This is a genomic window from Paenibacillus sp. FSL R5-0486 (genome assembly GCF_037975155.1).
Classification (GTDB): domain Bacteria; phylum Bacillota; class Bacilli; order Paenibacillales; family Paenibacillaceae; genus Paenibacillus; species Paenibacillus amylolyticus.
On record NZ_CP150237.1, the window covers coordinates 1,268,769 to 1,326,439 of the forward strand.

The 57,671-nt window shown below is 47.9% G+C and carries 42 protein-coding genes (1 of these 42 only partly in view); 26 read left to right on the forward strand and 16 right to left on the reverse strand.

The window, feature by feature from the left end; genetic code table 11:
- Positions 1–35: 35 nt before the first annotated feature.
- Positions 36–377 carry a DUF4190 domain-containing protein gene (locus MKY01_RS05620; protein ID WP_339285792.1) on the forward strand — a complete coding sequence of 114 codons (342 nt, stop codon included), beginning with the start codon at positions 36–38 and terminating at the stop codon, positions 375–377.
- A 130-nt stretch (positions 378–507) separates the two neighbouring features.
- Here MKY01_RS05620 and MKY01_RS05625 read toward each other — a convergent pair whose 3' ends face one another.
- The 4 genes from MKY01_RS05625 to MKY01_RS05640 form a co-directional block, all read right to left on the reverse strand.
- A complete protein-coding gene (locus MKY01_RS05625; protein WP_339287094.1) occupies positions 508–2,694 on the reverse strand; it encodes a YhgE/Pip domain-containing protein in 2,187 nt (728 codons plus the stop codon).
- Between the two features lie 78 nt (positions 2,695–2,772).
- Complete coding sequence (locus MKY01_RS05630) at positions 2,773–3,351, reverse strand: TetR/AcrR family transcriptional regulator (protein WP_339287096.1); 579 nt, start codon at positions 3,349–3,351, stop codon at positions 2,773–2,775.
- 313 nt (positions 3,352–3,664) lie between these two features.
- Complete coding sequence (locus MKY01_RS05635; RefSeq protein ID WP_076319415.1) at positions 3,665–4,153, reverse strand: hypothetical protein; 489 nt, start codon at positions 4,151–4,153, stop codon at positions 3,665–3,667.
- Between the two features lie 321 nt (positions 4,154–4,474).
- Positions 4,475–6,211 (reverse strand): HAMP domain-containing methyl-accepting chemotaxis protein, encoded by a 1,737-nt coding sequence (locus tag MKY01_RS05640; RefSeq protein ID WP_036606543.1) that lies wholly within the window; start codon positions 6,209–6,211, stop codon positions 4,475–4,477.
- A gap of 581 nt (positions 6,212–6,792) precedes the next feature.
- Between MKY01_RS05640 and MKY01_RS05645 the strand changes: the two genes are divergently transcribed.
- The 10 genes from MKY01_RS05645 to MKY01_RS05690 all read left to right on the forward strand — a co-directional run bounded on the left by MKY01_RS05645 (position 6,793) and on the right by MKY01_RS05690 (position 22,106).
- The gene (locus MKY01_RS05645) at positions 6,793–7,002 is read left to right on the forward strand and encodes a tautomerase family protein (RefSeq protein WP_100528580.1); all 210 of its coding nucleotides are present in this window, start codon (positions 6,793–6,795) and stop codon (positions 7,000–7,002) included.
- Between the two features lie 56 nt (positions 7,003–7,058).
- On the forward strand, positions 7,059–7,976 hold the full coding sequence (locus MKY01_RS05650; RefSeq protein ID WP_197997778.1) for an ABC transporter permease subunit: 918 nt from the start codon (positions 7,059–7,061) through the stop codon (positions 7,974–7,976).
- A 12-nt stretch (positions 7,977–7,988) separates the two neighbouring features.
- A complete protein-coding gene (locus MKY01_RS05655) occupies positions 7,989–8,867 on the forward strand; it encodes a carbohydrate ABC transporter permease (RefSeq protein WP_074093756.1) in 879 nt (292 codons plus the stop codon).
- A gap of 42 nt (positions 8,868–8,909) precedes the next feature.
- Positions 8,910–9,947: a response regulator gene (locus MKY01_RS05660; RefSeq protein ID WP_339285794.1), complete on the forward strand. Its 1,038-nt coding sequence runs from the start codon at positions 8,910–8,912 to the stop codon at positions 9,945–9,947.
- Complete coding sequence (locus MKY01_RS05665) at positions 9,944–11,782, forward strand: histidine kinase (protein WP_339285796.1); 1,839 nt, start codon at positions 9,944–9,946, stop codon at positions 11,780–11,782. The genes MKY01_RS05660 and MKY01_RS05665 overlap by 4 nt, the downstream gene beginning before the upstream one ends.
- Positions 11,783–11,813: 31 nt before the next feature.
- The gene (locus MKY01_RS05670) at positions 11,814–12,581 is read left to right on the forward strand and encodes a glucose 1-dehydrogenase (protein ID WP_339285798.1); all 768 of its coding nucleotides are present in this window, start codon (positions 11,814–11,816) and stop codon (positions 12,579–12,581) included.
- Between the two features lie 34 nt (positions 12,582–12,615).
- Positions 12,616–15,027: a DUF4962 domain-containing protein gene (locus MKY01_RS05675; protein ID WP_339285800.1), complete on the forward strand. Its 2,412-nt coding sequence runs from the start codon at positions 12,616–12,618 to the stop codon at positions 15,025–15,027.
- A 141-nt stretch (positions 15,028–15,168) separates the two neighbouring features.
- On the forward strand, positions 15,169–16,719 hold the full coding sequence (locus MKY01_RS05680; RefSeq protein ID WP_307414754.1) for an extracellular solute-binding protein: 1,551 nt from the start codon (positions 15,169–15,171) through the stop codon (positions 16,717–16,719).
- Positions 16,720–16,814: 95 nt separating this feature from the next.
- Positions 16,815–21,131 (forward strand): alpha/beta hydrolase fold domain-containing protein, encoded by a 4,317-nt coding sequence (locus MKY01_RS05685; RefSeq protein WP_339285802.1) that lies wholly within the window; start codon positions 16,815–16,817, stop codon positions 21,129–21,131.
- Positions 21,132–21,461: 330 nt separating this feature from the next.
- On the forward strand, positions 21,462–22,106 hold the full coding sequence (locus MKY01_RS05690; protein WP_017690335.1) for a Vat family streptogramin A O-acetyltransferase: 645 nt from the start codon (positions 21,462–21,464) through the stop codon (positions 22,104–22,106).
- 330 nt (positions 22,107–22,436) lie between these two features.
- Here the strand turns inward: MKY01_RS05690 and MKY01_RS05695 are convergent, their stop codons facing one another.
- A complete protein-coding gene (locus MKY01_RS05695) occupies positions 22,437–22,709 on the reverse strand; it encodes an HU family DNA-binding protein (protein ID WP_036606368.1) in 273 nt (90 codons plus the stop codon).
- 99 nt (positions 22,710–22,808) lie between these two features.
- On the reverse strand, positions 22,809–23,009 hold the full coding sequence (locus MKY01_RS05700; RefSeq protein WP_017690333.1) for a cold-shock protein: 201 nt from the start codon (positions 23,007–23,009) through the stop codon (positions 22,809–22,811).
- 168 nt (positions 23,010–23,177) lie between these two features.
- Between MKY01_RS05700 and MKY01_RS05705 the strand changes: the two genes are divergently transcribed.
- From MKY01_RS05705 to mglC, 7 genes are all read left to right on the forward strand, one after another.
- Entirely contained in the window at positions 23,178–24,080 is a 903-nt protein-coding gene (locus MKY01_RS05705) for a tyrosine-type recombinase/integrase (RefSeq protein WP_339285804.1), read from the forward strand.
- Between the two features lie 335 nt (positions 24,081–24,415).
- Positions 24,416–26,149 carry a response regulator gene (locus MKY01_RS05710; RefSeq protein WP_339285806.1) on the forward strand — a complete coding sequence of 578 codons (1,734 nt, stop codon included), beginning with the start codon at positions 24,416–24,418 and terminating at the stop codon, positions 26,147–26,149.
- 26 nt (positions 26,150–26,175) lie between these two features.
- Positions 26,176–27,963 carry a sensor histidine kinase gene (locus MKY01_RS05715; protein ID WP_282322229.1) on the forward strand — a complete coding sequence of 596 codons (1,788 nt, stop codon included), beginning with the start codon at positions 26,176–26,178 and terminating at the stop codon, positions 27,961–27,963.
- On the forward strand, positions 27,950–29,128 hold the full coding sequence (locus tag MKY01_RS05720; RefSeq protein ID WP_339285808.1) for a substrate-binding domain-containing protein: 1,179 nt from the start codon (positions 27,950–27,952) through the stop codon (positions 29,126–29,128). Before MKY01_RS05715 ends, MKY01_RS05720 begins: the two co-directional genes overlap by 14 nt.
- Before the next feature lie 175 nt (positions 29,129–29,303).
- Positions 29,304–30,365 (forward strand): galactose ABC transporter substrate-binding protein, encoded by a 1,062-nt coding sequence (locus MKY01_RS05725; protein ID WP_036606548.1) that lies wholly within the window; start codon positions 29,304–29,306, stop codon positions 30,363–30,365.
- Between the two features lie 74 nt (positions 30,366–30,439).
- Positions 30,440–31,945, forward strand: a complete 1,506-nt coding sequence (locus MKY01_RS05730) for a sugar ABC transporter ATP-binding protein (RefSeq protein ID WP_339285809.1) — start codon at positions 30,440–30,442, stop codon at positions 31,943–31,945.
- Positions 31,946–31,960: 15 nt separating this feature from the next.
- Entirely contained in the window at positions 31,961–32,980 is a 1,020-nt protein-coding gene (gene mglC / locus MKY01_RS05735) for a galactose/methyl galactoside ABC transporter permease MglC (RefSeq protein ID WP_017690326.1), read from the forward strand.
- 276 nt (positions 32,981–33,256) lie between these two features.
- Here mglC and MKY01_RS05740 read toward each other — a convergent pair whose 3' ends face one another.
- Entirely contained in the window at positions 33,257–33,592 is a 336-nt protein-coding gene (locus MKY01_RS05740) for a hypothetical protein (RefSeq protein ID WP_036606384.1), read from the reverse strand.
- A 415-nt stretch (positions 33,593–34,007) separates the two neighbouring features.
- Here MKY01_RS05740 and MKY01_RS05745 point away from each other — a divergent pair, with 415 nt between their 5' ends.
- Complete coding sequence (locus MKY01_RS05745; protein ID WP_051449843.1) at positions 34,008–35,423, forward strand: ATP-binding protein; 1,416 nt, start codon at positions 34,008–34,010, stop codon at positions 35,421–35,423.
- A 678-nt stretch (positions 35,424–36,101) separates the two neighbouring features.
- On the opposite strand, the gene MKY01_RS05750 is transcribed toward MKY01_RS05745, so the two are convergent.
- The 7 genes from MKY01_RS05750 to MKY01_RS05780 all read right to left on the reverse strand — a co-directional run bounded on the left by MKY01_RS05750 (position 36,102) and on the right by MKY01_RS05780 (position 45,549).
- Positions 36,102–37,934, reverse strand: coding sequence for an ABC transporter ATP-binding protein (locus tag MKY01_RS05750; protein ID WP_339285812.1), 1,833 nt, complete (start codon positions 37,932–37,934; stop codon positions 36,102–36,104).
- Positions 37,927–39,711 carry an ABC transporter ATP-binding protein gene (locus MKY01_RS05755; protein ID WP_339285813.1) on the reverse strand — a complete coding sequence of 595 codons (1,785 nt, stop codon included), beginning with the start codon at positions 39,709–39,711 and terminating at the stop codon, positions 37,927–37,929. The genes MKY01_RS05750 and MKY01_RS05755 overlap by 8 nt, the downstream gene beginning before the upstream one ends.
- A 159-nt stretch (positions 39,712–39,870) precedes the next feature.
- The gene (locus tag MKY01_RS05760) at positions 39,871–40,305 is read right to left on the reverse strand and encodes a MarR family transcriptional regulator (RefSeq protein WP_076253351.1); all 435 of its coding nucleotides are present in this window, start codon (positions 40,303–40,305) and stop codon (positions 39,871–39,873) included.
- Positions 40,306–40,618: 313 nt separating this feature from the next.
- Positions 40,619–41,566, reverse strand: a complete 948-nt coding sequence (locus MKY01_RS05765; protein ID WP_282319217.1) for an iron-hydroxamate ABC transporter substrate-binding protein — start codon at positions 41,564–41,566, stop codon at positions 40,619–40,621.
- A 60-nt stretch (positions 41,567–41,626) separates the two neighbouring features.
- Positions 41,627–42,643, reverse strand: a complete 1,017-nt coding sequence (locus tag MKY01_RS05770; protein ID WP_282319216.1) for an iron ABC transporter permease — start codon at positions 42,641–42,643, stop codon at positions 41,627–41,629.
- 2 nt (positions 42,644–42,645) lie between these two features.
- Positions 42,646–43,719 carry an iron ABC transporter permease gene (locus MKY01_RS05775; protein WP_339285816.1) on the reverse strand — a complete coding sequence of 358 codons (1,074 nt, stop codon included), beginning with the start codon at positions 43,717–43,719 and terminating at the stop codon, positions 42,646–42,648.
- A gap of 99 nt (positions 43,720–43,818) precedes the next feature.
- On the reverse strand, positions 43,819–45,549 hold the full coding sequence (locus MKY01_RS05780; RefSeq protein WP_282319215.1) for an AraC family transcriptional regulator: 1,731 nt from the start codon (positions 45,547–45,549) through the stop codon (positions 43,819–43,821).
- 489 nt (positions 45,550–46,038) lie between these two features.
- On the opposite strand from MKY01_RS05780, the gene MKY01_RS05785 reads away from it, so the two are divergent.
- Positions 46,039–47,040 (forward strand): Gfo/Idh/MocA family oxidoreductase, encoded by a 1,002-nt coding sequence (locus tag MKY01_RS05785; RefSeq protein WP_282319214.1) that lies wholly within the window; start codon positions 46,039–46,041, stop codon positions 47,038–47,040.
- A 21-nt stretch (positions 47,041–47,061) separates the two neighbouring features.
- On the forward strand, positions 47,062–47,685 hold the full coding sequence (locus MKY01_RS05790; protein ID WP_282319213.1) for a pyroglutamyl-peptidase I: 624 nt from the start codon (positions 47,062–47,064) through the stop codon (positions 47,683–47,685).
- 1,173 nt (positions 47,686–48,858) lie between these two features.
- Here the strand turns inward: MKY01_RS05790 and MKY01_RS05795 are convergent.
- Complete coding sequence (locus MKY01_RS05795) at positions 48,859–49,701, reverse strand: 1,4-dihydroxy-6-naphthoate synthase (protein WP_017690309.1); 843 nt, start codon at positions 49,699–49,701, stop codon at positions 48,859–48,861.
- Positions 49,698–50,600, reverse strand: coding sequence for a futalosine hydrolase (locus MKY01_RS05800; RefSeq protein ID WP_339285818.1), 903 nt, complete (start codon positions 50,598–50,600; stop codon positions 49,698–49,700). Before MKY01_RS05800 ends, MKY01_RS05795 begins: the two co-directional genes overlap by 4 nt.
- Before the next feature lie 1,309 nt (positions 50,601–51,909).
- On the opposite strand from MKY01_RS05800, the gene MKY01_RS05805 reads away from it, so the two are divergent.
- The 5 genes from MKY01_RS05805 to MKY01_RS05825 form a co-directional block, all read left to right on the forward strand.
- Positions 51,910–52,299, forward strand: coding sequence for a GntR family transcriptional regulator (locus MKY01_RS05805; protein WP_036606399.1), 390 nt, complete (start codon positions 51,910–51,912; stop codon positions 52,297–52,299).
- Positions 52,292–53,194, forward strand: a complete 903-nt coding sequence (locus MKY01_RS05810) for an ABC transporter ATP-binding protein (protein ID WP_047841850.1) — start codon at positions 52,292–52,294, stop codon at positions 53,192–53,194. The genes MKY01_RS05805 and MKY01_RS05810 overlap by 8 nt, the downstream gene beginning before the upstream one ends.
- On the forward strand, positions 53,169–55,223 hold the full coding sequence (locus MKY01_RS05815) for an ABC transporter permease subunit (RefSeq protein WP_282319212.1): 2,055 nt from the start codon (positions 53,169–53,171) through the stop codon (positions 55,221–55,223). The genes MKY01_RS05810 and MKY01_RS05815 overlap by 26 nt, the downstream gene beginning before the upstream one ends.
- A gap of 286 nt (positions 55,224–55,509) precedes the next feature.
- On the forward strand, positions 55,510–56,613 hold the full coding sequence (locus MKY01_RS05820) for a hypothetical protein (protein WP_282319211.1): 1,104 nt from the start codon (positions 55,510–55,512) through the stop codon (positions 56,611–56,613).
- 80 nt (positions 56,614–56,693) lie between these two features.
- A protein-coding gene (locus MKY01_RS05825) for an alpha/beta hydrolase (RefSeq protein WP_339285821.1) crosses the window boundary here: on the forward strand, positions 56,694–57,671 show its 5' portion. It continues 48 nt past the right edge of the window; the window shows 978 of its 1,026 coding nt (coding positions 1–978); its start codon is at positions 56,694–56,696; its stop codon lies beyond the right edge, outside the window.

Consider the following 57,671-nt stretch of genomic DNA (forward strand, 5'->3'; position numbering starts at 1 on the left):
TAATGAACATACTTAAAGAACAGGGAGGATTTACCTTGGAACATCACGAAAATGATGTAGATCGTTATTATAACGACACATTGTCACCACCGCCTTATGTAGTACCAAAGACCAATAGTAAGTCGATTGTATCACTAGTTTTGGGGATTCTGTCCGTCACGATTCCTTACGTGGGAATTTTAATGGGAATCGTCGCGATTATATTTGCATCTTTAGCCTTCAAAGAGATCAGAGTTCGCATGGAGCAAGGCAGAGGATTAGCCATTGCTGGACTTGTTTGTGGAATCATCGGTACAGCGATGTATGTATTACTTATTTTGCTCGTGCTATTGTTTAGTTTCGCTATCTCAAGTTCTGAAATTTACTCTACATACTAGAAATATGAAGTTAGCAAACTTAGATTGTAGCTAAAACTAAAAAAAGCGAAGGCGTACCTTAGCTCACACCTCTTGTTATCTAGAAGAGGGTGGGCCTTAGGTACATGCCTTTGCTTTTTAATTTACGAATTTACAGGTGAAGTGCGACTTCACTGCTGACGTTTTCGTTCTCCGTGGTGTGATGCATCAGGAAATACGTTAAGGTTCCTCCAAGACCAATCACGGCGAAGATGCACAGAATACCAATCTGATCCCAGGTTACACCGAACTGTCCACTTGAGATAACTGCTTTATAACCTGTTACCGAATAGGTCATAGGCAGCCATGGATTAAACACTTTCAGCCAATTTGGAATCAGTTCGAGCGGGAAGGTACCTGCGCTGGTGGTGAGCTGGAAGATCAGCATCAGAATCGCGAGGAATCGTCCCGGATTCTCCAGCCAAGTCACCAGTGCCTGAATGATGTACATGAAGCTTAGACTGGTAACAAAGCTGAACAAGAGGAATAATGGAACGCTCTGAACATCCAGACCCAAGCCGTACAAGACCAGCCATGAAGCAAGCAGGGACTGCACTGCACTCATGAGTGTGAAAGCCAGCGTTTTACTCACAAAACGATTCCAGCCACTTGCCTCACTAACCGTGCTGCCGCGTGTTGGCACTACCAATGTGGCAATCAATGCGCCGACAAAGAGCCCAAGTGACAGGAAGTATGGCGAGAATCCTGTACCATAGTTGGGTACCTCATTATATTTATGCTCATCGACCTGAACAGGCTCTGCATACATGGTTACCAGTTCATCGGTCTTTTTTACACTACCCGTCTGCTCAGCCGCTTCATTCAACTTGGTGGCAAGTTCGCCAGAGCCGTCTGTTAGCTTAAGGGTACCTTCTTTTAACTGACCAGCACCTTCATCCAGCTCATGTGAGCCATCTGCAAGGGTTGAGATTCCGTCTGTAAGCTGGCTTACACCCGCAACCAACTTGCCTGCACCAGCATTCAATTGACCTGAACCATCCGCAAGTTTGGCTCCTCCAGCGGTTGCTTCGGATAATTTGGAATTGAACTGTTGTAGACCAGTCGCAAGCTTTTCTTGTCCGGCAGATAATTGCGTGGCTCCTTGTACCAGTTGTTGTTCACCCTGTACCAACTGGCTGCTGCCTTGATGCAGTTGTTGCTGTGCAGCATGCAGGTTTTGACTGCCAGCGACCAATTGCTGCCCGCCCTGATACACTTGTTCGCTGCCAGCGGCAACTGCCTGACTTGCTGCCAGGAGTTGCTGCACAGCTGGACTTGCGGTAAGCTCGGGACTCGCTTCGGCCAATTGAGCAAGACCTTGCGCAACGGCCTTAGCACCTTCGCTTACTTTGCCACTGCCCTCAACAGAACTTTGTAGCCCAGCAGTCAGCTTTGCACTTCCTTCCTCAGAAGCTGCCAGTCCTGCATCCAGCTTAGCTGCACCTTCTTGAGCGGATTGAATCCCTGCCTGTAACTGTTTGCCACCCACTGCAGCCTGCAATGCACCGTTACCAAGCTTCGTGCCTGCCGCCGCCAATTGGGACAGCCCACTGGACAGGGCGCTTGCGCCAGTATGAAGATCACCTGTGCCTTGGGCGAGAGTGGACGTACCTTCTTTTAATGTAACTACGCCCGTTTCGAGCTTATCGGTTCCTGCGGCCAGTTTGGACAGGTTCTCTTTTAATGTAGCAGCACCCTCATCCAGCTTGATCGCGCCATCACGGATCTGACCTGCTCCATCCCCGGCATCCGCCAAACCGCCAGAGATTTTTTCGACCTGATCCAATAGCGTTTCGGTATACGATTCTGTGACTTTGGTAGCGACTTTGGAGCGAATTTGTTTGACCGCCGTGCCGCCAATCTGACCCGCGAGAAAGTTGTATCCTTCATTGGGTTCGTAGATCAGATCTGCCGGCTCGGGGTGCTCATCCATCAGGGTTGTTGCTTTGGTGGAAAAGTCCTCCGGAATCACAATCGTCATATAATACGTGTTGTCTTGCATACCTTGTTCTGCTTGTTCACGAGTCACGAATTGCCAATTGAAATCATCACTTTTTTTCAATTCAGCGACCAGATTCTGACCGACCTCAAGTGATTTGTCATTGTAGACTGCACCCTGATCCGTGTTGACCACGGCTACAGGTAACTCATTCATTTTGCCATAGGGGTCCCAAAATGCGTTCAGGAACAGACCGCTATACAATACAGGAATGAACAGTACAACGAGAATCGGAATAAATACTTTTGGTTTTTTGAAGGCGGACTTCAGATCCTGCCCAAATACGTGGAATGATTTCATCATGTTCTCTCCCTATCCTTACGCTAATCCGTGTGTTCTATCTCTAATTATGTGTTGAATCTAGTGGCATACCTTTCTCTAGATGGGGGATAAGCCATTCTGGAGAAAATGGCCCACAAAATCCTTGATCTGATCCTTGTGCAACGTAGGATGCGCTTTGTTCCAATCCGAGGTTAAGGTGACATACAGCTTCAGCAGGACAAAAGAAACCAGCTTGGGATCATCTCTGCGAATCTGCTCTAATTCCATGGCACGGCTCACTTGACGCTCCACATATTCGAGAATGGCTGTCTCCACTTTCTGCAAACCTTCCTTGGCCTGCGGCGTGCCGAACTCGTTGACCTCCTGAAAAAGCTTGATTAACAGCTCATGTTCCTCCCGGTACTCCAGCAAAGAATCCATACTCATATGCACGTTATCCAGAAAGGAGTTCTCTTCCTTCACCGTCTGCTCTGTAATCTGTCTCATATCCGCAATGATCGAGCGCAGAATCTCGCTGAACAGTTCTTCTTTATTTTCGAAAAAAGTATAGATCGTTCCCTTGCCCACATTGGCAAGTCTCGCAACCTGCTCCATCGTTGTGGCCTTGTAGCCAAACAGGGCAAAGGATTTCTCGGCAGAATCCATCACCTGTTGCCTTCGATCTATCGTTTTCATCACATATACACCTCCTTGTAGGTTGAAAGGCTAATGGTAAGGTAAATCCTTTAATGACCGTTAAACTATTATGGTCAGTTGGTCGTTAACAACTGTAGCATTTGAACAGGGAAGGTGGATGTGATCTTAGTCATGGTATGGATGGGGATGGTAGGCGAATTAAGAGGGTAGGGGATTATTTCTCAAAATAAATTGTTAAAAATAAAAGGCATGTGTGATAACCATATTATTGGTCATCACACATGCCTTGGTGGACATACAGATATGTTAGATGTCTTGTTATCTTTAATGTTCACGGGTCAAATAGGATGGATTAATCGTGTATTCCTCCACCTGTGTTAGTAGCCCAGACAGGATACCATCCTTTAGCTATATTCTTTGTATTATAGAGAACTAGATTTCCATCATTTTGCATGATTAGCAAGTCGCCCACAAGATTTTCAGGTACATTTCCCGGGCCATACCACGCATTGGCCCATGCCTGATTGTCGGATGTCCAGTAGGGAGTATTGCTATAGTCCGTCAATTTCAGTCTTCCGTTATATTGATCTATAACAAGCATAACAACTCTGCGTTCCTTGAGATTGGTGCTCCAAATCAAAGTTTTTTTCTTAACATTTCTCAACTCAACGTCACCTTGCACATTGAAATTGAATAAATATCTAGAATTGTCTGATAATAACCTTGTTGTAAAGGTCATGTTCTCAGAAACCGTAAGTCTTTCTTGGAACGCAAATGTTGTTGAGGAAAAAGGGAGAAGTAGTAGGAACATAGCTAAACTGAGCAAAAATGTCTTTTTCATGATATCCTCTTTTCTGGTTTTATTTGCTAAATGTAGAGTAACTATATCATAGTAAAGTTTTAAAATATATTATTATTTCCATAAATAAAAATAAATTGAATTTATAGAAAATGAAAATTTCAACTCTTGCCCTGCGTCCAAACTCTAAGAGCCAGATTCCAACAATTATAAATGCAGAAGAAATACTGTCTGTTAAATGATACCGGGAAGGTATAGAGCCTACCCTGGTAACAACAAAAAAACCAAGGCTTTGAGTGTAGTCACTCATGAGCCTTGGTTTTTTTACTGTGTCGTATTTTTGTTATCTATATCCTATTAAATCTATTCTGCACGTACTTTAAAGAATGAGATCAGTTCTTGCAGTTGCTCGGATACAACCGAGAGCTCATCGGAGGCACTCACAATGGCTGCCATGGAGGCTTCCTGCTCATCAATTGACTGCTCAATTTGTTTACTGCTGCTTGCTGCCTTGCTCACATTGGCAGACAGTTCATCGGCCGTGGCAGACATTTCCTGTGTGCTTGCCGAGATTTCTTCAGTAGAACTGGAGATATCCTGAATCTGGTTTGCAACTTTATTCGTAGCAGTCAGAATATTCTCGAAGAATACACCAGTCTCTTGGGTAACTTCCAAGCCTTTGGTGACTTCCTTGGAACCCAACTGCATCGCCTCGGAAGACTGCATGATATCCCGTTGAATTTCTTCAATCAACTGTCGAATTTGCTTAGCTGATTCCTGCGATTGCTCTGCCAGATTACGTACCTCACCTGCAACCACCGCAAAACCTCTTCCTTCTTCACCTGCGCGGGCTGCCTCGATTGAAGCGTTAAGTGCAAGCAAGTTGGTTTGTCCAGCAATCTCCGTAATCACGTTAACAATGTTGCTAATCTGGTTCGAGTTGTTTTCCAAAGACTGAATCGAATTTGACGTATTTTGCACCGCACCGGAGATCAGGCGCATCTGCTCAATGACTTGTTGCATCACCACATTACCTGTGCTGGAGCGCTGCTCCATGCTGAGTGCTTCATCTGCCACATCGGCTGAGCTACTGGCGATCGTCTGCACTACCGTTGACATCTCTGTCATGGCACGTGCGTTCTCCACAGTGGCTTTGTCTTGTGACACCAGTCCAGTAGATATTTCTCGAATATTGGTGCTGATGGATTGAATGTTAACATTATTTTTCTCGGAAATGCCCAGTAGTTGTTTGGAAGATTCCGAGAGGTGATGTGAAGCATTCTGTACTTTATAGATGGTTGTATTGAAGCGATGGATCATCGCATTAAACTTCTCGTTGATGATACCCAGATCATCTCGTCCGGTATCGATGGTTACGTCCAGATTACCCGTGCTGACTTCTTCGATACCTTTCATCAGATTGCGGATCGGAAGCAACGTTCTTTTCAGCAAAATGAATTGCAACACCATGAACAGGATCAGGAAACCGATCAGGAACATCAAACCGTACGTAAGCAGTTTGTTCAGGCCTTTTGGAACGGCACTTGCATCTACATCGAAGTAAAGAGCAGCATACATGGAGCCATCTGCGTTATTAATCGGATAGATCAGAGTGGTCCAAGTCCCGTACTCATCCGTGTAGAAATCACTGAAGGCAGGTTTTCCGTCCTTTTTCATCTGTTCCAGCACTACGACGTTATTCTGAGGCAGCGGGTACATGGCACCTGCGGGCAGATTACCTTCCTCGAATGGTTCCAACAGGTTCGTTGGAATCGCGATGATGGACGTTCCGTTTCCTTGCTCAAGTTCTGAACCAAAAATGTACGCTTGCGCGATGTTTGGATAGAATTCATGGATGGAATCGAGATAAGTTTTCATTTCCAGCTGTACAGGACCGGAGTAGCTTTTTTCCTTAGCCGCTTCTGCCACTTTGGCAGTGTCGAGATCATCATACCATTTCTGGGTGATGACGGTAGCTTGGTCGTGCAACTGTTCAACCAAGATATTTTTTTGCAATTGATACGCGGCAGTAATCAGGATTACACCGATCAACATGATGCTGCCGAATGAAATCACCAAATTTTTGATGAAGAAAGGCATGGTACTCCAGCGAAGCTTATTAAACAAGATGGTTCACTCCTTCTACGATTGTGAAAATGCACTATACCTGGATGGGATGCTATACGCTATGTAATCTAATGAATATTTAGTGGAAAATTGTTATCGTGCAACTTCTATAATTCTGATTTTTGCTGTGGTTACGTGACATTTTCTCATGCTTCAGTGTGCTTTTTGCATTGTTTCAAGTTCTACTTCACTTATAGGACCCCCAGGTAAGTTACTCGTAGATTATATCGTTATAAAGTCATATTAATATTAGCTTTTAGAGTAAAAATGGTTCTAAGGTACTGGTTCTGTGGGCGTGTTTTCATTTTCGATCTTTATTATTACGTTTGTTAATGCAAGGTTCTAGTGAGATAGATGAAATTAATTACTATATATCCCAAAAATATTATGTTCCAAGAGGCCCCCATTCGTAAGGGGGCTTTTTGGGCTTACTTGTCATGACCTAAAGAAAACACAAGTGAACGAAAAGACAGTCCATTGTTACCCTTTCGCAGGAACGCTAAGATGAAGTTGTTAAAGCGTTTACATCACGTAATGAAGGGAGCTTAAATCGGATGCCAGAAATTACGATCAGGCTGTATGAAGGCAGGACGGATGAGCAAAAGCAGGAGATAGTGGAGGTGTTCACACGCGAGCTCTCGCGTATTATCGACCGTGAGCCGGATTACATTTCCATCGAATTTAATGAGATCCCATGGGACGAGAACGTTCCTGATAACTTGAGAAGCACGCAATCACACAAGCAGGGAGGGGAGAAGACGTGAAGCCGGCAGATGTCGTGCCACCAAGCCGGGGTGCAACCGGACTTCACTCGTCTAGTCTGGGCGTTCGGCTCGGAGATGCGGGACGTTATCTGTGGCGATACCGGATACTATATCTGCTCTCCTTACCGGGTATCCTGTATTTTTTCCTCTTCAAATATGTACCTTTATTCGGTTCAGTGATTGCCTTTCAGAACTACAACATTTTCAAAGGCATCACCGGAAGTGATTGGGTAGGTCTGGAGCATTTCCAGAAGATGTTCAGCCATTATGATTTTTTAAGAATCCTTAATAACACACTTCTGCTTGGACTATATGATCTCGTGATTGCATTCCCGGTACCGATCTTACTGGCGATTCTGCTGAATGAAGTGCGGATGATTGTGTTTAAGCGTTTGCTGCAAACGATTGTATACATGCCTCACTTTCTGTCCTGGGTCGTCATTAGCGGTATCTTCATGGGTATTTTCTCGATGGATGCCGGGGTGGTCAACAAGGCACTTGGATTTCTGGGCATGCAACCGATCTACTTCCTTGGAGAAGACTCGTACATTCGTTCCATTCTGATCGGTTCCGGGATCTGGCGCGACTCCGGGTACGGCACGATTATTTTCCTGGCTGCCATTGCGGGCATCAATCCCGATCTGTATGAGGCGGCAGAGGTGGACGGAGCTGGACGTTTGAAGCAAATATGGTCGATTACCCTGCCATCCTTGCTGCCAACGATTATGATTTTGTTGCTGCTGCACATCGGGAAGTTCCTTGATCTGGGCTTTGAGCGTGTGTTTGTATTCCTGAATCCGCTCAATCTGGAATCTGGCGAGATTCTCGATACGTACATCTACAAAGCCGGGCTTCTCTCACAGCAATACAGCTATACAACAGCCATCGGGTTGTTCAAGTCGGTCGTGGGCTTGATGCTTATTCTACTCGGTAACTTCTTTAGCAAAAAAACAACCGGCGAAAGCCTGTATTAGGAGGCGAGATGGATGCGTACCCCCAGTGTCCGTTACCGTATATTTCGCATTGGAAATCTCGTTTTTCTTACGCTGCTCTCGTTAACGATGATTCTGCCTTTCATTAATGTACTGGCCCAATCACTTAGCAGCTCGGAAGCGATCATGGGCGGAAAGGTCAGCTTCTGGCCTGTAGCTTTTACCTGGATCAATTACGAATATGTATTCGGCGATGCTGCCTTCTGGCGGGCTTTTGCGGTATCGGTTGGGGTAACGTTAGTGGGTACGCTGGTCAATCTCGCCGCAACGGCATCACTCGCGTATCCCGTGTCCCGTCCAGAGTACAAGGGGCGATCTCTTGTTGTCATGTTTGTCCTGGTGACCGTCGTATTCTCGGCGCCGCTCATTCCGAATTTTATCCTGATGAAGGAGCTGCATCTGGTCAACAATCCACTGGTGCTGATTGTGCCAGGAGCGATTAACGCCTTTAACTTTTTCGTCATGCGTTCGTTCTTCTCACAGCTGCCGGGTGAACTGATCGATGCCGCCCGCATCGATGGCTGTGGAGAGTTTGGCATCATCTGGCGTATCGTTATTCCATTGTCTAAACCAGCCATGGCATCACTCGGCATTTTCTATGCGGTGGGCCACTGGAATGCGTATTCCACCGCGCTTTATTATCTGAATGATCCCGCCTGGTGGCCGATCCAGGTCACACTCAAGAAGTTGTTTGAGAGTGACGATATTTCCGTCGATCCGGGTTCTGCCGTCTATAGCACCCTTGCACATACATCGCCGGAAGGCATCAAAATGGCAACCATCATCATCGCCACCTTGCCAATCATTATCATATACCCTTTCCTGCAAAAGCATTTTGTAAAAGGAATCATGGTCGGCTCCGTCAAATCTTAACTACAAGCAGCATACAGATCTGACGGAAACGGGGGAATGGCGATGTTCAGAATCTTGATTACGGACGATGAACCGATGATTCGGATGGGTCTGGCGAAGATGATTGAGCAAGCAGGACTGTTTGATTGTGAGATCCGGCAGGCGGCGCATGGGGAAGAGGCCCTTCAGGTGGTGAAGGACTTTCAACCACACATCCTGTTCACGGATATTCGCATGCCAACGATGGATGGCATTGAGTTGTGCCGACGTTTATCCAAGCAAGGCAGTACGATGCGCATTATTGTTGTCTCCGGTTATTCAGACTTTGAATATGCAAGAGCCTGTATGGATTATGGGGTAAAACGATATCTGCTCAAGCCAGTGGGACGACAGGAGCTTCATGAACTTCTGCTCAAATTGCTGGCATCCGAAGAGGATAAACCTACGGTATCCCTTGTACCCGTGAGGGAGCTGAATGATTGGGCCATGCGTCTGGAAGAGGCTATATGGGAGTTAAGGCAATCCGATGTGACCGAGCTACTCGCAGCATGGTCGAATCGTTATCCGGCATATGCCCTGATGCCTGAGCAGACTGCGGAGCTTTTTCAGGAATTGCTGGAATTGATTGTGGCCCGCATGAACGCCCGTGGCAACGGAACGATGAGTACGTCCAGTAAGATGATTGTAAGCGTTTCCTCAAGAGAGTGCTTCGAGGCTCTGGGCAACGAGATCCACACGTTAATGAAGACGATCAAGGAAAAGCGTAGTGGCAAGCGCAAGCATCCAGTGGAAGAAGCAAAGGCTTATCTGGAGCAGCATTTGCGCCGGGAAGTGTCACTGGACGAGATTGCTTCCAAGCTTGGACTGAACTCTTCCTACTTCAGCCAACTGTTTAAACAGACGACAGGTCAGACCTTTATCCAATACCGGATACGCAGCAAAATGGAACTGGCCAAACGCATGCTGGAACAGCCGGGCAACCGGATTACGGATATATCCTACGAAGTGGGGTATGCGGATCATCCCCATTTTACCAAGACATTCAAGAAAATTACCGGACTGACCCCGTCCGAATATCGCAGTAAGTTGGGCATTGAATGATGAAGCGTAGCCTGTCGATCCGCCTGTTCTTTCATTTTGCCATCGTAATTACGTTGTCCCTGTCTGCTATTGGCTTGTTTACCTATACCTATGCCTCAACTGAGATGAACGATCAGCTGGCGGACAACATCGCCCAAACGATGCGTAATACGGCGTACCAGACCGATCTGTATTTGCAGAATTATGATCGCGCGACCTACTCCATCCTCTCAAATGGAAGTGTGAAGCACTTTCTCGATATGAATTCGGAGGATAGTTATGCCTATTACGAGTATAGCCGTCAGATTAAAAGGAACGTGTTCCCGCCTGTTTTTATGTTATATCCACAGATCAAGTTCCTGTATGTTATCGGGGAGAACGGGCGGGTTGTCATCGATGACAACCAGAATTCAGCGGGCATACCCGATATCGATGCTGCACAGCAGTATAAGGAGTTGCTCGCTGCAACACCTGCGAATGGCGAATCGACTTTGCTCACCCGCAGTATTCGCAGTGGACAGAATGCAAATGTCATTACGATTGCGCGCCGGATCAGGGGGGTGTCCTCCTATACACCAAACGGAGTGCTGGCGATGGAAGTGAATGTGCTGGAACTTGACAACATCTGGGGAGAACTCGATCTCGGTCAAGGGGGCTATCAGTATGTGATGGATCAGAACGGAAATGTCATCTACACTCCTGGGGACGAGGAGGCGCAGACCGTGATGTCGTCCAGCACCGTGGACAGACTTATGCACATGGAGGCAGGGTCACTGGAACAGAACACGGATGGCACCAAACGGCTGTTTATATCGGAGCTATCTGCCTATTCGGGCTGGCGCTTTGTTGCTTCCGTGCCGCTCTCGGAGCTTCAAAGGCCGATTGCAACGATCCGCTCAGCTACATTATGGGTTGGTGCAGGGACCTTGCTCGCTGCGCTTGTGGTGGCCTACCGGATCGGAGCATCTCAAGTAGAACCCATTCGTGTGCTGATGAACGGAATGAGACAGACGGAGAAGGGAATCTGGAACAAGGTGGAGATGAAGGAAAGGCGCGATGAGATCGGAGTGTTGATTCGCAGCTATAATCTGATGGTCAGCCGTTTGTCGGACATGATTGAGAGTGTATATGAGTCGGAGCTGCGCCGCCAGAAGTCGGAAATTGAGCTACAGCAGGAAGCGTTGGAACGACACCGTGCGGAATTTCAGGCGCTCCAGTTGCAGATCAATCCGCATTTTCTCTACAACACGCTGGAGACGATCAAATGTTATGCCGTCGTACAGGATTCCGAAGAAATTACGCAGATGGTGGAATCGATGGCTCATATGCTCCGTTATTCCATTCTGACCAATCTGGAGGAAATTACGGTTGCCAATGAGCTGAAGCATGTGCTGGCCTACCTTTCCATCATGAAACATCGCATGGATCGGGAGCTTGAAGTTGAGGTCATCATTGCACCGGATCTGTTGTTGGAGAAAATGGTTCGTCTCACCCTGCAGCCACTGGTGGAAAATGTGCTGCAACATGCGTTTCCACGGGGCATGGAACCGGGTCATTTTATCCGCATCGATGCTCGGCGTCTGGATGATCGATTTCTTGTCATCGTTCAGGATAATGGTATGGGCATGAGCAATGCACGTCTGGAGAAGCTGCGTCGCCGTCTGGAACTGAACCGTCTGGCAGGTGAAGACACCGATGATGTTTATCATCGCGGCGGGATCGGACTTATGAATGTGCATCGCAGGATTCAGCTCGTATTTGGAGAAACATACGGCTTGATGATGGAGAGTGAGGAAGGTATGGGAACGACCATTACGATGGCCCTTCCGGCGGACCAGCACAGCAAGCGAATTTAATTGAAACCAATAACAAGGAGGAAGATAGAACATGAATATCAATTTACAGAACAAAATTGCATTGGTAACAGGTTCCAGTGGAGGAATTGGCGCTGCTATTGCCGGAGCGTTGGCTCGGTGCGGGGCGAAGGTTGCTGTGAATGGTCTGCATAATATGGAGCGGGCGGAGGAAGTCGTGACTGCCATCCGGGATGCTGGTGGTGAAGCGGCGGCATTTCAGGCAGATGTGACGGATACGGATGCCATCAGAGCGATGATTGAAGATATTACACTCCGTTTCGGCGGTCCAATTGACCTGTTGGTTAACAACGCAGGACATCTGGTGGAGCGAAGCCCCATTGAAACGATGAGTGAGGAGCTGTACAGCCGGATTATGGATGTCAATCTGAAGAGCGCCGTCTTTGTCTCCAAAGCAGTCATTCCTGGCATGAAGGCGGCTGGTGGCGGACGAATTATCAATCTGACCTCCGTAGCGGCTCATAATGGAGGCGGGCCGGGTGCAGCGATTTACGCAGCATCCAAGGCGGCTGTCATGGCGTTAACCAAAGGGCTCGCCAAAGAGCTTGCCCCTGGCGGGATTACGGTGAATGCGCTCTCCCCAGGCTTCATCGGACAGACGGCATTCCATGCTACGTTCACCTCGGCAGAAGGTCGATCTTCTGCGGTAAGCAGCATCCCGCTTGGACGGGAAGGGACTCCCGATGATGTCGCAGGAGCGGCGTTGTACTTGTGTTCCGACCTGGGTTCTTTTATTACTGGAGAGACGCTTGAAATCAATGGCGGCATGTATATGCGTTGATGATACAACATTGTGATAAGGAGGGGACAAAACGATGGAAGTGAAGCGAAAGCTTGCAGAAAGATCGTTGTACCAACCCATCAGCGGGCCGTTCCATGTGGACTATGCCCCTGACGAGCATACCGTTCTGGCAGAGAATCCGCCAAGGTTTACCTGGATGGCGGCACAACAGGAGGATGAGAATGCCTATCTGCTGCAAGTGTCGGCGAGCCCTTCTTTTCAGGAAGAAGAGACGATGACCTTTGCGCCGCTCCCGTATAACTTTTTCACGCCTGACCGGGTGTTTGAACCTGGGGATTATTATTGGCGATATGCGCTACTTGTAGATCATCCAGTGCAGCAAGGGAGCGAATCCGAAGCGGACGGCGTCTCACAGGCGAAGCAAGGGAGTGAAGCCGAAGGGCATGCTTCGCAAGGGAAGCAAGGAGAAGTGTCGACATGGAGTGAGGTGCGGCGGTTCACTGTACCAGTGGGATTACCCGAGACACCGCTACCTTCCCGGGCGCAGCGGTACGTTTCCACAGACACGTCTCACCCACGGCTGTGGCTTGGTGAGCGTGGGCTGAATGCACTTGCCGATGGTGTTGCGTCCGATTCCGCGTATTGCGGCTGGGATGCATTTATGGCAAATTCCGTGGAGCCGTGGGCCAACCGTGAGCCCATTCGCGAACCGCAGCCGTACCCGGAGAACAAACGTGTCGCAGCACTCTGGAGACAAATGTACATTGACTGTCAGGAAGTGTTATATGCGATTCGTCATCTGAGTATCGCTGGACGGGTACTTCGAGACGAACGGCTGCTTGAAGCGGCGAAAACCTGGCTTTTGCATGTGGCAGCTTGGGATACGGAGGGAACGACCTCCCGCGATTATAATGACGAGGCGGCCTTTCGGGTTGCCGCTGCGCTCGCTTGGGGTTATGACTGGTTGCATGATGAGTTGAACAGTGAAGAGCAGGAAGTGGTAAGGTGCAGTTTGCTACGGCGGACAGAACAGGTAGCCCAGCATGTGATGGTCCGCTCGAAGATTCATCATGTACCCTATGACAGCCATGCGGTGCGTTCATTGTCTTCCGTGCTTGTGCCCTGCTGTATGGCCTTGTTGCATGAGGAGCAGCAGGCAGTAGAGTGGCTGGATTATGCAATCGATTATTATGCCTGTCTGTACTCTCCTTGGGGAGGCAGTGATGGGGGATGGGCCGAAGGCCCGATGTATTGGACAACAGGCATGGCCTATGTGACCGAAGCGATGAATTTGCTACGGAACTATGCGGGTATCGACTTTTTCCGTCGACCATTCTTCCAGCGTACCGGGGATTTTCCGTTCTACGTCTATCCGCCTGATGCACGGCGCGCCAGCTTTGGGGACCAGTCTACGCTGGGTGATCCGGTAAACTTGAAAACAGGTTATCTTGTGCGCCAACTGGCTGGGGTTACAGGCAATCGCTGGTACCAGTGGTATTTTGAGCGTGTACGTCAATCAGACCCGGGGACCGAGGGAGCTTTTTATAACTACGGTTGGTGGGACTTTAACTTTGACGAATTAGTATACCGCCACGATTATCCGCAGGTGGAGGAAGAGTCGCCTGTGGACATCGAGCCGCTGAAGTGGTTCCGTGATGTAGGGTGGGTAGCCATGCATCACCGGATGGATGATCCGGATGAGCATATCATGCTGCTTCTCAAGTCAAGCCGTTATGGCTCGATCAGCCACAGTCATGCGGATCAGAACAGCTTCACTTTGCATGCGTTTGGTGAGCCGCTCGCCGCGGATACCGGCTATTATATCGCGCACGGCAGCTCCTTCCACCGGGAATGGCGCAGGCAGACACGCTCCAAAAACAATTTGCTGATTGGCGGAGAAGGGCAGTATGCCGAGAACAATAAAGTGCTGAATATGGCTGCAACCGGACAAATCGAAGAGGCCTATTGGCGGGATGGCGATGGTTATGTTCGCGCATTGGCGACCGATGCCTATGCCAGCAGCGTACCCCATGTGAAACGTGTTGTACGAGAGATTCATTTTCTGCAATCATCCTATTTCGTCATTGTGGACCATATTGACTTGGAGAAACCAGACAGCGTTCAATGGCTGTTCCATGCACTGCACCCGCTAGAGCTGAAAGGGCAGAGCTTCCGTCTGAACGGTACTAAGGCGGGGCTTGAGGGGACATTTGTATATGCTTCCTCCGGTGAGCTGACGCTCAGCCAGACGGATCAATTCGCAGAGGTGGACCCGGCAGAGTACGAAGGGTTGGACAGACATTATCATCTGAGTGCGGAAACGCGGCCTGCCACAAGTCATACAATTGTAACGCTGCTTGTACCCTATAAGATCGAGGAGCCGAAGTATGTCCCTTATTTCATCGATGACCAGGATCACGGTATCCATCTCTATTTTACCGACAACGGTGTAACAAAGAAGATCGAGGTATCCAAGACGTACTAGTAAATGCTGACCTAAAGAAAACGCAATCTCATCTAAAACATCCCCATTGTTGCAGGCGGTGGGGATGTTTTACTATCTATATGAAAGCGCTTCACCGACAGGCGATACCTAAACCTAAATCAGGATGAAAAGAGGGGTAGCATGAAAAAGTGGATGGTCACAGGCATGGCGCTATTGCTGGCGGCAACCTTCATGGCGGGATGCAGCAAGGGAAGCGGGGCGGAATCCGGTGAGAATGGGGGAGACGGCAAGACAAGGTTCTCCATGTCACTGCGAACGCTGGCGTATACGTATGTGGAGAAGTCACCGGACATCAACCAGGATAAATGGGTGAAAAAGCTGGAGGAACTGACCAATAGCGATCTGAAAATCGTGCTCGTGCCTCATAAGGAATATGAGCAGAAAATGGTCCAAATGTTTGCCACCAATGATATTCCTGATGTGGTGCAGGGTGATGGCGGCGTCAACGGCAAGGAGATGGCCGGTTCGGTCGAAGCCGGAGTATTCCAGCCGCTGGATGAGCTGTTGCAGCAGTATGGGCAAGATTTGCTGAAAGCCGTGCCGAAGGAAGCCTGGGACCAGGTCACCCATGACGGCCAGATCTATGCCATCCCCGAATATTTATCCAATCCATCCCGCCGGGCAACCTGGATTCGTAAGGATCTGCTGGATCAAACGGGATTGCCTGTGCCCACCACGGTGGAGGAAACATTGGAAGTGCTACGTGCCTTTAAAAAGCTTGGCGTGGAGAATCCATATATGGGGCGTGAAGATTTCAAATATGCGGATACCTTCTTTGGTGCCTATGATGTGCAGCAGTTCCTGTCCATGATGGAGCAGCAGGGCGACCAGATTGTACCCAAGTTCATGGATAACGAAAATATGCAGCAAGCCCTGACGGTTTATAAGACGATGTACGAAGAAGGGCTGATTAACAAAGAGTTTGCGACCATCAATTCGACGGTATTCAAAAATACAATTCTCTCCGGTAAGGCGGGCATGTGGTCCATGAACGCCAACGAACTGATTCAATGGGAGAAGCAGATTAAAGCGTCGGTTCCCGATGCCAAAATCGAAATTATCCCTTCCCCTGTTGGTCCGGACGGTAAAGGTGGTTATTATCTGTACGGTCCGGTGACACGTGCCTACTTTATCAATAAGGATGCGGCTGATCCGGCTTCCATTATCCGTTTTTTTAACTGGATGGTTTCCGATGAAGCAGAGAAGTTTTTCACGTACGGCACGGAAGGAGAAACCTACACAGAGGATAATGGCGTCATTTCTTACACCGCTCCAACGGATTCCGCTGGCGTGGATGAAGAGCGTTACCGTCAGTCTTTCTTATGGTTTGTTCAGGACACAACGTACAATAAAGGCTCGTTATCGCTGACAGAAGAAGGCAGGAAACTGATGAATATTTACGATACGATTTTAGCCAAAGAAGGCCGGGATGGCATCAACTTTGATCCACGGTTGGAGGCCTTTGTGCAGAATCCCGAGATTGCTCCCAATTCGGATACACCTCCTCAAGTATTGCTCACACACATGATCAAGATGGTTTACGGTAAGGAGCCCATCTCCGATTGGCCGAAAGTGGTTGAGGAATGGAAATCCAAAGGTGGCGATCAGGCCATCGAGGAAGCTACGGAGAAATTTAAGAAGGGTGAGGGAGTGTCAGCCCCGCGTCGCTAACTATATAAGTTGAACAATACATTTACACGATCACAGCGATCGGAAGGTTGTTCTGTCATTGGAATGGCAAGTCAGCTGAATACGGAGGGATACAAATGAAAGACTTGTTCAAAACGTGGACGAAGCGGGCTGTACTTGTTGCCATATCTTTCATACTCATTACCGGTATCGCCATTCCTGTGCATGAAGTCCGGGCGATGGAAGACGATATTCCTCATTCTGTTATCCATGCTGCACAGGAAGAAAATATCCCGGAACCCGAGGGGCCCGAACTGGAGATTTACGCGGAAAACTTTGATGATCCCGACAATTTTGGCTCTACGGGCGGAATTGCATTGAAGGCACCATGGCGTCAGGACGGTGCGGGCGGGAGCAAGGCCAAAACGTCTTCTTCAACAACCGCACCATCCCAACCCAACATGGTCAAGATAGATGGAACCGATGCACTCGCGCTGCCACTTGATCTGACCGGATACGGAAACATCCGGCTAAGCTACTACACAAGAGCTTCCTCCTATATAAGCGGAAACGTGATTATTGAATGGTCGAAGGATGGAGGAATTTCCTGGACGACGTTGGAGACGTTTCAACTTCCCCCAGGAACTCCAGACATGAAGAATAAGGAAGGCAATACCTTAAAAAGCTGGACGCTGGGTTCCGAAGCGAACAATAACAGTACAGTGAATATTCGATTTCGGACAGGAGATACCATGCAGGCCAACATGTATATCGACAATGTTGCCATTTACGGTCAGGTCATTCCGGGAATAACGCCTGCCCCTTTCCCAGTGCCGCCTGGAGAAGAGAATACTGAGTTTACGCCACCGCTAGGAGTGACTTTATACGAGGATGTGGAGATTGGCATGGCTGGTGGGCGGGCGATGTATTCATCCATTGCCGTTCCCGAGACAGCGGCAACTGAACCGATGCCAGTTATGATCTATATTCACGGAGGTGGGTGGAATCACGGGGATCGGAAGCAGGCATTGAACTCCATATGCAATTATGTACTCAAACGTGGTTACATCGGTGTATCTCTGGACTACCGGCTCACGCCTGAGGCGCCTTTCCCTGCCCAGATTCAGGATGTCAAACTTGCTATCCGATATTTGCGGGCCCATGCCGCCCAGTACAATCTGGACCCAAGTCGTATCGGAGTCTGGGGATCATCTGCGGGCGGTCACCTGGCCGCATTACTTGGGACCACGGGGGACCTGGTCGCTGGTGATCCCGTCGTGCTTGATACAGGAGTCACGGTAGAGGTACCGGATCTCGAAGGTTCTGGCGGCTGGCCTGAGTATTCGGACAAAGTGCAGGCGGTTGCCGACTGGTACGGACCCGCTGATTTTACGACGACATTTGCCAATAACTATAGCTCGGTCACGGCTCTGCTTGGCGGTCATCGCGCATTGGATGTACCGGAACAGGCCAGACTTGCGATGCCGGGCACGTATGCCTCACCGGATGATCCACCGTTCTGGATTCGCCACGGGGATGCTGACGCCACCATTCCATACACGGACAGTGTTACTTTTGCAGAGCAGCTTCAATCTGCGGGTGTGCCGATTGTGGATGTGAAGATTGTACCCGGTCAGGGCCATGGATTTACAGGTACAGCTTCCGAGAATGCCAATGCGGAGGCATGGGCCTTCTTGGATGAACATGTGAAGAACCGGATCGTTACGGAGCCAATTATTTTCAAAAGAAATCCCGCAGACACTTCTTATGTAGATGAAGAAGAACGACCGTTGATGGAGAAGGTCATCGCCAGCAAGCTGCCAAGCGACGATGCGGCGATTGATAGCAGCAAGCCTGATCTGAATTTCAATCAGGCTACAGGTTCCAGCACCGGATTACTAAGTATTTCTTCGACTACTTCCACCAAGAAATATGTATATCTCAAATTTGATATGACCGGAAATGAGCCGGAAGGAGATCGTTATCAACTGCGGATTGCAGCGAAGAAAGGCACTTCGAATACCGATACGGAGTTGTCCCTTTACGGTTTGGATGCCACAGACTGGAGTGAATCATCACTAACCTGGTCGAATGCTCCCGTCCAAAGTCTGAGCGAAGCTTCGCTGCTGGGCACATTCCAGGTCACGGCAGATCGGAATGGAAGTCCGGCAGTTTATGAAGTGGATGTAACCGATTATGTGAAGGAACGTGCAGATGTTGGGCAAGTGGCATTTTTGCTCGCGGATGCGGGATCAACAGGTGTTTCCGTTAACGTCTATACCAAGGAAGCCAACGGAACGAGCAATCCGCGTCCGCAGTTATCTGTCATTGCTTTAATCGAAGAAGGCAGTGACGCGCAGTCACCAGAATGGGAGCAGGGAGCTGAACTGGAGATTCGCAACTGGGGAACGGATTTTGCGGAACTGAGATGGCCTGCTGCCAGTGACGATACGGCTGTATCTGCCTACCGAATTTATCGTGATGGAGTTCTGCTGAGCGAACAAGGTAAGCAGTCATTCCGGGACAGCGGACTTGAAGCGGAAACACCATATACATTTCAAGTGAGGGCGATTGACGAAGCGGGCAACGTCAGCAGTGCTTTATCAACCGAAATGAAAACCCTTGACGGCCCGGTATCATCCCTGCCTGTGGCTTCCGTCACGGCAAGTGGCAGCGACGGCAACCTGGCGACCAATACCCTCGACAATAACAGCTATACACGCTGGTCTGTTGCAGGAGAGGGGCAATGGATCACATTTGATCTGGGGCAGGTACAGCCAGTGGGTTATGTTGGGATTGGTTTTTACAAAGGGGATATCCGAAAGACATCTTTTGAGATGGAATCGTCTGTTGACGGTGAGCAGTGGACCCAGATATTTAATGGCGAAAGCAGTGGAGATACAACCGAAATGCAGGCGTTTGATATCCCGGACACTTCTGCACGTTATGTGCGAATCACCGGACGTGGCAATTCCGATGGAAGTATTTACACAAGTCTGAGCGATGTGCATCTGTATGCCCCTTTTGCAGGGGGAGGGACACCTGTGGCTCTGATTCCATACATCGTGCCCCAACCACCTGAAGGGACGATGCCCTTTATCGCACCAGGTCTGACGGAAACAGATGGCACACCACATGCTGTCCATGCTCCACATGCCGTGACCGGACGTACAATTGATGTACGGGATTATGGAGCAGATCCTGCTGACAACACGAGTGATGACCGCCCTGCTATACAGGCTGCGATGGACGAAGCCAACGTTGGGGATGAAGTGTTTTTACCTGATGGAGTGTACAATTTGTTATCCGGGCCGGATTTGAGCACCAATCTGATGCTCAAATCCGGAGTGAATCTGAGAGGTGAGAGCCGTGAAGGAACTGTGCTCAAGACATCGCTGAATCAGGTGACGGGAAGTGCCGTTCTGAAAGCATCGGCTCAGCATAGCATTCTCGTATCCAACATGACCATAACTTCAGTCTGGTCCGGCAGCTACACGACCGATCATCAATCCAATAACCCCTCCGCAGGAGGGCCGGATAGCATGATCCATATCGCCAATTATGGCGAGGCACCATCGTATGACATTACGATTGACGGCGTAATTGTGGAGAAGTTCAAACGAATGGCGATCCGCATTGAGCACAGCCGCGATGTTGTTGTGAAGCATGCAACCTTCCGCAATGCAACAGATCTGGGCCCTGGAGGTTCAGGTTATGGCATTTCGATTCAGGGAACGGCCAAGACCGATCGGCTCGGATTTGACAATGATACATTATGGAACGTGGTGGAGGACAGTACATTTGAAGGTCCCTATCTCAGACATGGAGCACTGATTCAGTTTGTGGCTCATAATAACGTGTTACGTGGCAATACGTTTAACGGAACAAAGTTGGACGCCATCGACCTTCATGGTGAACTGGAGTATTTGAATGAAATCTCCGGCAATGTCATTACGGACGTATTGACAGGCGCAGGGATTGGGCTCGGCAATACCGGGGGTTCGGCTCCCAGCAACCACAGCAAGTCTGGCAAAGGGAACTACATTCATGACAACACAATTACGAACAGTCGAATTGGTATTTCGGTAACCATGGGTACCCCCGATACCCTAATTGAGGATAATCTCATCGAGAATACTAAAGTGATTGCAGAGGCAGCGGGGATCAAAGTGTTGAACGGACCGGGCACGGTGATTCGCGGCAATATAATTCGTAACAATACGGCGAGCGGTTACTGGGGTGTGAGGCTTGAGCGCGACAAAGGTGATGCCGGAGCAGGCAATATCGGCGAAGGGGACCCTGAGAATGTGTGGATTGAAAATAACCTTATTGAAGGGAATGCAAACGGAATCGGCCTCTTTGCCGGAGTAAACATTCTAATGAAGGCCAACATTTTAAACAACATGAATGAGGACTACTACAAAGCAGCAGGTGTTACAGTTACCGAGTTATAAAGAATCAGAACAAGTGGCCTGGCAGGCGTCTATATAAGTTGAAGCTCAATATTACACCATACTGCAATCGGAGTGATAAGGTGTAACATTTATAGTTCAACTTATGTAGCCTGATGGGCTACTTTTTGTTATGAATCCTTAATTTAAGATTCACTAAAGGTTCGTCCTATTCACAACAGGCTGCCGATTCTGTCCATGAACAGCTCAAGTCGGTAGAGCAGATCAAGGCATCTGCGGCTATTTTGTCTGATGTGTCGACAGAGCTGCAGGCCTCACTTAGTCCGTTTAAGATTTAATATCTGTTACAATAGGGAAAAGGAGGGACTTCATATGGCCCCTGATAAAACAAAACTTTTCCCGAATGAGAATATTCGTACGGTATGTTACATTCAAAACCTGCCGCCGCGTTCCAACGTGGACATCGGTGATTATACGTATTATAGTGACAACACAAATCCGCCAGAGCAATTCTATGACCGGATACAGCATCATTATGACTTTATTGGTGATCGCCTGGTCATTGGCAATTTCTGTGCAATTGCGGAAGGTGTGACATTCATTATGAATGGCGCGAATCATCGGATGGAGGGTATGACCACGTATCCGTTCAACATTTTTGGTGGAGGATGGGAGCGTGTGACACCTACACTGGAACAACTTCCATATAAGGGTGACACGGTACTGGGGAACGATGTATGGCTTGGACAAAATGTAACGATCATGCCTGGTATCACGATTGGAGACGGGGCAATCGTTGCCTCCAATTCAACCGTTGTTAAGGACATTGAACCCTATACGATTGTTGGTGGTAATCCAGCCAAGACTGTTAAAAAGCGTTTTGACGAAGAGACGATTGCACTGCTGCTGGAATTGAAGTGGTGGGATCAGGATGAGGAATGGCTGGATACGCATTTGGAACGTCTTGTCTCTACATATGATCTACAGATCTTGCGCGAGCTTCTGAACAGCAAATAGGCTGGATGTGCATTGTGCTTAAAAGACAAATAAGCTGGTTCCTGACGGAGCCGGCTTCCAAGCAAATCAGGCCCTGGACCGTTTTGAGCGGATCAGGGCCTCTTGTTGTCCAAGATGAAATGTTAATTTAACGGGTGGGTGGTCGTAGGGTACAATCAGACTTTGTTGATGGGGGCTTCAAATGAGTGTGATTTTCTGTATGATCCGAGTTTGTCTGTTTGCCTGAATAAAAGTTAATGATATCATCAACGGTAGTAAACACGACATTTAAATCCATATTATCATTGTGTGTTTGAATAAAAACCTCTTTTCAATAAGTTGTTGCGTTGTTTAATTTAAAGCTTCTTTCATGCTTAAGCCTGCTGTGAATACAGGAACTTTACCTGCAGGTAGTTGAATTTCTTTGCCTGTTTTCCGGCTTCTTCCCGTTCTTGCCTCACGCTTCTGCACTTCAAATTTCCCGAATCCGACCAGTTGAACTTCTTTGCCTTCTTTGAGAGCTTCGAGAATCGAGTCCAGTACAACGGTTACAGCTTTTTCAGCATTCTTCTTGGAGAAACCGCCAGCCTTAGCTACTTCTGTGATCAATTGTTCTTTATCCATGGGGAATACCTCGCTTTCATTCTTGGGATGTGGAAACTTTGCTGTGACACATATGTGTAAATAAAAAGCTGCCTTATTAATAAGGCAGCTTTCATATAATTAAAGTTTAGTAACGTTCTCAGCTTGTGGTCCACGGTTACCTTGAGTTACTTCAAATTGAACGCGTTGACCTTCGTCCAAAGATTTGTAACCTTCACCTTGAATTGCACTGAAATGAACGAATACATCTGTTCCTTCTTCAGTTTCGATAAAGCCGAATCCTTTATCCGCGTTGAACCATTTCACTGTACCTGTTTGCATGTGATTCCTCCAAAAAATAAGTTTTTAGCCGATCATTATGACGAGTATAATTTAAAATTGACACTCACCTGGTGCATTTAAACCACGAACTTGATGTCCGCTAATGTATCGATTAATATGATAATACCATGTCCGCTAATATAAGTCAAGATTTGGAGGTATTTTCTAATGAATCAGTCATCAGGGGTTTCGGTGCAGCGGGAACCGACAGTAGAGGAATTCATACATATGCTTGCTAAAGAGGGGGAATTGCATCCCAAAACCGTGAAGGAATATGCAAGTGATCTGAAGCACTTTATCGAATGGTACAAGGAAAGCACCATGCTCAGCGCAGAGTTTTCACTGCGAATTGAAGATGTGGATACATCCACTTTAGTCAGTTATCGTGAAGATGCTCACCAAGTTATGTTATTGAAACCAGCCACCATTAACCGGAGATTGATTACGCTGAAGCGTTTTTTCAAATGGGCTGTCTTGGAATCCAGGCTCAGTCATGACCCTTCCAAACCATTAAAATTCATTCCGGAAGACAAAGTAAGTCCACGCCGAATGACATTGGAAGAAGAGCAGGCATTCCTCGCAGCAGTGGAGTACGGTAATTCCCTTCGTGATCAGACCATCCTGACCCTTATGTTTCACACGGGCTTGCGAACGATGGAAGTATGCAACCTCAAGCCTCATGATATCGAACTTGGTAGACGAAGCGGTCACCTGACAGTGAGCGCCGATAAACGCAACGTGCAACGTAAGATCCCTATGAATATGCAGTGTGTTGTCATGTTGAATCAGTACTTATCTGATCTTGCTACCGATCGTGCGTATCTTTTTCCTTCAGAGAAGACAAATGATCGTTTAACGGAGAGAGCATTGCGTCACCTGATTAAAAAAGTAATGATAACAGCAGGGCTGGAAGGACTGAGTTCACACGACCTGCGTCATCGTTTTGGCTACGCCATGGCTGAGCATACGCCACTGCACCGTTTGGCCGAGATAATGGGACACACCAACCCAGATACAACAATGATTTATTTTAAAGCATTAAGTACGAATCATCGTAAAGAACAAGAATGAATTCTGAATTATAGTCAGAATCAAAACACCTCTTAATTAGAAGTACTTCGAAATTTTCCGTGTTTGTATTACTTTAACCTACCTTTAGCATTCATATACGATCCTTCACATTTCACTTAGGCACTGCCCGACAGGGTTGCCTTACCTCTAACAAAGAAAGCGATTACATATCCCTGATAATATTGTATATTATGATGGCAACCTTGGAACAGATCAACATGATCCTGTGCATTTTGCTTCAATTCGGTGACAGAAAGAAATCAAATGATTCACAATGCTACATATATATTCGTTGATAGGGCATAAGGCCGTCATCAAAAGGGAGGAATCCAAACGTGTACCGGGTACTGCTGGTGGATGATGAAGAAGATGTGCGTGAAGGACTTGTTGTAGAGGTCGATTGGGAAGCGCTCGATCTGCGGATTGTCGGTTTGGCTGAGAATGGGCGGGAAGCATTGGAGATGGCGGAGCGGGTGGAGCCGGACATTGTGGTGACGGATATCAGCATGCCATTCATGAATGGTCTGGAACTCGCACAAAGATTGAGGAAACGTAATCCACTCGTGAAGGTGGTCATTTTGACTGGATATGATGAATTTGATTATGCGAGGCAAGCCATCTCGTTAAGTGTGGATGAATATCTGCTGAAGCCGTTCTCGGCAGGGCATCTCACCGAACTGCTCACAAGACTGCGCGCCCAGATGGCGGCTGAAGTGGCTGAGCGTGAAGATGTACAGCAGCTGCGTGAGCACTATCATACCAGTTTGCCTTTATTACAGGCAGATCTGATGGCGACCTTGCTCCATCGACAGAAATCCTCAACATATATTCATAGTAAAGCCAAACAATGCGGATTGGATCTGACAGGAGAACGTTATGGGGTGTCCGTATTGACACTGCATATGGATGGAGATGTGCAGAAGGAGAAGTCTGAGGGAGTATTCAGCGAGCCTTCACAGCGACATAACCCAACAACATCCGAGGTAGCGGACCAGTCTGAGATATTTGTTCCCGGAGGTTCCTTGCGTCAATCTGAGGATGCTGAGCTGAAACGCTTTGTTGCACTTAACATTGCGGCAGAAGTTTGGGCGGAGCATGGGGCTGGTCATGCCTTTATGCATCAGGAGACGATTGTTCTGCTCTATGTGGATCGTACGGGCGGTACAGATGGAGCGAAGCGACAACAGAAGGCATTGGAAAATGTGATGCGCAGCATCAACCACTATTTACGTATCCCGGCTACGGTGGGCTCTGGTCAGATTGTGGATACACTCGCGGATGTGAATCATGCCTATGAAGATGCCCTGCTGGCATTGGATTATCGGCTTGTGCCCGGGACAGATTCAATCATATACATTGCGGACGTCGAGCGACAGACGGCGGGCAAGTTGCGTTTTGATGAGTTGAAACAGCAGACGCTGACACGATGCCTGAAGGCAGGTACACAAGCAGAGCTGGAGGAAGCACTGGCGATCATTTTCCGGGAAATTACAGTGGAACACGGGCGAAGTGATATTCAGCTCTATTTAATTGAAGTATTAACAACAGTATGGAAGGCAGCACAGGCATCAGGAGAAGCGATGGAAGACATCTTTGGTGCAGGGTTCCAGTTGTATGCGGATTTGTTCCGACTGCCGGGACTTACTGAGGCACAGAAGAAGGTACAGGAGGTCTGTCTACTCGTGCAACATCGCATTGCGAGCGGACGCCAGCATGTATACAAAGATATTGTCGAGCAGGCGTTAGTCTTCACGAAAGAGCATTATGCCGACCCGGACCTGTCCATTCAGAAGGTGTGCGGGCATTTGCATATCAGCTCCGGTTATTTTTGTGGCATTTTCAAAAAAGAAGTACAACTTACCTTCCTGCAGTACCTGATGCAGATCCGAATGGAGGCAGCGCGTGAGCTGCTTCGCTCGACCGAGCTGAAGTCGTTTGAGATTGCGGAGCAGGTTGGCTTTGCCGAACCCAATTACTTCAGTTTTTGTTTCAAAAAACATATTGGCGTCTCGCCCAAAGAATATCGTAAACAGGCTTCCCAGGCGGCAAGTGAAGGTTCAATCCGATGAAGTTCTTGTCCAGATGGGTGAAATCCATGGGAGTTCAATTACGCTCTCGTCTGCGTTCGTCCAGAGTCAGCAGTATCCGGTTTATTATTACATGGTCCTTTTCCGTCTTCATCGTCTTGGTGCTAACCATCATGGCGATGCTTCTGCATGACAAGTTCACGCAGGCTGCCGAGCGAAGTGCGGAACTCACGACGAGACAAATTGTGGATCAGGTCAGTTATAACCTGGAGGATTACGTCCGCAGTATGTCGCATCTGTACCGTGCCATTGAGGAACACATGCTGCGTGACGGGACATGGGAAGGGGAACTGGTGGACAAACAGCTTGACACACTGCTCAGCAGTCGTGAAGATATCATCTCGATTACTCTGCTTGATTCCACGGGGAAATTGCTCAAGAACCGACCTACAGCCGAATTAAAAACCAGCGCCCATGTGACACAGCAAGGGTGGTTTCAGTCTGCGCTTCGTGTGCCGGATCACCTGAGTTTCTCGTTACCTCATATTCAGAACATGTACACAGGCCCATATAAATGGGTCGTTTCCATGAGCAAAGGCATAACGATACGGCAAAATGGTCAGGATCGGCAGGTTATCCTGCTGGTCGATATCAATTTCAAACAGATGGATGAACTGAGCCGTCGGGTCAGTCTGGGGCAACGAGGATACGTGTATATCATCGATGAGAGTGCGGGCAATATCGTGTACCATCCGCAGCAACAATTGATGTATATGGGACTCAAAAGCGAGAATATCGAACAGGCTTTGGTGGCTTCCGGCAGTTACGAAGATGAAGCAGATGGGCAGAAAAGGCTGAATACCGTAAAGTCCGTTGCCAATATCGGGTGGAAAATCGTCGGTGTTGCTTATTTGGATGAGATTATGACAACGCGTCAGGAAGTGAACGGATATCTCATTCGTGTATTGGTCGTTGTACTGGTACTGGTCATTCTTGTCTCGCTGTTCTTATCCTCCAGTCTGACTCGTCCGATTCGGCGAATGGAACGTAAAATGAAGGCCGTAGAGCGCGGGGATTTCAACGTGGAGTTGCCTATTGAAGGGCCGCTGGAGGTGGAACGTCTATCTCGTCGCTTTAATCTGATGGTCAATAAAATTCGCACCCTGATGGATGAGATCATCCATGAGCAGGAACAGAAGCGGCGTCTGGAGCTGGAAGCCTTGCAGGCTCAGATTAATCCACATTTTCTATATAATACGCTGAATTCAGTAGTGCGAATGGTAGGCATGAGTCGCAATGAAGAAGTGATTACGATGATCACGTCTCTCTCGCGCCTGTTCCGTATCAGCCTTAGTCAAGGTAAGACGATCATTACGATCAGGGAAGAGCTGGAACATGCGCAGCATTATTTGACGATTCAACAGATGAGGTTCAAGCGCAAATTCAACTTTACGATTAAGGCAGATGATACGCTTCTGGATTGCCTGACATTGAAGCTGGTGCTCCAGCCCTTGATTGAGAACGCCATTGTTCATGGCATCGAGTACCACATGGACGAAGGAAGTATTGAGGTTGATGTTTATCGTGAGGACAACAAGCTGGTGTTTCGCATTACAGATAATGGGGTCGGCATGACGGAAGAACAGATGTCGGGATTATTAAGTGGTCGTCCTGTGGTCAAAAGCGGTGCAGGCTCCGGCGTAGCGGTACGCAACGTACATGACCGAATCCGGCTCTATTATGGGGAGGCATATGGCCTTGAATTTGCAAGTGAGTTGGAAGAAGGCACCACGGTCTGGGTTCGGATTCCCATTCAATCGCAGCAGAAGGAGGGCGAGCCTAATGACAGACAATAAGGAGAATAGGGGCGATATCCACAGCCACAGAGTTGTAGGGTCATACATTCGTACGTTTTGGAAAAAGGTTGCTGCGAGCTTCCCTGGAATCCGGAAATGTCGGTTAGTAACCCAGACAGCTGCAAGCTGCTGTCTGCTCATATGCAGCGCCTGTGTCTTATCGAGTCCCGATACTACGGCATCACCGCCACGTATCGCGCTGATTACGCCAGCTGGGACAGGGGAACTTGCGGAAGCTATCCGGCTTGGTGCCGAAGCGGCTGCCAAAGAGAACGGGGCCGAACTGATTACCGTGGAAGCATACCCTTCCGATGGTGATGTGTACACGCCTGCCATTCTGGACTCTGCTGGAAGTCAGATGCAGATCAAACAGGCAAATATCAACAGCCATACGTTGTCTCGCAGTGGGCGAGAGCAGGCTCAAGTGAAGGCCGCCGCATCGGCTCTGAAGCAGGGGGCATCAGCTCTATTGGTTGATCCCCTAAGTGAAAAGGCACTTAGTGACATCATTCAGGAGGCACAGACAACAAATTCCGATGGAACCATTGTTCCTGTCATTGTGCTTAACGATGAATTTCCCGTGAAAGGCATCACCAGTTTCATCTCAATGGATAATGTTGAGGCGGGAAGACAGGCCGGGCAGGCTATGGCGGAGCTTTTGGAAGGGAAAGGACATGTAGCTTTATTAGGCCCCGATCCTCTTAATTCTGGTCTTATTCAGAGAGAGCAGGGAGTTATGGAAGCCTTGGTACAGTATCCTAATATTCAAGCGGAACCCAAATCGATATGTAATACACGGGATGGATGTTGGCAGACTGCGAAGCAATTGCTGGACCAGCAGGAGGTGGATGGCTTCATTACTCTTCAGGAACCTGCTTCTCTGGGAGCAGCCGATGAACTGAATCGACGCAAATCTGCGGAAAAGGTAAGGATTGTTGGGTTTGGCAGTGAACAACAGCAACTGGAGCAATTGCAAGAAGGGGTCTTTGATCATCTCATCGTCCAGAATGGATACAGTGCAGGTTATCTGGGATTGAATCAAGCCGTTGCGCGGCTGAACAATCAACAGGTGCAAGCGAGAGTGTTACTTGAGACCAAGCTGGTTAGTACAGACAATATGTTCTGGATGGATAACCAGAAGCTGTTGTTTCCTTTTGTACAATGAACCAATGCTGGAACGAGTGCCGGAACGAATACTGAATGAAGAAATTAAGGTGTTTGTTTAACTTGAGGAAGATTTCGATAGAACAGGTGAAGATATTGTATTCGAATTTAATGTAAACCCTTTCATAATAAAGACATCGGTGAAGCCGAATGAACTTGGGGGAGGTCATTAGGATATGAAGAAAACATGGATGACACTGTTGATTACGGCATGTATGGTTGTGGCGGCGGGGTGTAGCAGCGGCGGAGACAGTGCAGGTGGAAGTACGGGAACAGATACAGGAGGCCAGACAGCAGCCGGTACGGAAACGCCAAAGATTGGTGTCGCCATCTACAAATTTGACGATACATTCATGACGGGTGTACGTAATGCGATGACCGCAGCAGCGGAAGGCGTTGCGACTTTGGATATCGTGGATAGCCAGAATGCACAGCCGACCCAGAATGAGAAAGTGGATCTGTTTGTGTCCAAGAAATACAATGCAATGGCCGTGAACCCGGTGGACCGGACGGCGGCAGGTGTCATCATTGACAAGGCTAAGGCAGCGAACATTCCAGTGGTATTCCTCAACCGTGAGCCAGTAGCTGAAGATATGAACAAATGGGATAAAGTGTACTACGTAGGAGCAAAAGCGGAGGAGTCCGGTACGATCTCCGGTCAGCTGATTGTAGATTACTGGAAAGCACATCCGGAAGCGGACAAAAACGGCGATGGCAAACTGCAATACGTCATGCTGAAAGGGGAACCGGGTCACCAGGATGCAGAGCTTCGGACCAAATATTCGGTTCAGGCGATCCAGGATGCCGGAATCGAAGTGGAAGCACTGGCGGAAGACACGGCGATGTGGGACCGGGTGAAAGGTCAGGAGAAAATGCAGGCGTTCCTGGCTTCCCATGGTGACAAGATTGAAGCCGTTCTCGCAAACAATGATGACATGGCCTTGGGAGCCATCGAGGCATTGAAAGCAGCCGGATACTTCAAAGATGGCAAATCCATGCCGGTGGTAGGTGTGGATGCAACAGCTCCAGCCATTCAGGCTCTCCAGGATGGCACAATGCTGGGCACGGTGCTTAATGATGCCAAGAATCAGGGTGCGGCCACGGTGGCACTGGCTTCCGTACTTGCCAAAGGTGAGACACCAACAAAGGAAAATACCAAATACGACATTACAGATGGTAAATACGTCTGGATTGCATACAAGAAGATTACAAAAGACAACATCGCCGACGCCCAATAACAGCACGAGACAGGGACGTCCGACATTCGGGTAGCGTCCCTTTTTTGACGGTCATATGGAAGGGAGGAACCAAGATGGAGTCACCTTACCTGCTGGAGATGAATGGAGTTTCCAAAGCATTTCCGGGTGTGCAAGCACTAAGTCAGGTCACATTGAAAGTAAAGCCGGGGACGGTTCACGCCTTGATGGGAGAGAATGGAGCGGGGAAATCCACACTTATGAAATGTCTGTTCGGCATGTATCACCCGGATGAAGGAACGATACGTATCGAAGGAAAGGATGTGGATATTCCAAATTCCAAAGCTGCACTTCAGCAAGGCATATCCATGATTCATCAGGAGCTGAATCCGGTCCCGCATCGTCCGGTGATGGAGAATATATGGCTGGGTCGTTTTCCGATGAGGGGAATACTGGTGGACGAGAAACGGATGTATACCGATACGCTGGCCCTGTTCAAGGACTTGAACCTGGATATTGATCCGAAGGCTCAGGCGGGAACACTGTCTGTCTCCAAGATTCAATCCATGGAAATCGCCAAGGCCGTCTCTTTTCAATCCAAAGTCATCGTCATGGATGAGCCAACTTCGTCCCTGACAGGCAAGGAAGTGGATCAGCTCTTTACCATTATTAATGAACTGCGCAGTCGCGGCGTATCCATTATCTATATTTCACACAAGATGGAGGAGATCCTGACGATCTCGGATGAAGTGACAATCATGCGTGATGGTTTCGTTGTCGGGACATGGGATGCTGCGGATCTAACGACAGATCTGATCATTACGCGTATGGTTGGCCGTGATCTGGACGAACGTTTCCCGGAACGGACGAACGTACCCGGTGAAGTGATATTAAAAGCCGAGGGTCTGACATCAAGCCAGTCCAAATCGTTTTGTGATGTATCCTTTGAGCTACGAAAAGGGGAAGTGCTTGGCATTGGCGGCCTGGTTGGAGCACAGCGGACAGAACTGATTGAGTCCTTGTTTGGACTGCGTGGACTCGTTTCAGGTACAATTTCGATTCATGGGCGCAAGGTGAAGATTAACTCCCCCGCAGCAGCGAAGCGTCATAACATCGCGTTGCTCACGGAAGAAAGAAGGGTCACAGGAATCTTCCCGGTGTTGTCGGTGTATGAGAACACGATCATTGCCAGTCTGGGGCGCTACCGAAATCGTGTGGGCTTGCTGGACGAGAAAAAGGGCCGCGAAGAGGCACGTGAGCAGACGCAGAAGTTCAGAACCAAAACGCCTTCAGTTAACACGCTGATTCGAAACCTGTCTGGCGGTAATCAGCAGAAAGTTCTGCTGGCCCGTTGGTTATTGACCGACCCAGAGATTCTGCTGCTGGATGAACCGACACGTGGAATCGATGTAGGAGCCAAGTTTGAGATTTACACCATTATTACGGAACTGGCTCGTCAGGGCAAAAGCATTATCATGATTAGCTCAGAGATGCCCGAACTGCTGGGTATGTCGGATCGCATTATGGTGATGAGCGAAGGGCGTCTCACCGGAATCGTGGATGGAGCCGAGGCAACAGAGCAGGATATTATGAGGCTGGCCGCGCAGCAGCGGATGGCTTAGTCAGGAGGGAAACAGATGAACACACAGATGATCAATCAAGTGAAACAATATGTAACACAACGCGCCATCTTTATTGTACTGATCCTGCTCATTATTGGTATTGCGATTGCCGATCCGAATTTTCTGGCCTTCTCCACACTGCGGGACATCTTGCAGCAATCCTCTACACGGGCCATTATTGCGCTCGGCGCCGCCTTTATCCTTGTCACGGGCGGGGTCGATCTGTCCGCTGGACGGGTGGTTGGTCTGACAGCGGTTGTATCGGCATCGATGCTACAAATTGACGAGTATGCCAATCGCTTCTTCCCCGATCTGCCCCACTTATGGGTGGGTCTGCCGATCCTTGTCGGGATTACCGCAGGTCTGTTTGTGGGATTGGTCAATGGACTTATTGTCGCCAAATTACATGTGCCTCCTTTTATCGCAACGTTGGGTACGATGGTTGCCGTGTATGGACTGAACTCCATTTATTTTGATACGGAACCCAACCAGTCACAGCCGATCGGAGGATTGCGACCGGACTTCACTGTCATTGGCTCTGGATACATTGATCTGGGCGGGGGTTATTCCATCCCGTATATTGTCCTCATTGCTATTGCGGTGGCATTAATCTGCTGGGTGATCTTTAACAAAACACGTCTAGGCAAAAACATGTACGCGATCGGTGGCAACATTCAGGCAGCGCATGTATCCGGGATTCATGTGGCACGCAACCTGGTTGCCCTGTATGCCATTGCCGGTGCGTTGTATGGCCTGGGTGGTGTGCTTGAGGCAGCACGCACAGGTGGAGCAACAAACAATTACGGTAACATGTATGAACTGGATGCAATTGCCGCATGTGTGGTAGGCGGCGTATCAACGGCAGGAGGTATTGGAACGGTACCCGGGGTTATGGCGGGTGTGCTGATCTTCGGGGTCATCAACTATGGTCTAACGTTTATCGGTGTAAGTCCATACTGGCAGTTGATTATCAAAGGATTGATCATTGTTGCTGCGGTGGCTTTTGATATCCGTAAGTATATGGCGAAGAAATAAGATGAGCCTCAAGAGGTTACACCAGTCACTCCGATGACAGAACAACCTTCTGATCGCTGTTATCCCCAGATTTTTTGATTCCCTTCTAAAGAAGTGAAAATCTGGGGATAGCATATGCTTCCGATGCAGCTTTCTTTCAGAAAGCTTTTAGGCGAACGCTCCGCTTCTTCAGATTGGTTCTGCACTCTACGTTATCGTGTAAATAATTTGTTCATCTTATATGGAAAAGCAGCAAAGAAGCCAGCCCTCGGGATATAGAGAGCTGGCTTTAATTGTTTAACCATTGACCATCCAATCGATAACGGGGATAACTGGTCCAATGATGCATAAGAGCAACATAAATCCGGCGACGTTATAAGATACACTTGTGCCATAATGTGAACGATTTTTTTTGGCGATCAAGAAGGCTGGAATCCAGAAGAGGGCTGCTACTACAAAAGGAATGTGAAGTCCTTGAGTTCCGTTGCTATAAATAGGTATGTTTATTAAGTTAAAAAGATAATGACTGATCATAAAATTTGTTGTGCCCCATTGGAAATTAAAGGCGAGACCCATCAATAGTACGAGTAGAGAGAGCGTTCCGAGGCCCAGTGGTTTTCGTTGTGTTGTCATGTGATATCCTCCATTACCAAGTATTTATCCTAAATTAATCCATTAATGTATTGTACCACAATATTGATCTATGCGAAGAGGAATTGTTTCACTTTTGTTGATTACAATTACATCATATGTCCTATTGCCTTCATAATTTATACATTCGTGCGAATTTGGCGAGCCTCCACTAATCGACAACATCAGCTAATCATAATCGATATAATACATGTACATAAGTTGTTTGATGTGAGTTTTATGTCAAAGGGGGCGAGGCTGTTTGCTTAGTTACACGATGAAAATGGTGATATTCCCGCTAGGTTGTCTGCTTGTCATTCTGTCCTCTTATGTTCTCAGGCTTACCCCTAATATGGCAATAATGTCACTTTCGGCGACATTATTGGTAGCAAGTATTTATGGGGAGAGACGATATCCTGTGCTGCGAAAATTTCAGTGGATTTTTCTAGGGATATTCCACTATTTCAGTGAACTGAACTGGTGCAACATGCTGTATTATATGCTCATTATTTCAATGATCCAGGACAAACCAAGGTTGGCGCAGACCTTGCCGATTTCGTTGCTGCTTATGTTGCAATATACGTTGATTCGGCTTTCGTATGTGCCTGTAGATACATATGCTTTGCTGGTTTCGTTATTTGACCTGTTAACCTCGGTTGTTATCATTTTTTTGTATCATACCTTAATCAACAGTGAGGTCGAGAAGCGCAGGCTTCGGGAAAAAAATCGGTTCCTGACCCTGCATGATCCGCTTACCGGACTGTTGAATTACGAAGGTTACATGGAGGTGTTACATAAGACAGTAGAAGAGCAACGGTCTTTTTTGCTTGTCCTTTTGAACGTCAATAACTTTAGCGGCTTTAAAAAAGAGTCAGAAGATCCTTGGTGTACGGTAATCACAGGTACAGGTCAGATGATCAGCAATCATTTCACCGAGGCCTATGGCATATCCCGGTATGCAGGAGACCGATTTGCAGTCGTTTTGCCAGAGATACAGGATGTGGAAGAACGCATGTCGTCACTACTATCCGTGCAGCTTCAAGGACTCCAGGTAAGCTACAGCATCTCCCTGTACCCGGAAATGTCGGATTCGTTGCAGCACTTTATGACGGTAGCCGAGGATAGGCTACTTCAACAACAGCGCAGCAAATGGCTGAAAAATGAAGAAGAAGTATTTCGTTCCGAGAGACTAAGGGCTGTAGGTGAACTGGCCGCGGGTATGGCTCACGAAATTCGGAACCCGCTTACCGCAATTCGGGGATTCCTGCAGCTTTCCCGTGGACAAGCCTTTAATATCGCGCCATGGTATGAAGTGATTATGGGTGAGGTGACAAGAGTAACCGATCTGACGGCTGAATTTTTGCAGTTTTCCAAACCACATGCGAATCACATGAAGCCTGAACATTTGGGTCACTGCCTTGAACGAGTGATGTCTTTGACCGAGTCAGATGCGGCATCCCGAGGGCATCAAATTACGCTTGAAATGACTAATGAGCCAGTTGTAATCATCATGGATCGAGATAAAATTGTGCAGGTATTGATCAATCTGATTCGTAACGCTTTTGAAGCAATGACAGACCCTGGTGAGGTCCATATGGATTTGTTGCAGGACGGAGACGCAGTGCTCATTTCAATTACAGATACAGGAAGCGGCATTCCGGAAAATTCGCTATCCACCATCTTTAATCCATTTTATACAACCAAAGAAGAAGGTACGGGACTGGGACTTGCACTCTGCCAGAAAATTGTTCAGGATCACAATGGTAAAATTACCGTCCATAGTGAAATGGGGGTTGGTTCCACCTTCACGCTTCATCTGCCAATGGAGACATAAAGCGTATAACTGACCCAGAGATAGCAATTAAATAGTCATTAGACAAAAACATAAAAACGCCGCATGGGTCCAGAAGAACCCCGTGCGGCGTTTAATATTTCGATTAATAAGTTGATGTGTGGAGACTACATTGGTTCAGATCATTTTAGCTATATAAGAGTGTGTCTGCAAATTCAAGTAAACGATATGATGATGGAGGTCAGCGTATAAAAGTCTGAAGTTCAAGCCGGTTGATCCTGGCGAATGGGTAGTCGATTTTCTAAGGAACATAGGACGTCTTATTTGGCCTTCAAGTCCTTACTTTAATTTGTAAGAAACTTCAGACACGTTATTTCCCAACATCCCATGAAAAAACGCTGAAAATGGCTGTTTATTTGGATATAACGTGTCTCAGGTTCTTTAGATTTCTGAGGGAGCTTCAAAAGCTTGAATAAGGCGCCTCAGATTCGTTAGTTTACGCTCTTGCTCTGTTCCAACCGTGAGCTGGACGATGTCCTCAAGCCCGCCCGGCACGGAGTGGAGCTTTTCATTTGGAATAGAGAAAATCCACTTTTGTGGCATATTGATCGCTTGTTCGCACGCGAAGGACATGTTCTCCCACATTCAGGATACAGCGCAATTACTTGCTCCATACGCGCTAAGGTCCGCTTCGGCATGGAGTAACTTTGCAGAGTCGCTTTAGTTCGACTTATTGAGCTGTCCCTGATGTAACTGATAGTAGAATCCTTGTTGCTTCATCAACTCATCATGGTTGCCCCGTTCAGCGATCTGTCCATCATCAATGAAGAGAATCTGATCGGCTTCACGAATCGTGCTCAGTCTGTGGGCGATGACAAAGCTGGTACGGTCTTTCATTAAAGTGCGCATCGCTTCCTGAATGTGCATCTCCGTGCGCGTATCAATGCTACTCGTTGCTTCATCCAGAATAAGAATGGCCGGATCAGCCAGAATTGCCCGGGCAATGGTCAGCAGTTGTCGTTGTCCCTGACTCAGGTTGCTTCCCCCGGAAATGATGGGGGTGTCGTAACCTTGTGACAGTTTTCGGATGAACGAATGTGCATTCGCCAGCTCAGCCGCTTGCCTGATCTGTTCATCGGTTGCGTCGGGCTTGCCGTAGGCGAGATTGTCGCGAATGGTACCCGAGAACAGGTAGGCATCCTGAAGTACAATGCCGAGTTGCCGACGGAGTTGATCCTTCTCCAGTTCCGAGATGTTACATCCATCGATGGTAATCCGTCCGCCTGTAATCTCGTAGAAACGGGGTAACAGGTTGATAATGGTCGTTTTGCCTGCGCCGGTGGGTCCAACAAGTGCAATCATCTCACCAGGTTTTGCAGTAAAACTGACCTTCTTCAAAATCTCTCGCTCCGCACTGTATCCGAAAGAGACGTCTTCAAATACCACTTTACCTTGAATCTGGTCCAGTTGTTTCTTCTGTTCCTCTACGTATTCGCTAGGCGTATCCATAATGTGAAACACACGTTCAGCACCTGCAATTGCAGCCTGAATCAGATTGTACTGATTGGCAAGATCGTTGAGCGGCCGCTCAATCTGGCGGGAGTAAGCGAGAAAGCTGACGATCAGTCCGATGGACGTCATTTCATGATAAGCCATCCATCCACCTACAGAAGCGAGTATGGCAAACCCGATATTATTCATCACGTTCATCGTAGGTCCAACCAAACCCGAAACGGTCTGGGCCTGTGTGCTGGATGTACGCAGTTTCTCGTTCAAATTCTCAAAATGTTGATGTGCCTGATCCTGACGGTTATAAGCCGCTACGACTTTTTGTCCAGCAATGGTTTCCTGAGCATACCCATTAAGCTCACCAAGTAATTTCTGCTGGGCGGTGAAGTGTTTGCGTGTTCTTGACGCGATCAGGCGAGTGGCGATGGTAATCAAGGGTACAGTCACCAGACTGAGCAGGGTAAGCCGTACATCAAGTGCAAACATGATTGACAAGGAGCCAACGAGCAGGATGGCACTGGACATCAATTGAGTTACGCTTTGATTCAGCGTTGTAGATACGTTATCGATATCATTGGTCGCCCGGCTCATGAGATCCCCGCTTTGATTTTTATCAAAAAAATGGACAGGCAGCTCTTGTAGTCGGGAGAACAATGCATGTCGCAGATCCTTAACGGTCAGTTGGGACACACCAATCATGACATAGGATTGAGCCCACATCAGGAGTGAGCCAAGGACATAAACACTCAGCAAGAGGAGACATTCCTTCAGTAAACCCGCGGTTACCTTGGGCACGATATGTTCGTTAACGGCGCGGCCGAGAAGATAGGGTCCTGCCAGATTGAGCAGTGTTCCAAGAGCCGTCAGCACTAATGCAGCGATAACTCCTTTGCGATGACGTCCCATGTACGACCATACCCGAATCAGGGCGTGGCGAGCATTTTTGGCTCTGACTTTGGGAACAGGTCCTCTGCCCGCTGGTCCGGGTCTTCCGATGGGAGGCACGACCGTTTGTTGTATGGAGGAAGATGCAGGTTTAGCCAAATTGAACATCCTCCTTCCGTTGCTGCGAATAATAGATGGCTTGATAGTGTGATGAATGAGCCATAAGGTCATCATGTGTGCCTCTGGCAACGATCTGTCCTTCATCAATGACATATATACAGTCTGCATCCTTCACGGAGGAGATCCGCTGTGCAATCAAAAAGGTCGTGCTGTCTTTCATCAAGGACTGCAAAGCCTTCTGAATGCTCGCTTCCGTACGCAGATCAACAGCACTGGTGCTATCATCCAGAATCAGTACTTCCGGTCGCATGAGCAGGGCGCGTGCAATGGATATCCGCTGTTTTTGTCCACCGGACAGATTGACCCCGCGTTGACCCAGCTCCGTGTCATACCCATCTTTCAGTTTCATAATAAAATCATCCGCTGCCGCAGCTTGTGCCGCAGCACGCAATTCAGCATCCGTTGCACCGGGCCGGCCGAAACAAATGTTATCCCGGATGCTGCCGCTGAACAGGATGGATTCCTGTAGCACAATGGACACACGGCTGCGAAGATCCTGAAGATCCCAGTGGCGAACGTTCACTCCATTCACGAGCACTTCACCCTGCGAAGCATCGTATAGACGGGGAATCAGCTGCACCAGCGAGGTTTTGCCTGAACCTGTTGAACCGATCAGGGCCACTTTCTCACCCGGGCGAGCCTTCAGGTTAATGTCAGTGAGTGCATGGTCTCCGTCATAACGGAAAGATACGTCTCTGAACTCCACTTGACCGCCTGTGTGGGAGGGAAGAGAAGACGTTTGGTTTCGGGACTGATCACGAGTAGACGGGGATGACTGTACATTCCCGGAGTTATCGGTTCCGGATTGAATATCCGGCTGTGTATGTAACACCTCGTTGATCCGTGCAGCTGATACCTTGGCGCGGGAGAAACTCATCATCATCATGCCGATCGACGTGAGGGACGAGAGTACAACCGTGACATAGTTGATAAAAGCAATCAGATCCCCGGCAGCAATATCGCCTCCCACTACCTGGAAACCTCCAAACCATAGCACCGCTACAATGGTAGCGTTCAGCATCAGGCTGAGTACGGGTGCATTCAGTGTGACAATACGCCAGGCTTTGACGGCAGTTGAGGTGTAATCTTCATTGGATTGTTTGAACCGCTTTTTCTCCAGACGCGCACGTGCAAACGCCTTGACGACACGAATGCCGGCAAGATTCTCCTGAAGCACAGCGTTGACCTGATCAAGCTTGCTCTGCACACTGGCGAACAGCGGATAGGAAGCTTTTATCAGAATAAATAAAATAATAAACAGCACCGGTACAGTCGCAATAAGAATTAAAGCCAGCTTTACACTGATCGTAAACGCCATGATGATACTACCGATGATTAGCATTGGTGAACGGATAAACATCCGTAGCAGCATCTGTACAAAGGTCTGCATCTGGGTAATGTCACTGGTCAGACGAGTGATCAGAGATCCTTCCTGAAACGTATCCAGATTGCGGAAGGAGAAGGTTTGAATATGGTCAAACAGTTCTTGGCGCAGATCTGTGCCGTATCCAACGGCAGCTTTACTTGAATAGAGTGTACAGCCTGCGCCGCCAACCCAGCCGATTAACGCAACAAGTAGCATGATCAGACCTGTAGTTATGATATGGGGCAGATTCCCTGCAAGTACACCATCATCCACGATGCTGGACATCAGCTTGGGCTGGAGCAGGTCCATGGTAACTTCAAGTACCATGAGCAGCGGGGCGACGATTGCCGCCGACTTATACGGGGTCAAGAATCGTTTTAACGTCCACAATAGGGAATCACCTCAATGTTCATAGCATAAGTGAAACAATTTCATAATACCTTTAGCTGCTTCAATCAAGGCTAGGTATAGTTACAAAAATCCGTTTTAGTGAGTTATGCAATTGATTCAAGTATTTTCTTTTAAACGATGTCGCAAGTCTGTATTACCTCAAGCTTCACGCAGGTTTTGAAGCATACGCTGTGCAAGTTCAGACATGATCTCGGATTCTTCCGGTGTAAAATCTTTCTGGGCTTGCTGTTCCAACTCCTGAATCACTTCTCTCAATTCTTGTAGCGCAGAGCGCCCTTGATCCGTCAGGTATACCCGCAAACTGCGCATATCTTTCGGGTCTGCTTCACGTCTCACATAACCGGATGATTCCATGCGCTTGAGCATCACGGTTACCGTTGCGGGACTGCGCTGAAGTTGTTCGGCCAGGTTTTTCTGGGATTGGCCATCTTCCCGTTCAAGCTGGAACAACAAAGGGGGCTGCCCCGGGTATAACTCGGGGTGGTTCACAAGTTTCTCATGAACCTTGTAGCGTTTCAGTTTCACGAGTTCGGATAGCTGTCCCATTAACCGATCATTTTGGACTGGGTTCATATCATCTACTCCATTTCTACCTTCGTTCCATCTTCTCGGTACTGAAAACCAGACTTTTTGAACATGCACATTTAGTTAGTCGACTAAATAAATCTTAAGTTTGATTTGATATATCGTCAAGTGAATGCAAGTCGTTAATTTTGGATTTAAGGTATTTCCAGGTCGATTGGCTGGAAAGTAAACAAGTAAAATAGATAAGAAAAAAACAAAAACCTCTACTTTGAGCGAAAGAGAGCATGATAACTAACTCTGTTCCGGTCTCTAAGAGAGGTTTTTTGGTATTGTCACACGTTAAGTGTGGAGTGTAAGAAAATTATTTTTTGGAGAACATTTCTTTGGCTTCATCCATGGCCATTTTATTACCGATAGATGAGTAATCCAGCCAAGGCTGTGCACCAATCGGGTAGACATGGCCGGCTTTGACTGCTTTCAGGCCTTGCCAGATCGGATTGTTTTGTAGCTCCTTGAACATGGTCTGGGCTTCATCATCCGAATTCACAACTACAAAGATCGCATCTGCATCATAGTCCGGCAATATTTCACGGGAGACGACTTGATACGGTTTAGTCGAATCGATATCTGTGATCCCTTTGGCAGGAGTCAGACCGAGATCCTCATACAAAATGGGACCCATGGGACGGCGTGTACTGAATACACGTAATTCTTTGGCAGTAACACGGATCGCCATCACAGTACCATCACCAATCGTGTCATGAATCAGAGATTTCACTTCTTCCGTTTCGGTTGCGTAGTCCTGAATGTATTGCTCGGCTTCCTTCTCGCGATTTACGAGTTTGCCAATGTCTTTCAGATGGTCGCGCCATGTACCGTCATCCAGATTGAAGACATGCACCGGAGCAATTTTTTCGAATTTGGCAATATCACCACCGGAGAATTCTTCGTCCAGATAGATCACATCGGGTTTCAGGGCAAGCAAAGCTTCCATATCCGGGTCTTTAACCGGACCAAGTGGCGTTGTATTTTGAAGTTGATCAGCAACATGGGACAGGAAACCTTTGGCTTCGCCACCGATAACGGAACCAACCGGAGTAATGCCAAGAGACAGCAGATCATTGGTCAAGTGAATCGACATGGAGGCAATGCGTTGCTCTCCCGAATTTGCACTGTTGTCTTGATTGTTGCTTGAAGTATCCGTGGACGAACCACCAGAAGCAGATGATGAATTATTGGTCGTTCCACAGGCTGCAAGCACAAGCACCAGACAGATACTCATGACAAGCATAAGATTTTTCTTTAACATGGGTAGTCACATTCTCCTTGAACATCTCTTGGATGTCTTTATTGTTTTTTGGAAAAAAGATCACTTGCTTCGTACTAACAGGTACAAAAAGTAAGGTGCACCAATCGCGGCAACCACCACGCCTGCCGGAATGGCATTAGGCTGAAAGATCGTTCGCCCGATCGTATCAGCGGTCACCAGAATAACCATACCGATAAGCCCGGCGGCTGGAATCAGATGCCGATGCATCGGACCGACAAGCCTACGCGCCAGATGTGGTGCCGCCAGACCGATAAAGCCGATTCCACCAGCCATGGATACACTAACGGCAGACAAAGCCACGGCACAGAGCAGTAAAATAATACGCTGGGATCGGACAGGCGTCCCGATACTGGTTGCGGCAGCATCTCCAAGATTGAAGGCATCGAGCGTTTTGGATCGACTCCAGATGTACGAGATACATAACACCACCCAAGGAAGCAACGCTTGCACATGAATCCAATCCCGGCCCCAGACGCTTCCTGCCAACCAGCGAGCGGCAAAGGAATAGGTGTCTTCATCCAGACGCAGGGATAGGTAGAGTGTCAAGGCATGGAACCCGGCCGCTACCGCGATTCCCACCAGAATCAGCTTAATGGGTGATACGCCGTTATGGCGATCATAAGATAACAGCATGATGATCAGGGCAGCGGCCACACTGCCTGCAAAAGCAAACAACGGGATCAGCAAGGCCACAGAGCCATCCATCGTAAAGGAGAGACTAACAAACACCATTAGTCCAAATGCTGCCCCTGCATGCAATCCCAATATGCCTGGGTCCGCCAATGGATTGCGGGTGATCCCTTGCAAGGTTGCTCCGGCAATACCAAGTCCCGCTCCGGCCAGTACTGTTACCAGGATGCGAGGCAGTCGGTAATCAAACAGTACAATCTGATCATCCGAACTGCCATTACCCAGCAAAGTCTGTAACACAGCCATTGGGGAGAGACGAATGGTTCCCGTATTCAGGCTGATCACAATAACGGCAATGGCGATGCAGAGCAGCGTGATACTGACGATGATCGAACGTTTACCTCGTGAAGGTGTATTAAAATTCATCGCTACAAGGCCCTCCTTTCTTTACGGGCCAGATAGAGGAAGAACGGTACACCGACAAAAGCGACCATAATGCCTACCGCGAGCTCCTCGGGTGGGTTCACGATGCGTGAGCCCAGATCGGCGAGCACCAGTAATATCGCTCCAAGCAGAGAAGACATCGGAATGATGAGTCGATAATCCACACCCACCAGTTTGCGGGAGATATGAGGGATGACAAGTCCGACAAATCCAATCGAGCCTACTGCCGACACGGACACACCAGCCAGCACAACAACCGCTGCGAGGGCGAGAAATTTCGTCCAGCGCAAGTTGATTCCGAGATTAATCGCTACTTCTTCACCGAGTGACATAAGCGATACACGCCGGGCGAGTGGCATAATCAGTACTAGTGTCACGAGCAGTACGGGAAGAATTAACTTCAGATGCCGCCATTCAATTCCGCCAAAACCTCCCGCATACCAGAAGGCCAGATCCTGACTCAGGTCAAAATAAATGGCAACGCCTGTGCTGAGCGAGGTTAACATGGCTGCAATAACCGCTCCGGCAACGGTCAGTCTGATGGAATTCAGACCACCAGGTGCTGCCATTCCAAGCAGGAAGATAAGCAGTGTGCCCAGAACAGCCCCGAGGAAGGATAAAAACATAATCCAGCCGTATGGCAGTCCGGGCCAAAAGGCAAAGCTCAGTGCTACGACAAAAGTGGCTCCAGCATTAATGCCCAGAATGCCCGTGTCTGCCAGCGGATTACGCGTAATGCCTTGCATTAAAGCTCCTGCAACGGCAAAGGCAGCGCCGATAATAACTGCGGCAAGGACACGAGGCAGCCGCAGCTCATGAATAATCTGATGTGGTGTCAAAGCTGCGTTGTACTGAAATATGGCAGCCCATACGGTTTCCAGCGTTAACCCTTTGGCACCTAAAGAGATTGCGACAAACATACTTAGCAGCAGTATGGCTATGGCAGACAAAAACGTCAGACCAACGGTCACTGCAGATTTTCTTGAATTAGACGGACGATGTGGCAGTCCCGGATGTTGAATACGGGTCACTCCTTTGGTACCAACAACGTATTTCATTGTTATTGATTATCATTATCAATTAGTGATCATTATAGAATCTTAATTCAGGCCCGTACATGGCATAAATTAAGATTCTGGAGATGGACATTTTTTAGATTACAAAAGTGAAGGTTTGTTCGTCAACATAGAGAGCGCTTCATCGAGCTGGATGTTGATGGAATATGGAGCATATACGACCCACGAGTTCCAGTCGATGAGATGTACACGTCCGTTTTTTACCGCAGGATGGCTGTTCCACAGTGGATTCGAAGCCATCTCTTTCAACAGTGTTGCCTTTTCATGCATAGAATTAATCGCCAGTACCAGCACATCTGCCTCAAGTCCGTCCCATTCTCCTGGTGTAAAGGGCAGCCAATTGAATCCAACGCCGGGAGATTTGCCAACCAGTTCGGTCTGAATGCGCTGAGGAGCGGCCAATTGCAAGGTTCGATAAAAGACATGTCCAAAGTTCCGATGACTGTACATCCGTGGACCTTTAGGGGTCAACGTGGCCACGGCAACGGTGATGTTCCCGACGAGTTCCTTGATTTTTTTGCGTGCACGCTCTGCCTTGCGTTCATGTCGATCCAGCCAATCTGTGGCTGCTTGGGTACGATCCACAATGGATGCAATCTGATGCAGATGACCGAAGACGTCTGTCTGGTTCCAGGGAATCGTGATGATGGGCGCGACATCGCCAATATGCTCCATCGCTTTGGCAACTGCATTGTCCTTGGTCAGAATCAATTCAGGATTCACATCAAGAAAAGCCTGACGTCCCTGTTCCCAAGGTTCATAGGCGTGGAAGGGCAGCGTCAGCGATTTGGGCATATGAGGAAGATGGCCTTGGATCTGAGCTGCGCATGGCGTGATGCCAAGTGTCATCAGGTGGTCCGTGTATGGATAGGAGAGCGACACGATATTTCGGTGGACCTGCTTCGAATAGGAAGTTGGCGCATAACCGGCATGGTTTCGGAAACGTCGGCTGAAATAAAATTCGTCCCGGTAACCCACTTCACGAGCCACATCACGGATACGCAGATCGGAAGTGAGCAACAATTCCTTGGCCCGGTTCATACGCAGATGAGTAATGTATTCAATTGGATTCTTCTGCATGCGGCTCTTGAATAGCTGTGAGTAATAGGACGGGTGCATGTCAGCCAGTTCAGCCAGCTTCTCCAGCTTGATCTCGTGCATATAGTTTTCTCGCATGTATTGCAGGGTGGACCTGAGCCACTGTTCGGGTTCATCCTGCCCACCCCCCACGTCAGTCTGGTCTTCTTGAGGCCAGAGCATATGTAACAGTTCCGTCAGGAAGAGCTGTGCTTTCAAGCCCCTTTCCAAACCTTCATTGCTTAATTGTGTAAGCTGTGCGGCAATGCGCTGTATACCGTAAAATGGGCCCTGAATCCAGCCTGTAACAGGTGAACTGAGCTCACGTTCGTAGATTCGTCTGGCTTTTGTTTTCTCCGTAGCCCGATACATATCAAAGTGAATGATATACAGTTCAATATCATGTTCTTCATCACTAAACAGTTCAATTGCAGTTCCTGGTAGGGACAGACAAGCTGATTTGCGAACCACGTGAGATTGGATCCCATTCATGATCAGTTGGCCTGTGAATTTGTGCATGTATATGAAGGTATGATGAGCTAACTCAGTTGTGGACCAGCGCCATTTCTCACGGGTTATAATATGTTCTGCCTGACGAAGTTCGATCAGGGTATCATTCAAGAATATATCCAGGTCTGCTCGGATTGAGGATTCCTTTTCTGAATTGGGACTCGTCTGCTGATGTAACGTGTGTGGATTCATGCCGCTGTGGGCGGTACCGGGGATGGTAGTCATGTTGCTATGCGACCTCCTCTCTTTGGAACAGTTTAGGTAATAATTGAATCTGGAACGTACCATATTTTCTCGGACCTGAACGTCTTTATTGAACGTCTATTGATACGTTTGGCATGATGTAGTGAATACTGGCTGCCTTGTCAAAAGCACGTTTGCAGTATAGCCAGATGTTTTATGAATAGCACAGGGTATATGATCCCGTTATCAGATGTGATCGATAGTTTAACCAGATTGTCGCTAGTTACAAGTATGTTTACGGACAAGACTTCTTGGCCCTAGTCTGCTGATAATCTTAGCAAATCTACTGGAGAATTGAAATGTACACAGATATGTTCGAGGCCCTGATGAGCTTGAAGTCTATTGAAAGCACATAATCGAAATCGTTTTCTGACGTAAGCGTTTCTTTTTGGTAAAATAAAGGGGATAACATGTTGGCCTGATCTGAATCATGAACCTTTTCAACTCAAATTGCAGTAGGGAGGCTTTAATATGACAGAAGTAGTGGGACGGGACAAAGTACGCTGGGGCATTATGGGCACGGGATGGATTGCATCCCAGTTTGCAAGGGATCTGGAGCATGCGGGAAACGCTGTGAAAGCAGCGGTAGGTTCACGGACAGCGGGAAGTGCGGAGAAGTTTGCAACTGAATATGGTTTTGCACGCGCTTACGGTTCTTATGATGAAATGCTGCAAGATCCTGAGGTAGATATTATCTATGTGGCAACACCTCACCCTGTGCATAAGGAGAATGTAATGGCTTGTCTGGAGGCAGGCAAGGCGGTGCTATGTGAAAAGCCGTTTACGATGAACGCGCGTCAGTTGGAGCAACTGGTGGAGACGGCACGGGAGCGTAACCTTTTCCTGATGGAAGGGATGTGGACACGATTTTTGCCGCCGATCGCTCAAGCCAGAGCCTGGATTGCAGAAGGACGAATCGGTGAAGTACGTTTGCTTCAGGCAGACTTTGGATTCCGTGTCGGCTGGGAGCCGGAAGGAAGGTTGCTTAATCCGGATCTGGGTGGAGGCGCATTGTTGGATGCAGGGGTGTACCCGATCTCCTTTGCATCGATGATCTTTGGCGAACAGCCCCAGCATGTATGGAGTACAGCCAATATCGGTGAGACGGGTGTGGACGAGCAATTTTCCGTGTTGTTGTCCTATTCCGAGGGACGTTCTGCATCACTGAGTGCTGCCATTCGTCTGAACCTTAGCAATGAAGCGGTCATATACGGTACGGAAGGCAAGATTCGTCTTCCTTTATTCTTGGCGGGTAAAGAAGCCTATCTGCATGTGAATGGTCAGGACGAGCCGGAGAAGTTCACGGATGATCGAACATGTATTGGTTATGCTTTTGAGGCAGAAGAAGCGGGACGTTGTATCCTCGAAGGTCGGACGGAGAGCAACTCCATTAAGCTGGACGAATCCTTGGAAATCATGAAGCTGATGGACACGATTCGGGGCCAGTGGGGATTACGTTACAAATCGGAGTAAACAGACAGGAGCTGACGTGTGATGGTGAAGATTCTGATATCCGGGTTTGAACCTTTTGGCGGGGATGCAGTGAATCCGACGGGGGCATTAATGGATGCTCTTGCAAACGAAGTGATCGAGGGTGCTGAGCTAAAAACAGTACTGTTGCCCGTGCACTTCGATGAATGTGCAGACCTGCTGATCGCAGAGATGGAAGCCTATCGGCCAGATGTCGTTATCGCCTGTGGGCTGGCCAAGGGCAGAACATCCATCACACCGGAGCGGATCGCCGTGAATGTCAAAGATATTCCGCCAGGCTCCTACGCGGATAACCAAGGACAGCGTCCTGTGGACGAGCCAATTGTAGATGGCAGCCCGGACGGTTTGTTCTCCACGTTGCCCATACGTGCCATGGTGAATGACATGTCCGCAGCGGGTATTCCAGCTACCGTGTCCAATACAGCAGGTACATATATCTGCAACAACACGATGTATCGGGTACTGGATCACATTCGTATAGGGCATCTTCCGATCCGTGCAGGATTTGTACACTTTCCTGCCTCCACAGAGATGGCTGTGTTGCAGCCTTCCGTTCCGTCGCTTCCTATTCCAATGATGCTGGATGCGCTGCGGATCATGATCCGCACGGTTGTGGCTGATTCGTAGGGGATGGTTGCGATCGTTCGGCTGCGGTTGCAGGAGAACGTAGGCGAGGGTTAGATTCGTAGACCGCAGTTGTGAGAGGGAGAGCAGTGGGGTGGATGATGGAGTACAGTAGGGTTCAAGATGACGTGGAGAGCGTGTAGTTGCATGGTTTTTGTCTGCTTCGATCTTGGGTTGAGCAGAGTGTTAGATATGAGTATAAATATGAAGTTGAATATAAAGTGAAAAAAAGAGCTGTCCCATCGTCATAAGTCTGACGTTAGGGGACAGCTCTTTCTATTTCGTGTGTCATGTGTCATGTGTAGTGTAGTCCAACATGGTTAGTGAGGTCACTAGTTTGCAGCAACACCGCAAACCGCAAACCGCAAACCCGAAACCCGAAACCCGGTAAGGCTTATATAACTGTTGCTGGAAGGTAGGAATTCAGCAAAACAGGTACGGGGCAGTTAAAGGACAGACTCCGATTCGTTGCCCTCCTGGATGCGACCTTTACTACCCCTAAGTAACTAAGCTCTTAAGAAACAAGACGCAAGGACACCACCATCACCCTGGCTAGCTAAGTGGTTTGTATCCACGAAAACCCCGAATAGACTTCTACGAAGCTTACTCCTCAGAACACCTTGAAACGGACTCAAACGAACCGAGCACACGCTATTCTAGGAAAATCTGCACATACCAATTTCTAACGAATCGTAGGATCGTTATTGGGTGGAATGAAGCGAATTTGTTGGTGATATGAACGAGATTTAGCCGAATACGGTGTCTGAGATTCTTTAGAATTTTCGTAGCATGATATTTGGCTAAATAAGGTGCACTGGGTTCGTAAGAGAAAAAAACTGCGAATTTGTAGCACCCTAAGTCTACTTTTACAGACCACTTAAATTTCGAATCCCCGGATAGACTTCTACGAAGCTTACTCCTCAGAGCGTCTTGGAACGGCCTCTAACGAACCGAGCACACGCTATTCGCCGAAAATCCGCACATACCAATTTCTAACGAATCGTAGGATCGTTGTTGTGCGAAATTATGCGAGTTTGTCGGTGATATGAACGAGATTTAGCCGAATACGGTGTCTGAGATTCTTTAGAATTCTCATACCACGTTACTCGGCTAAATAAGATGTGCTGTGTTCTTTAGATATAGAGCGAAGTGAAACTAACTCAAATTAAATCAAAGTTAGATTCGCAACAGATCAAGGTCGAACTCGGGAACGAGTCCTTCTTTCATGGCGCGGCCAAGCAGTGCAGTGATTGCACCGTAACCATCATCACCCAGGTTGGCGCTGAACTCGTTAACGTACAGGCCGATATGTTGTGCAGCTACGTCAGGGTCCATTTCTTGGGCATGTTCCATAACGTATGCTCTCGACTCATCCGGGTGCGCCCATGCATATTCAACGGAGGCGCGTGCCCATCCGGCGAGGGCATGAGCATCCATGTTGCGACGTGCGATGATCGCTCCAAGCGGGATCGGAAGGCCTGTGTCGCTTTCCCACCAGTTCCCGAGATCTGTCATTAGTTTGAGATCATAATTCTGGTACGTGAAGCGTGCTTCATGGATGACAAGTCCGGCATCGATCTTGCCGTCCCGCACAGCAGGCATGATTTGGTCAAATGGCATGACAACAATCTCGCCTACACCGCCAGGAACATTTTGCGCTGCCCACAGACGGAATAATAGATATGCTGTCGAGCGTTCACTTGGCACAGCAACCCGTCGTCCAGACAGATATGCTGGATCGGTCGTGCCATTTGCGGTCAGAACCAAAGGACCACAGCCTCTGCCAAGTGCGCCTCCAGCAGGAAGCAGAGCATAGTCAGATAACACGTATGGCAGTGCTGCATAAGATATTTTCATCACTTCAGGTGTGTCGGGTCCATCCGGATTTGCTGCCAGACCATTGGTAATATCAATATCAGCATAACGGACATCCAGCTTAGGTGCGCCCGGGATTAACCCGTGCACCCACGCGTGAAAGATAAATGTATCGTTTGGACAAGGGGAAAATGCAATTTTCATGATGTAATAACCTCCCGTAAAATGGAACTTGCGGCCTGGAGCGCATCGAGGGCGTCCTTGATGCGCCAAGCGTCGCGGTCGCGTGGACCGACCGCGTTGGATATGGCCCGCAGTTCGAGTGCTGGCACGCCGAACTGCTGGGCAGCTGTTGCCACGCCGAAGCCTTCCATGCCTTCGGCGGCGGCATCGGGCACGCGGCGCAATAGCTCCGCGGCCGTCTCCGCTGTTCCGGTCGCCGTAGACACGGTGACCGCAGTGCCTCCGCTGACAGCGAGCCCAGCCCGCTTCAGCTCATGGCGCAGGCGAGTGGCAAGCTCTGCGTCCGCCGCCACAATGGACGAGCCGAATCCGAGCTCGTCCACACTAAGGAAGCCGTCTGGCGTCTGCGAGCCCAGATCGGCAGCAACCATGGCGTCGGCTACCACGAGGGAGCCGACGCCTGCCCGGCCGGGGAACCCGCCGCCGATGCCGGCACTGATCACCAGCATGTAGGCTGGTGATCCGGCTCCGGCAAGGGGCCCCGGCCCATCCGATGTGGCAGATGCCTGTGCCACATCGGATGGGCTTGGCGCAGTGGAACCCTGCGCCAACGCCCTTGTGCTTGCAGCCGCTACGGCATATGCCAATGTAGCGGCTGTTCCTGCTGCGGCCGAGGCTGGGCCAACGCCCGCAGCGATGACGTCAAATCGTTCCGCGGCCGTATCTCCCAAACCACGGAGGACCGCATCTTTTTCCGCATCGACCGCGGTTACAATTAACACACGTTGTGATGAATTTGCTTGTACCGGACTAGTGTCTGAAGTCGTTGTTGCCCCGCTTAATTCTCCCTGTTCGTCACTAGTCTCGAATGAGGCGTTCGCTTTATTATTCTGATCTTTATCCTGTCTATGTTCATTCATCTCGGATTCTCCTTATGAGGTATTAGAAGTGTAACATATGCCTCCATAGTATCTTTCTTACAGCAAGCTTCTAGTTACACTTCTTAGGGTTACTACTTACTTCTATATTTTCGTGTAAATGTATAGTTCAGCTTATATAAATGGAATTCGGGCATGTATTTGTCCACTACAAAAGGACATTTATCTTAATTTTGTCTTTCAAAGAGTGGACACTTTTTCTAAAAAGATACTATATCCATCCAGGAATATGAAACACTACATATAGATGTTTTCAGATATAAAATTAAAAATGATCTATATGTAGAATATCAATTCCGAAGTGCTTTCTCATCTCCGTGTCCACCCTTTGAAAGACATATCTACAATATGTATGCTCAGTGCGGACAGCACGAGTTGGCCCTCCAAACGAACAGATAAACGATTGAAAAGGCTGGAGTCTGCCCGACCCATTCAACGCGAATGATATATAGACCTTCGGATTTTTAGACCAACAAGCCAAATGAATAACGGTCCCAGTCTACACACGATCACTGAATAGTAGCTCAATTTGTGCAAAACCGAATTTAAAGTAAGAAGATAGTCTCGCTAACTCTGATTTAGCTGCCTACTGTACGGCCTACCGTTTGTGCAGACAATAGGTCTATAACACAACACAACACAACACAACACAACACAACACAACACAACACAACACAACACAACACAACACAACACAACAAATCTAACGCATAACAGAACAACCAACCAACCAACCAACCAACCAACCAACCAACCAACCAACCAACCAACCTAACAGGTTAAACATGCAAAAAAAATAATCAATATGGAGTGATTGTCGAACACTTCATCTCCATCATAACGGAAGGGGAAAGACCTGAACAACATTTGCATGTAATTCTGTCAAAAGCGGTCAAGCAAAGATTTTGGGTAGCCGTATCACTTCGAGTAGCCACATCTAGCCACATCGCTTCAGATAGTGGTTTTGCTTCACTTCATGTGAACGCCAGCCTGATCGAGCCCCGTCGTAAGCCAGAATGAACCTGCTTCCCCAAATTATATATGTCATTTAAACCATATAACCTATCTTTATTAACGTACTCTCAATAAAACAAGAAGTCAAAGTCAACAGTTGACAATCTGATTTAACTGTATTAATAATAGTAGTACAGTTAATACACCTAAGAGTTGAATACGTACAGCTGTACAGCTTAGGTAATGCCTTTTTACAGCCAGATAACTACACATACACCTCAGATACAGTCATTTAAACCCATAGGTTATTCACACATTTACAGAAAGGAGGTGCGGGATGTTCGAATTAGATGTACGCAGCCGTAAGGCGATCTACGAGCAACTAGTGGACAAAGTCAAAGAAATGATCGTATACGGTATTCTAAAGCCCGACGAGCAGCTTCCTTCCGTTCGTGCATTATCCACGCAGCTGACCGTGAATCCAAATACGATTCAGAAAGCGTATCGTGAGCTTGAACGTGAAGGTTACATTTATTCTTTGCAGGGAAAAGGGAGCTTCGTATCATCGTCAGTGGAACATCCGAATGAAGCCATGAGAGATGAGATCAGAGAGTCTCTGGTGAAGTTGATTGCAGAAGCTTCGTATTCCGGTTTGACCAAAGCGGATATGACGCTTTTGTTTGAGGAAGCGATGGCCCGTATAGAGAAGGAGGAGCCTCATGATTGAGCTGAATCAAGTCGTCAAAGCATTTGAACAGGAAAAGGCAGTGGATGGCGTAACGATGCACATACATAAGGGGTCGATCTATGGTTTGCTCGGTTCCAACGGGGCAGGCAAGACATCGCTGCTCAAAATGATGGCTGGTATTTACCGTCAGGACAGCGGGACTGTTCGTATCGAAGATAATGAGATTTATGAAAATATGGATCTCAAAGGCCGCACAATTTTTATGGCAGATTCACCCTACTTTTTCCCGCAATCTTCAATAACTCAGATGGCTGCATTTTATCGTTCGGTATATCCGCGCTGGAATGAGGAACGGTTCAAGCAACTGGCTACCGTGTTCAAACTGGATGTAAAACGCAAGTTACATCGCATGTCCAAAGGCATGCGCCGTCAGGCAGCCGTATGGTTGGGACTTAGCTGTATGCCTGAAGTGCTGCTGATGGATGAGCCGATTGACGGCCTCGACCCGGTCATGCGCCAGCAGATCAAAAACTTGCTGTTCCAGGAAGCAGCTGAGCGTCAAGTAACTATTGTTATCTCGTCTCACAATTTACGTGAGATCGAAGATCTGTGTGACCATGTGGCAATTATGCACAAAGGCCGAATTATTGTAGAGAAGGATCTCGATGATCTGAAGGCCGATACGCATAAAATCCAGGTCGCTTTCCGCCACCCGGACCATGCGAAAGCCATGGATGAGCAGATTGATATTTTGCATGAAGAGAAACGGGGAAGTGTATCCCTGTATATTGTCAAAGGCAACCGACAACAGGTAACCGATCAATTCCGTGTACATGATCCGTATTTGCTGGATGTACTGCCTTTGACGCTCGAAGAAATCTTTATATATGAAATGGAGGACGCAGGGTATGATATTCAACCGATTGTTCTGTAACCGGGGCATCCTGATCCAAAATTTCAGACAGCATGGATGGATAGGCATTTTATATCTCATCACATTGTTGTTCTCACTTCCGCTATATATTGGAACACAATATATAGAAGTACCTTTGGAAATCACCAGTCTGTTTCAGGCTAATGAAATTCATCTGGTATTTGCGCTGACCTTTCCTGTCGCCATAGCGCTGCTTCTCTTCCGCTATATTCAAACTGGTGCGCCTGCGGACTTATACCACAGTCTGCCCTTACAGCGTAAACATCTGTTAACGATGAATCTGTTGACCGGATATGTCATGATTCTGCTTCCAATCTGGATAACCACCGGGATTACCGGGTGGGTATGGGCGGTGCTCGATCAACCATCCTATATTTTCAGTGGTCATGATATCTGGATGTGGGGCGTGACGATGAGCATCTTCTCATTGTTTATGTTTACCCTGACGGTTGCCGTGGGAATGTGTATAGGCCAATCTATTCTGCAAGGACTTACAGTTTTTGGTCTAATATTAATTCCGGTGATCTTTTGGGGAGTTTATGAGCTTCATTTACAACGTTATTTGCTTGGCTTTACGTACAATAATTCGAGTAACTTTAACATGGAAAAAACATCCCTGCTCTTCCGAATGAGATCTATGGGTTATTATCCTCCAGAATGGGGGGAATTGGGAATTTATGCAGCTATAACTTGTATACTCTTCGTGATGTGTTATGTGCTGTATGCGAGAAGACATGTAGAGTCGGCGACACAAGCAATTACGTTCAGGATCGTCAAACCCATCTTCCGTTTTGGATTCATGTTCACATTGGTATTGTTAGGAGGTGCCTACTTTACCAGAATTGCTCCTGAAGGATCAGGTGTATGGGGTATCTTTGGTTATCTGCTCGGTGGCGTGGTTGGTTATATTGGTGCTGAGATGATTATACGTAAAACATGGCTCATCTGGAGCAACAGGTTACTCCCCCGGTTTGCAGTATATGGCATCGTGGCAGGATTAATTCTGTATATCCCTGTGGCCGATTGGAACGGTTACGCTAATAATGTGCCCTCAAAGGAAAATGTACAAACGGTACGACTTGGAGGAGACCATTACATCTATGTGAATGGAACAAGTGTAAAACTGGATGATGACCCGTTTTATTCAGATACTCCGGGTTATGTGGATGCTGTCCTTGCACTTCATCAGAAAATTGTGCACTCTGATCTGCCTTTGCTCGAAAGAGTACGTAATCAGAACAGCGGTCAGAACAGAAGTAACGATGAATATGTATTGATCGACTACCAACTCAATAATGGGAAAACGATCACACGTAGGTATCAGATTCCCGAAGAAGAATTCAGGCAGGAATTAGCAGAGGTGAAACAGTGGGAAGATTATAAATCAACGACTTATGACACCTATGCATTGGATGGAGATGTTCGCAGTATTGGTATTCGATCCAGTCTCAACTCGGAGCATAAAGTCTTCATTAGCGATCCGAAGCTGATTCGCGAATTCAAGGAACTGTTAAAGTCTGAAATACTCAATCAGACATATGAGGACCAGCTATCCTCTTGGGAGTCGTTCGCTTCGATAGAAGTCAACCAGGATTATCTTGATAAAGCATCTCCCAAAGAAAAGCTGGATCGACCGAACCACAGTGTGAGTTATCAGTTCAAGGTAAGCTATGGCCGCTTGATGGAATGGCTCAAACAGAACAATCTCTATGATCAACTTACGGTATCGGCTGAGGATATGGCTTCTGCCCAATTTGTTAAACAGGAGATTGATAATCCAGGTAAATACAGAATGGTGTATCCTGAGCCTAATTTTGTGGATGTAAATATCGATGGTAACAGACAGGTCGCTACCAAAAATAAAAAAATAATCAGCGATCTGCTACTGCGACAAAGAACCGGTTTTTACACCGATCAGGATACGGTCTACCAAATTAAGCTCAACTCGGTAAGGGGACCGAACATCTATATGATGTTGAAAGAAGAGGATCTGACCGAGGAAATGAAAGCTATTTTGGTCAATCAATAAGCTGAGTTGTATCAGTTGTTAACTATATGCGGGAAGGGTTCTCCCGTTGATTGAAAGTTCTATTCAACCAGTGAAACCAGATTTACTTGACCAGACACAGTGAATGGAATATATTAGAAAAAGGAAAGGTTCGAGCGACTCGTTCAATCGAATCTCATATGGAACGGCTTATGAGGGAAGCACCCGTAAGAGCAGGCAAATGCCTGACTTGCGGGTGCTTTTTTGTCGTTCGCTGATTTCGTTGGCTATTCTGCTAAATATTTTAGAAGAAAGGGTGTAGAGACGCATGCAAACAGAAGCATGGAAGGAAACGATAAATGAACAGGAGGCCATGGTATGTTGTTCCCTATTGGAACGATCAAGCTCTCATAACTTCATAGAACATCACGGTTTAGTAGAAGAGAAGAAGGGGCGACAGCATATCGAAGATATATCTACAGAAGAAATAGCTTTAATGGAGACGAGTGACATTCTATTCCCTTCTCCAATAGCAGGTAGCCATAGTCACATGATGGAAAAAAGTAACGTACGGCATCGTCAATTGCCATCGATGACTCATCTTATTTTCGGATCACGCCTGCTTATAGGACTTGTGATTCTGTTCAGTGCAGGCACGATCTATTTTTCTTCTTCAGTCGAGGCAGCGGATATAGATCTTGGCGTAACCGCGCAAAAAGCATGGGATTCTGTTTTGAACAAAGCTGATGCACAAACCAAGTTAACGTTGAAGCAAGCATACGAGAAAGTGGGGAACTGGAAGGCTCAAGAGCAGGTTTGGGAACAAAAGATAAAGACACTTCATGCCGCCAATACCGCGGAATTGGAGCGATTACGTGTAGAAATAAGACAAATCGATGATGCGAAGGTCGCAGCTCTAGCTGAAAAGGTAAAGCAAACACAGGCCCGATATGAACCGCTATTCGCCCTCTATAGTTCAGTCAATCGACAGTTGGATGCAGCCAAAGCCATCAAAAATAAGGAATGGAGTGCAACGATCCGCACACAGGCAGAGACGTTGAGACCCGTTGTGAAGCTTGCCAGAGAAGACATCCGGATCAAGAAAAAGGAACTTGCTGAAGCACGTAAACGGAAGAGCGCTGAAATAAAACGTTTACGAGCTATGCTAGCAGGGGCCGACTCCGCGAAGAAACAGATTCAAACGGCTAAAAAACAGGCGAGTCTGGCAAAAGAACGATATTCCAAAGCTCTACAACAGTTCAAACAGAGTACAAAACAAAGCCAAACGTCACGTGTACTCAGCTCATTGAACACCTTGGCGTCTGCAGCAGAGAAGTGGGCAGGCACAAAACAACATATCCACACACTGGAGCAAAAAGTATCCACTACGTATGTGAAAGTCAGACAGGAAATCGCCAAGAGACCCAAATAAGAGGAAACCCGGTCCTCTCCGCAACGTACACAACTTTAGATGTAAAGACGCTTCGATGATGATGGAACGAGGTGAAACTATTGCAGTCCAAGTTGGAAACGAAACGTACGAGGGCAAAAGGTTTTAAACGTAAACGTTACTGGATTCCCAGCGTTGTACTAATTTTGATCATAGCTTTTATTGGGATTGGTACACAATGGACACCCAAAATAACGGTGTTTTTATTAAAATCATTAATTGAAACTACTAATACAGACACAAATAGCAAGGACACTATGCTCTCGGATGGGATAACTCGTGTTGCGGATGTACCCTATGCAGACGAAGGGCGTAATGACAGTACGCTGGATATCTATTATCCTTCCGTAACATCGGAACCTTTGCCTGTTGTGTTGTGGGTTCATGGTGGTGGATGGGTCTTGGGTGACAAAAAGGATAGCGCAGATTATGCCGTACAATTAGCCAAACAGGGTTACGTTGTGGTCAGTATGAATTATGCGCTCGCACCGGATACGAAATATCCCATTCCCGTGATCCAGACGAATCAGGCTTTGACTTACGTGAAGAACCATGTCAGTGAGTATAAGGGTGACCCGGAAAACATATTTCTCGCAGGCAATTCGGCAGGTGCCCAGATTGCAAGTCAGACTGCGGCAGTGGTGTCCAATCCATCTCTCGCCAAGCTGATGAACATAACACCAGCCGCCCAGCCGGAAGAGTTGCGTGGGGTTCTGCTATTCTGTGGTCCATACAATCTAAGCACGGTAGCCAATACAGGCTTTCCACTCATACGGACATTTCTCTGGTCATATACGGGAGTCAAAACATTTGAAGACTATCCACGTCTGCATGAAATGTCGACCGTGCTTCAGGCCACAGCAGAGTACCCGCCTGCATTTATTACCTCAGGCAATGATGACCCGTTGACCAGTCAATCGATTGAGCTGGCACAAGTATTGAAGCGCCTTGATGTTGAGGTGGAAACCTTGTTTTTCTCAAACTCATCAGAGAAGCTAGGACATGATTATCAATTTGATCTGGAGAGTGACGCTGGACAA

Excerpts from the sequence above, each read along its gene's own strand:
- MKY01_RS05660 (WP_339285794.1), top strand. The coding sequence starts at position 8,910 with ATGTTCAGAATCTTGATTACGGACGATGAACCGATGATTCGGATGGGT.
- MKY01_RS05655 (WP_074093756.1), top strand. The coding sequence starts at position 7,989 with ATGCGTACCCCCAGTGTCCGTTACCGTATATTTCGCATTGGAAATCTC.
- MKY01_RS05690 (WP_017690335.1), top strand. The coding sequence starts at position 21,462 with ATGGCCCCTGATAAAACAAAACTTTTCCCGAATGAGAATATTCGTACG.
- MKY01_RS05815 (WP_282319212.1), top strand. The coding sequence starts at position 53,169 with ATGATATTCAACCGATTGTTCTGTAACCGGGGCATCCTGATCCAAAAT.
- MKY01_RS05675 (WP_339285800.1), top strand. The coding sequence starts at position 12,616 with ATGGAAGTGAAGCGAAAGCTTGCAGAAAGATCGTTGTACCAACCCATC.
- MKY01_RS05700 (WP_017690333.1), bottom strand. The coding sequence starts at position 23,009 with ATGCAAACAGGTACAGTGAAATGGTTCAACGCGGATAAAGGATTCGGC.
- MKY01_RS05705 (WP_339285804.1), top strand. The coding sequence starts at position 23,178 with ATGAATCAGTCATCAGGGGTTTCGGTGCAGCGGGAACCGACAGTAGAG.
- MKY01_RS05790 (WP_282319213.1), top strand. The coding sequence starts at position 47,062 with ATGGTGAAGATTCTGATATCCGGGTTTGAACCTTTTGGCGGGGATGCA.
- MKY01_RS05670 (WP_339285798.1), top strand. The coding sequence starts at position 11,814 with ATGAATATCAATTTACAGAACAAAATTGCATTGGTAACAGGTTCCAGT.
- MKY01_RS05780 (WP_282319215.1), bottom strand. The coding sequence starts at position 45,549 with ATGACTACCATCCCCGGTACCGCCCACAGCGGCATGAATCCACACACG.
- MKY01_RS05695 (WP_036606368.1), bottom strand. The coding sequence starts at position 22,709 with ATGGATAAAGAACAATTGATCACAGAAGTAGCTAAGGCTGGCGGTTTC.
- MKY01_RS05645 (WP_100528580.1), top strand. The coding sequence starts at position 6,793 with ATGCCAGAAATTACGATCAGGCTGTATGAAGGCAGGACGGATGAGCAA.
- MKY01_RS05625 (WP_339287094.1), bottom strand. The coding sequence starts at position 2,694 with ATGAAATCATTCCACGTATTTGGGCAGGATCTGAAGTCCGCCTTCAAA.
- mglC (WP_017690326.1), top strand. The coding sequence starts at position 31,961 with ATGAACACACAGATGATCAATCAAGTGAAACAATATGTAACACAACGC.
- MKY01_RS05635 (WP_076319415.1), bottom strand. The coding sequence starts at position 4,153 with ATGAAAAAGACATTTTTGCTCAGTTTAGCTATGTTCCTACTACTTCTC.
- MKY01_RS05775 (WP_339285816.1), bottom strand. The coding sequence starts at position 43,719 with ATGAAATACGTTGTTGGTACCAAAGGAGTGACCCGTATTCAACATCCG.
- MKY01_RS05725 (WP_036606548.1), top strand. The coding sequence starts at position 29,304 with ATGAAGAAAACATGGATGACACTGTTGATTACGGCATGTATGGTTGTG.
- MKY01_RS05785 (WP_282319214.1), top strand. The coding sequence starts at position 46,039 with ATGACAGAAGTAGTGGGACGGGACAAAGTACGCTGGGGCATTATGGGC.
- MKY01_RS05805 (WP_036606399.1), top strand. The coding sequence starts at position 51,910 with ATGTTCGAATTAGATGTACGCAGCCGTAAGGCGATCTACGAGCAACTA.
- MKY01_RS05740 (WP_036606384.1), bottom strand. The coding sequence starts at position 33,592 with ATGACAACACAACGAAAACCACTGGGCCTCGGAACGCTCTCTCTACTC.
- MKY01_RS05800 (WP_339285818.1), bottom strand. The coding sequence starts at position 50,600 with ATGAATGAACATAGACAGGATAAAGATCAGAATAATAAAGCGAACGCC.
- MKY01_RS05685 (WP_339285802.1), top strand. The coding sequence starts at position 16,815 with ATGAAAGACTTGTTCAAAACGTGGACGAAGCGGGCTGTACTTGTTGCC.
- MKY01_RS05820 (WP_282319211.1), top strand. The coding sequence starts at position 55,510 with ATGCAAACAGAAGCATGGAAGGAAACGATAAATGAACAGGAGGCCATG.
- MKY01_RS05665 (WP_339285796.1), top strand. The coding sequence starts at position 9,944 with ATGATGAAGCGTAGCCTGTCGATCCGCCTGTTCTTTCATTTTGCCATC.
- MKY01_RS05810 (WP_047841850.1), top strand. The coding sequence starts at position 52,292 with ATGATTGAGCTGAATCAAGTCGTCAAAGCATTTGAACAGGAAAAGGCA.
- MKY01_RS05715 (WP_282322229.1), top strand. The coding sequence starts at position 26,176 with ATGGGAGTTCAATTACGCTCTCGTCTGCGTTCGTCCAGAGTCAGCAGT.
- MKY01_RS05680 (WP_307414754.1), top strand. The coding sequence starts at position 15,169 with ATGAAAAAGTGGATGGTCACAGGCATGGCGCTATTGCTGGCGGCAACC.
- MKY01_RS05730 (WP_339285809.1), top strand. The coding sequence starts at position 30,440 with ATGGAGTCACCTTACCTGCTGGAGATGAATGGAGTTTCCAAAGCATTT.
- MKY01_RS05630 (WP_339287096.1), bottom strand. The coding sequence starts at position 3,351 with ATGAAAACGATAGATCGAAGGCAACAGGTGATGGATTCTGCCGAGAAA.
- MKY01_RS05760 (WP_076253351.1), bottom strand. The coding sequence starts at position 40,305 with ATGAACCCAGTCCAAAATGATCGGTTAATGGGACAGCTATCCGAACTC.
- MKY01_RS05765 (WP_282319217.1), bottom strand. The coding sequence starts at position 41,566 with ATGTTAAAGAAAAATCTTATGCTTGTCATGAGTATCTGTCTGGTGCTT.
- MKY01_RS05770 (WP_282319216.1), bottom strand. The coding sequence starts at position 42,643 with ATGAATTTTAATACACCTTCACGAGGTAAACGTTCGATCATCGTCAGT.
- MKY01_RS05720 (WP_339285808.1), top strand. The coding sequence starts at position 27,950 with ATGACAGACAATAAGGAGAATAGGGGCGATATCCACAGCCACAGAGTT.
- MKY01_RS05640 (WP_036606543.1), bottom strand. The coding sequence starts at position 6,211 with ATGCCTTTCTTCATCAAAAATTTGGTGATTTCATTCGGCAGCATCATG.
- MKY01_RS05795 (WP_017690309.1), bottom strand. The coding sequence starts at position 49,701 with ATGAAAATTGCATTTTCCCCTTGTCCAAACGATACATTTATCTTTCAC.